The sequence below is a fragment of the Microbacterium halotolerans genome (assembly GCF_003569805.1).
GTDB classification, from domain to species: domain Bacteria; phylum Actinomycetota; class Actinomycetes; order Actinomycetales; family Microbacteriaceae; genus Microbacterium; species Microbacterium halotolerans.
The window spans coordinates 1259963-1317633 of the sequence record NZ_KZ984051.1; the positions used below are offsets into that span (position 1 = coordinate 1259963).

Here is a 57671-nt window from a genome sequence, read left to right on the forward strand (position 1 = left end):
CGAGACCGAGGACGACTGGGCATGCGCGGAGCTGCCGTCGATCGATGTCGAGAAGTCCATCACCGATGGCCCCGTGCCGAACGGTGACGGAACATGGACGGTCTCCTACGAGGTGGTCGCCACCAACGACGGCGCTGCCGCGGGTGACTACGACGTGATCGACCAGATGACCGCCGGAGGTGACCTCGACGTCGTCTCGACGGCGATCGTGGGGGCACCCGACGGCGTCACTGCGAACGCGGGCTGGACGGGCCTGGGCGCCGAGGGCGATGCGGAGAACGTCATCGCCTCCGACGTGACGCTGCCCGGCGGCGGAGTGCACACCTATCAGGTGGAGGTCGTGCTCGGGATGGCCGAGGGAATCGAAGGTGCTCCGGATGTCGGGGCCTGCCCGGCGGAACCCGGTGCAGACGGTGGCGGTCTGGCCAACACTGCTGAGATCGTGCACAACGATCTCACCGACTCCGACGAGGAATGCGCCTCCGTGGCAGCGATCGTGATCGACAAGTCGATCTCGAGCGGTCCGGTGCCGAATGGTGACGGGACGTTCACGATCACCTACGACCTGGTGGCCGAGAACATCGGCGGCGCGGCCGGAGACTACGACCTCGACGACCGGCTGCAGTACGGCGAGGGCATCGAGATCACCGAGGCCGGCATCATCACGGCGCCGGATGGCGTCGAGACCAATGCCGACTGGACCGGGCTCGGCGACGAAGGCGCGGCGGAGAACGTCGTGGCATCCGACGTCACGCTCGAGATGGATGGCGTGCACACCTACCAGGTGGAGGTCACGGTCCAGCTGGACGAGGACACCATCGACCCATCCGCGCTGGCGTGCCCGGAGCCGGGATCGGGCGAGAGCGGCGGGCTCGCCAACTCGACCGAACTCGACCACAACGGGATCGTGGACGAGGACGAGGTCTGCGCCTCGCTGCCGCTGATCGACATCACCAAGACGATCAGCGAGGGGCCGGTGCCCAACGGCGACGGGACGTGGACGATCAGCTACGAGCTGGTGGCCACCAACACCGGCGGCGCCGCAGGAGACTACGATCTCACCGACCGGCTGCTGTACGGCGACGGCATCATCGTCGACTCCGCGGACGTCGTCACGGCGCCTGACGGTGTCGAGACGAACGCCGGCTGGACCGGGCTGGGCGACGAAGGCGCGGCGGAGAACGTCATCTCGTCCGACGTGACGCTGCCAGAGGAGAGCGAGCACACCTACCAGGTGGACGTCACGGTCTCCCTGGACCGCGAGACGGTCACGCCGGGAGCACTGGAATGCCCGGAACCCGGATCGGGTGAGAGCGGTGGGCTGGCGAACTCGACCGAGCTCACCCACAACGGCGAGAACCGGGACGATGACGTATGCGCCCCGTTGCCGCTGATCGACATCATCAAGTCCCTGGAAGGGCCGGTGATGCCGATCGAGGGTGAGGACGGCGTCTACGACGTCACGTACGAGCTGCTGGTGACCAACGAGGGCGAAGGTTCCGGCACCTACGACCTCACCGACACCCTGGCCGCAGGCGAGGGCATCGAGGTGATCGGTGTCCAGGAGGTCACCACAGACGCCCCGGATGCCGAGCTCAATGACGGCTTCGACGGCATGGAGGACACGGTCATCGTGACCGACCAGGCCATCGAGGGCGCCGTCGACGGCCCGGTCGAGCACACCTATCTGGTCACCGTGCGGTATGCGGCCGACCTGTCCGATGTCGAGGTCCCCACTGACGGCATGTGCACCACCGCCGATGGCGGCCCGGCGCCCGGCGCCCTGGACAACCAGGCGACGGTCGACTGGAACGGCATAGAGGAGGAGGACGAGGAGTGCATCATCCCCGGCAAGCCCACACTCGACAAGGAGCTGGTCACGGCCGCCCCGGTCGGTGACGGGCAGTGGGAGGTCGTCTACGACCTCACCGTCGGCAACGTCGGCGGCGAGGCCACCACCTACGATCTCGACGATGAGTTCCTGTTCGCCGACGAGGTCACCGTGGATCAGGTGCAGGTCAGCGGCCCGGACGGCGTCACCCTTGACGATGCGTTCGACGGAGCGGAGAACACGCGAATCGCCACCGACGTGACGATCGCTGGTCTCGACACGGACGGCTACGCGCCGCACGTGTACACCGTGACGGTGCTGGCCGATGTCCCGCTGCGGTTCGACGAGCCCGATGCCGATGGCACCGGATCGCCGGCCTGCACGGAACCTGCCGGGTCGAACACGCTCGAGCAGGGGCTGAACAACGCAGCCACCCTGACCGACGAGAACGGCAACGAGTCGATCGACACCGACTGCAGTGAGCTGCCGTCGATCTCCGTCGAGAAGGCGATCGTGGGTGACCCCGTCGAGGGCGCAGACGGCGAGTGGGTCGTGACCTACGAGATCACTGCGATGAACGACGGGGGTGCAGAAGGCGAGTACACGCTGACGGACCGCCTCCGCTACGGCGCCGGGCTCGATGTCACCTCGGCCGAGATCACCCAGGCACCCGACGGTGTGGATGTCTCTGATTCCTGGACGGGTCAGGGCGCTGCGGGAGCGGAAGCCAACGTCGTCGCACGAGATGTCGCTTTGGGAGCGGGAACGACGCACGTCTACCGTGTCGAGGTCGTCTCCGTGCTCGGCGCGGGAACCGACTCGTCGACGTTCGCCTGCGGCGACGCAGGTTCCGATGGCGCCTCCGGGTTCACGAACGTCGCGGCGATCGAGCACAACGGCCTCGACCAGCAGGCGCAGGCGTGCGACACTCCGGACGAGCCGACCCCGCCGGACCTGGCTGTGACCGGGGCCGAGCTCGGGTGGACGGTGACGCTCACCGCTCTGATGCTGCTGGTTGCGGGTGCAGGCGTCGTGATGGCGGTCCGTCGACGCGACCGCTCGATCTGATCTGATGGTAGATGAAGGCTCCGCCTGGACCGCTCGGTCCAGGCGGAGCCTTCATCTCGTCGTCCGTCGCATCGGTCGGGGTGGGTCACGACCGTCTCTTCACGGACCAGTCGGACACCCTGCGCACCGCTGTTCAGACGGTCCCTCCCGTGACACGTCTGCTGCGCGGGTCAACTCGACGATGTCATCTTCTCGCCCCGGCAGGTTCTGAGTCGCGCTTTCCTCCGACGTCAGGCATGAAGACGGGCCGGGTCATCTTGCTGGTCGGCGTGCTCGGGAACTTCTTTCTGGTTTCTTGCGAACCTCGCGTGATGAACCGCGATCTGCGGAGTCTCATAGGTATGGACCTGTGTCTCTGCCTATCGGGTAAGGGCACGTTTGATGGAGGGAAGAACTTATGCTGCGTAGTGAAGCGCGTCTGGCGTCACTGTCACGGAGGCTCGCCGCTGTTGCGGTGGCGATGGTGCTGATGGTGACAGGCCTGGTGGTCGCTCCGTCCGTCGCACTGGCGGCGCCGGGGGATTCAGGCGTGACGCAGTTCCGAGTCGGAGTCGACTACGACGGACAGGAAGTGCCCAATGCCTGCGACTCTGGTGACACGCCCGAGTTGAACGGTGTCGTCGCGACCAATGACTCCGTCGGCCTGACGTGGGGCGGAGGCTTCCCGGACGTCGGCGAGACGTACACCCTGTCGCAGGAGCTGCCAGAAGGCTGGTCATGGGACCCCGCGGTGATCGGTCAGACCACGAGTGACGGAGGAAACGGCCTCTACGAATCGACAGGAACTGTGAGCGAAGACGGCCGGACGCTGACCGTCGTGCTGACGCCGCTCGTCGAGGGCGCGGACATCGAGTTCAAGACGCTTCGTGCCGTGCCCAGTCCAGCCGCGGCGGACACCGCATACACGCCGAGCGTGGAAGTCGTCAGCAGCATGGGCACCGAGGCCGCTGCAGCGGATGAGATCGCAGTCTGCGCCGAGCCGGTCACCGAGCTCAGCAAGCGCCGCGTCGGCGGAGGCCCCCAGTCGGTCGAACGCGATGGAGTCGTCGGGCAGCAGCAGCAGTTCGAGCTGAGGCTCGAGGTACCGGAGGACGCGATCGGCCAGAAGGTGGGAACCACGATCGAGGCTCCGGCCACGATCGTCGACTCCTGGGACGGCCCGACGAGTTCGATCTTCCTGCCCATCACCACCGATGGAGTCCAAGCGGAGTGGGTGGCCGGAACGAACAGTGTTGTCTTCACGTTGGACGACGACGTCTCGATGGGCGAGATGAAGCGGATCCGCTACGCGGTGTGGTGGCCGGACGAAGACCTCCCGAACCCCGCAGACCCTGCGCTGCCGGTGATGAACACCGCTCATGCGGAGTGGACCACACTGCCCGTCCAGAACGATCGTCAGGTCGTCACCAATCTGAACAGTTCGGGTGAAGGCGGAGCGGGCAATATCGGCAAGCGCCTGTTCTGGGCGGCTGCGGACTCGGGTGCGGAGATTCCCAGCGATCCTCTCACGACGGGTTCTGGCTGGGGTGACGTGGCTCCGAACGCCACAGAGGTGGTTCCCAGCGGCAGCATGGTGATGGCGGTCATCAGCCACAGGGGAGACACCAGCGCGGATGGAACCCCCGTCGAGTACTCCTACCGCGACATCGCTGATACGTGGGATCTCACACAGCAGCGACTGCTCTCCGATGAGATCTGGGTCGGTACCGAAGACGGACAGGCTCTTCCCGCCGGTGACTACGACCTGGAGTTCCGGGGTGCGGGCACCTGGCATCAGACGGTCGCTGACGCTGGCGGCTATGACCAGATCGATGGCGTTCGCGCAGTCGTCACCGTCGATACGTCCGAGCAGCAGTACGTGCGGATGGCGGTGCCGTTCGACGTGATCGCCCCCAACGGCACTCGGCCGGTCGAGGACCGCGCGACGGCGACGGTCCGAACCGCCCCGGATTCGTCGGACATGACGGTGTCGAGGCCTGCGTCGTATGCGGTGGCCGAGGTGACCCCGACGATCGAGAAGACCGCATCGGCGACATCGATCACTTCGGGCAACAGCGTGGACTTCACGCTGGCGACGGATGTCGCGCCCCCCGCGGATGCCGATAGCGCACAGACAGAGGGCATCGTCATCACCGACGTGCTGCCGCTCAACGTGGACAGCTTCGAGGTGATCGATCTGGACGGGTTCTGGACGCGCGACGCCGACACCGTCGACGATGAAGGCAGGACCGTGCTGACCTTCAGGCACGACGGGGTCGTGACCGACACCGACGAGATCCCCGAGATCACCATTCGCACGATGACGAGTGTGCAGGCGCCGGAGAACGGCACGATGGAGAACATCGGCACGTTCACCGCGGGCGGTGAGACGGTGCAGGACACCGCATCGGTCGCCGTGTTCCAGTCGAATGTCATCGCGTTCACGAAGGCAGCTGACCCGTCGACGATCGAGATCGACGATGACCAGGCGAGTTGGACCACCAGCTGGTTCAACTACCAGAGCAGCTCACAGGGGCAGAGCTACGTCGTCGACGTGCTGCCCTACGTGGGCGACGGACGTGGAACGGACTTCTCCGGCGAGTTCGCGCTCGACCGACTCGAGCTCACCGCGGACGCCGCTGTGGGAGCCGTGGTGGAGTACACGACCGATGCTCCGGAGCTGGTCGCATCGACGCCGGCTGAAGACCCCGATGGCGTCATCTCATGGCAGCCGGTGACCGACCTCGCGTCACCGCCGTCCGACGCAACGGCCGTTCGCGTCGTCATCGCCGACTTCGTCTCCGGTGATGCGGGAGTGGGAAGTCTGCGGGTCGTCGGAGCCATCGACGGACAGGAAGCAGGAGACCTGTATGTGAACACGGCGTTCGGATACCTGGGAACCGCCGACCGCCCGATGGCGGAGACAGAGGACGCGATCGTCAGCGTCGTCTCGTCGCACATCGAGGGACGCGTTGTCATCGACCTCGCTCAGACGGGTGAGTATGCCGAATCGATGGACGGACTTCCGGACGTCGTCGTCGGGCTCTTCGCCGCGGACGATCCTTCTGAGCCTCTGCAGACCGAGACGGTAGGCGACGATGGTGCCTACTCGTTCGAGGTGTCGTCCGGCGACTACGTCGTCCGGCTGACCGAGGTTCCCGAGCACTACTCTCCGACGTTCAGCCCTGTCGCCGTCCCCGGCGATCGCACCAGCGATGAGATCGCCGTCGGCCTGGACGAGACGGTCGGCGAGGTGCACTTCGGGGAGTTCCTGCCGACGTCCACGGCCGGGGTCACGAAGACGTTCGACGGACCGTTCGCCGGTGACAGCGAGGAGTTCGCATCGACCTCCTTCGTCGTCTCCTACACGGCCGACGACGGCACATCCGGCGAGCTGCAGCTCTCGGCGGATGGCGACTGGTACGCGGAGCTGAACGAATCGCTTCCTGCCGGAACGACGGTGACGCTCACCGAGGCGGACGTCGACGCTCAGAACCTGCCGACGTACGTCGGCTGGGAGGGCTACTCCTGGATCTCCGGCGACGGCTACACGGTGTCGGAAGACGGCCAGACCGCGACGGTCGAGATCGTCGCGGGGACCGTTCCGAACCTGATCCTGCAGAACAGCTTCAGCGAACTGACCGGAACGTTCACCGTCACCAAGGAGGTCACCGGTGACGGCGCGGGGCAGGTGCCGGGCGACACGCCGTTCGTCGTCGAGCAGAGCCTGGACGGTGGTGAGACCTGGGAGCCCCTGGGAACGGTCACCCCTGATGAGCCGAGCGTCACACTCCCCGATGCTCTGCGGCTGGGAACCGAGGTGCTGCTGCGAGAGCAGGAGCCGCCGGCTGTTTCCGGGATCGAATGGGACGCGGCCGAGTTCTCGGGTGAGCAGGTGACGACGGCTGGCGAACAGAACACGGCAGCGATCGTGATCGCCGAGACCGGCGACACCCGAGTCGTGCTGACGAATCCAGCCGTTGAGCACTCATCCGAGCCGACGCCGACGCCGACACCGGAGCCGGACGACGAAGGCGACGGCGGAACCGGGGACGGTTCATCCGACGGGCTCGCGGTGACAGGCGGATCCGTCTCCTGGATCATCGCCGGAACAGCGGGTCTTGCGCTGGTGCTGGGTGCGCTGCTCCTGGGCCTGCGCCGCCGTCGGGCCTGACCGAGGAACCCTTCAGGGGCATGACACGCAAGGCAAGGTGTCATGCCCCTGAAGCGTGCCAGGGCCGGGGGTAAACCCGAGGGTAAGTTCAGCCGCGGCTATCGACCGACGTGACTGCGCCAGCATAGCGTCGACACCGTATAGCTCTGTGCCGCGGGGCATCTCCTGTAGCGGGTGTCGTGTGGACGCGGAGCAGAGCATTCACCGCGGGGAGGGACCGTCGATGAGTACGAAGTCAGGACGTGGGTGCGTCGCGCAGGCAGCACCGTTCAGGAGGCTGCAGTGAGCAGGCAGGACCATGGCGGTTCGACCGTCGAGAGAGTACCGCGCCGATCATCGGCGTCGTTCGTCGTTGCGGTGCTGATCACGGCGTTGGTCAGCATTGCAGGCGTGCTCGGCACCGCGCCACCGGCGTTCGCTGCGGCTGGGGACTATTCGGTGGATCTGACGGGTCCGGCTTCGGCGGATGTGGGCAGCAGCTTCACGTACACGGTGGCTCTGGAGGCAGAGGTCACGTCGGGAGACCCGGCGGAGGACGTCGTGCTGACGCTGATGCTGGACCCGCATCTCGATGTGGACGCGGTCGCCACCGGGGGCACATCGCCGGTCGAGTCGTACGAGTACGATGAGACGACGGGTGAGCTGACGGTGCTGCTGAACGATCTCACGGATGTGCATTCGTCGTTCGCGGTCTCGGTGACGCAGAAGAACATCAACGACCTGGACCCGACTTCGACCTACACCACGACCGTCACGGGAACCCAGACCCCTTCCGGCGTCGAGCCGACGGACTCGCACACGACGGATGTCACGGGAGAGGTGTCGTTCCGCACGGATAAGCGGATGAGCATTCAGCCCGGCACCGGCAACCGTGTCGTGGTGTACCGGTTCCCGATCATCGGGCACAACAGCGACACCACCGGGTACTTCTCCTCGGCGGCACAGCGGCTGGTCGATGAGCTGGCCCCCGGCGCCGAGGTGCTCGACAGCAGCGCGGGCCCTGGCGAGTGGACTTTCACGGGTGACGCTTCGACGGGCATCACGGCGACTTTCGAGAACACCGGCACCTTCCGCGTGGGGCAGCTCTCGAACGACGTCTGGCTGCGGGTGAGCTATCCCTCGGCGGCTTTCCCCGAGGGCACGCAGCCACCGCTGAACACGGTGTCTCTCTCGGTGCAGGACCAGGCGGGTGTCTGGTACGACGACATCCACCAGGCCACGGTGCAGCCACAGGAGGTGAATGACGGCGCGCCGGTGCCGATGACGGCGGTGGAGAAGGACATGCCGGGAGCCGCGACCAACGGCAGCCGGTTCGATACGACAGTGTCTGGGTACTACGCCGATGGCGGCCAGGATGTGGACGCGGAGTCGATCGTGCTGGAGGACGTCGCCTCCTACGCCGACAACGCGGCATACTTCGACGGCGCGGCTGCGCGGGAGCTGCGCTTCAACTCGAACACGATCCTGCAGGCGGCCGACTTGCCGCTCACGTTGGAGGTGCAGTTCGACGGCGGGGCATGGCAGGTCGCTGACAGCACCCGAACCACGGGGCAGGGGCAGTACCGGGTCGGCTTCGTGGCGGACGGTTCCACCAGCGGGGTCGGCGGCACGCACGCCTCCGTGAACTTCCTATCAGGGGCTGTGCTGACCGGGTGGCGGCTGACGGTGTCGCCGGATGCGGCGACGACCGTGCCCACCGGCAGCCGCGTGAACGCGACCCTTCTGGCGTATGCGAGCTACACCGGTGATCCGGGTGGATCGATCGACGTGTCCAACACCGCGACGATGACGGCTGAGGTCGAGGGCGGCCCCACTCTCAGCAGTGAGGCGGACGCGGATCTGACGATCCACGATGCCGTGGCCGTGCGCACCGTGATCGATGCACCGTCGACGCTGGTGGTGGGCGAGCCTGCTGAATACCAGGTGTGCGCGGCGAACAATGACCAGGTCAGGGACTATCAGGATGTCGTGATGAACGTCGTCCTGCCCGAGGGCATCGTCTATGACTCCGAGGTGGGCGTGTCCGTCGCGGAGGGCGGCGCGAACTCGGTTCCGCCGGTCGAGGTCGGCGACGGTCTTGCGGTGGAGCAGACGGTGATGGCCGATGGGCGACGCCTGGTGACGTTCACGTTCGATGAGGTTCCGCCGCATCAGTCGTGGCGTCAGCCGCAGCACTCGGGCACGGCCGCGTGGTGCTACACGCTGCCTGTGGACGTGTCCCTGGGGGCGTACATCGATGCGGAGAACGAGTCGATCGAAGCCGAGTCCTGGGTGCACATCGACGACCCGCAGTTCGACGGCGTGAGGTACAACGAGCCGGGCGGATCGCCGACCGTCGCGGATGACATCCACGATCTCGATGCAGGTTCGGAGCGGATCGTCTTCCACTCCGATTCCTCCACCGTGATCACGGGTGGCGGAATGTCCGTGGAGAAGACTGCCAGCCCGGACGGCGTGGGCTGGGCGACGGATCAGACTGCGGCAGAAGACGGTTCGGCGTTCTGGCGGATCCAGACGGTGAACACGCTGCCTGCGGAGGTGACGAACGTCACAGTGTTCGACCACCTGCCAGAGGCCGGTGACGCGAACGGTTCTGATCTGGGCACGGTGCTCACCGGACCGGTGCAGGGGCCCGATGGAGTGACGATCGAGTACTCGTCTGACGCGACCTCGGCCACGGACGGCACGTGGGACACAGCGTGGGAGGGGGCCACGTCATGGCGTGCGTCGGAGGACCTCGCGGCGGTCGGTGACACGAGCGAGTTCCTTGTCCCCGTCCAGCTCGATCAGGGGCTCGCGGCCGAACAGGCCGTCAACCAGGCGGTCGTGCTGTACGAATACAACAGCCAGCAGGCAGAAGCCGACACCAACGAGTCGACGTTGAGCCCGCTCCCTGTTCCTGAGATCAAAGCGGCCAAGTCGGTCGATCCGGAATCGGGATCGGCCGTGTTGGCAGGGCAGGACGTGATCTATGAGCTGACGTTCTCCAACTCGGGGAACGTCGAAGGGCCGGTCGACTACACCGATGACCTGTCCGGCGTCCTCGACGACGCCGCTCTCGTCGGTGACCCAGAGGTGCCCGATCCGGCGCTCTCGGTCGTCATCGACAGTGAGATCATCGCCGTGACCGGGTCGCTGGACGTCGAACAGGAGGTCACCGTGACGTACACGGTGACGGTGGGCGAGGACTTCGCGCGCGGCGACGACCTGCTGGAGAACTTGCTCGCGCCGACCAGCGTGGACGACCCGCAGTGCGGGGACGAGGGGGTGGAGTGCACGTCGAATCCCGTGCGGGATCAGCCGACGGAGCCGACACCCGAGGAACCCTCGGACCCGGCTCCGGAAGAGGAGCCGACACCTGAGGAGCCCTCGAACCCGGCACCGGAGGAGCCCGACAACGGCGACGAACTCGCCGTGACCGGAAGCACGATCGCCGGAACGGCTGCTGCGGCCGGCATGCTCGCACTGCTGGTCGGGGCCGGGATCACCCTCGCCGCTCGCCGGCGCACGGAGGTGCAAGAGGCCACCCGCCCCTGACTCCTCCTCGCAGAACCGCTCGGGGCCCGATCGTCGAAGGTCCCCCAGCCCTCGTGATCGGGCCCCGAGCTAAGGAAATGAACGCGACCGACAGTGGGCGCCTGCTCGATGCGAAAGCCTCATCGAGCAGGCGCCCACTGGTATCTCTTCCGAGTGCGGCACTCAGGTCATTCGGATCTACGAGCATCCTTCTCGTCCGCTGCCGCCATGAAGAACAGTCGGCGGAGAAGCCAATGAGTCGGCAGATTCACCGACCTGGCCTCGGCGACGCCGACGTTGGGCCTCTGCCCCGCTGGGCTCCCTGAGCCGTTCACGTATCTCCTCACCTTCTCACCGTGTTCTGCGACGCATCCGAATCGATGCGGTCAACGGCCGAGAAGATCCGCGACGAACACCTGAAGGCCAGTATCTCGTTGGTGCTGAGAGCGGAGAGAGTGGCGATGTGAAACTACTCCTCGGGGCGGACGAGGTGCCTGTGCGCATCTCCTTCTGACGGCAGCGACAGCATTCCGTCTTGGCGCAGGGAAACCAGATGCGGGACGTCAGAATTCCCGTATCCTTGGAGCGGGAGCCCGGACTCCCCGGGTATCTCGGCAAGACGATGTCGTCGCGCACGGGCGGGGAGGTGAAGGACATGACAGCGCAGGGCCAGCGCAGCCAACCTGTCGCGTTGTCAGGTGAGGCACGGCTCGTCGTGATCAGGGCGGAATCCGGACGAGGCAAGACGGCTCTGCTGCGTGAGTGGACGTCCACCCTCACGTCCGACGCCGTGGTGTGGCCGGTAGCCGTGCCTGCGCCTCGCACAGCGACGAGCCTCTGGATGCGCGCGATCACGCAGCTGCACGCGCAGGCGCTGATCTCAGACGAAATGCTGTTCCGAACGACGGCAGAAGCCAGCGCGTCGGCTGCGGCCGTGCGTGATGCGCTGTGCGAGGTGCTGGCATCGCTCCCGTACGATTTCGTGATCGTCATCGACGGTGTCGATACGGTCGCGACTCCCGCCGTCTACGGGCAGGTGCTTGCAGACGTCTCGCACATGCTCCGGCGCGTTCGCACGCTCCGCGTCGTCGTTGCGGAGTCGGTCCAGACGGCCATCGACGACCTTGACGCTGCGCACGTGGAGCGCGCAGACGTCGCACCCGAGGAACTCGCGACCTGGGCGGAGAGCGCAGCAATCGGGTCTGAACGAAGCCCCCCGGCTCGCAGCAGGCAGACGCAGCGCGGTGATAAGGATCTCCGCGACGTGATCACGGACCCCGCGGTGCTGGCCGACGTGTGCATGATGGCGCTGCCGCCCCATGTCGACGGGCAGCTCGCCGCGATGCTCACGGCGTCGTCGCGTGCCGCCGACCTGCTCGATCGCCTTGTCGACGCCGGCCTCGGAACATGGGTGAGTGACGCTCTTGGAAGCAGACGGTTCGAGTTCCGCGGAGGGCCGCGCGCTCAGGCACTGGACATGCTGCGCCGACGATGGCCCACAGCACGCGGCCGTGCGTGCCGCACGCTTGCGCGCTGGTATATGAGACACGGCCAGGACGAGCTGGCGCTCGAGTACGCGATCGACAGCGAGGACGTCGAGCTGATCGAACGCATCGCACTGCGCGTGTTTCCCTTTTCGGCGATGCTGGCGGAGGAGACCCTGGCCCGTGTCGCCGCGCTGGGGCCCGATCGCATTCGCGACAGCCCGTTGCTGTCCGTCTGGATGGGGACGTCCGTCGAACTGTCGCCGCGTTCGGGGCTGGACGGACGAGAGCTCTTCGCCAACGCGATCGAAGCCGCGAAGCGACCGCCTGAGGGTGCGAGCGACACCGAGCGGCTGATCGCGCTGGGGATCGAGGGCTACGCACTTCGAAGAACGGGGGACGGAGCCCGTGCGCGCGTCGCTGCGATCCGCTTCTCCGAGCAGGCCGCGGTTCTCGTGGAGTCAGGGGGCTTCGACGAAGCGCTCGACCAGGCCTTCGCGAACTTCGGATACCAGGTGGGGGTGACGCTGATCTACAGTGAGGAGTGGAGGAGAGCGAGGCAGCACCTCAACCTGATCGAGCGCTTCTGCAGCGCGCGGCGGATCGCCTACCGCCGGAACTCCGCGCTGGCCGCACTGTCGTATCTCGAGGCGTATGCGGGCGACAACCGTGAGTCGACGGCGCTGGCGCAGCGCATCCGTGACGAAGACTGGCCGCGCGTCTGGCGCGGAGGGAACATCAGAACCTACTATCTGCTCTCGCAGATCGTCCGCGAAGCCACCCGCGGACATGTTCGCGGACTGCGGCAGGCCGTCGCCGAGTTCCGGACGACGGCTCCGGTCACGGAGCACTGGGACATCTGCCTGCTCGGCGAGATCCTGCTCGACCTGGCCGAAGGAGATCCCTCCGCTGCACGCGCGCGATTCGAGTCCGTCGTGGGGGAGAGGCTGAGCGGCGACACGCACCCGGGGATCGTGAAGCGCGTCGCGCTCGTGCAGCGGATTCTCCGGCTGGCAGGCGAGCAGACCCACGCTCTGGCGGCGCCCTCGGACGAGAACCCACAGGATCCGCTGCAGCTCGCGTTGGACGCAGCACGGGACCTGGACGGACAGCGCATCGAAGAGGCCGCCGGAAAGCTGGGCCGCGCGGTCAGCCGAGCCAGGGCGCCGCTCGAACAGCACGTGGTCTTCGCCGTCCTCGCGAGGCTCGGCGTGCACCGGTCCGATGCCGAAAGCGTTCGAGACGCAGCGAGCCGACTCCAGCTGCTGCAGCGTTCCCACCAACTGAGGATCGCCTTTGCGCTCATCTCGGAAGACGAACGCGAGCGGATCCTGGCCGTCGCTGACAATCCATCATCGCTGCGGTCGGGATTCGCGTTGTCTCCGCCCTTGCCGGCACAGTGGCGGCCTCGTGCACCGACTGCCCTCACTCCCATGCAGCTGACGGTGCTGAGGACGCTTGCGGAGCTGGGTGACCGCCGTGAGGTGGCGCGCTCGCTGTATCTGTCACCCGGCACCGTGAAGGCGCATCTGCGTGCGATCTACCGGAAGCTCGATGCTCACAGTCAGGACGATGCGATTCTCAAGGCCTCGGCTCGGGGCCTTCTGCTCGTCGGTGACACGACGGGACGGAACCCGAGAGTCTGAAGCGTCTGGGACGTGCGCCTGCGCGCGGCTCGGCGGACGCTACGGGAGCTTCGCATCCCTGCCGGCCTTCTCCGTCCGGCGCCACTCCTGCCATCCGGGGTCATCCGCCATGAACGTCTCGATCTCAGCCTGCGTGGCGGTGAGCTTCGGGTCATGACGCAGGTAGGCCCGGGTCTCCCTGGCGACCAACCCGGAGAGCACCAGCAGCCCGATCAGGTTCGGCAGCGCCATCAGGCCGTTCATCACGTCGGAGAACGCCCACACGACGCCGAGCTCGGTGGTGCAGCCCACGAACACGACGAGCGCGAACAGTACGCGGAACGGCATCACAGAGCGGCGGCCGAGCAGTTTCTCCACCGCGCGCTCGCCGTAGTACGACCAGCCCAGGATCGTGGAGAACGCGAACAGTACGAGGCCGATCGTGACGATCCAGTGGCCCCATTCGCCCGGCAGGCCCTGGGTGAACGCCTCGCCGGTCATCAGCGAGGCGTCGAGCTGCTCGCCGTCGGAGCCGGTGAAGGAGTACGCGCCGGTCGTGACGATCACCAGGCCCGTCATCGTCACGACGATGATCGTGTCGATGAAGGTCTGCGTCATCGACACGAGACCCTGCCGGACGGGGTGGCTGGTGCGGGCGGCGGCGGCCGCGATGGCCGCGGACCCCATGCCCGACTCGTTCGAGAAGATCCCGCGCGCGACGCCGAACTGGATCGCGATGATGATGACCGATCCCGCGAAGCCGCCGGCTGCGGCGCTGCCGGTGAACGCGTCGTGGAAGATCATGCCGAGCGCCGCGGGGATGTCGCCGACGTTGACGAGCAGGATGTAGAGGGCGGCGACGACGTAGAGCACGATCATGATCGGGACGAGACCGGCTGTGACCCGGCCGATCGACTTGATCCCGCCGACGAGCACGATCAGCGCGACCACCGTCAGCACGATTCCGGTCACCCAGGTGGGAACCGAGAAGCTGCGCTCGAGGTTGGCCGACACCGAGTTGCCCTGAGTGAGGTTTCCGATGCCGAAGCAGGCGAAGATCGTGAACAGCGTGAAGGCGACGGCCAGGGTCTTTCCGAACCAGTTCCGGATGCCGCGCTCGAGGTACTGCTGCGGACCGCCGTTGCGCTCACCGGCGGAATCGGTGGTGCGGAAGCGTACGCCGAGGAACGCTTCGGAGTACTTCGACGCCATGCCGAGCAGCCCGGTGATCCACATCCAGAACAGTGCGCCCGGCCCGCCGATGGCGAGTGCTGTGGCGACGCCGACGACGTTGCCGGTGCCGACCGTCGCCGCCAGCGCCGTGGTGAGGGCCTGGAACTGCGAGATGTCGCCCTCTGCGTCAGGGTCCTTCCTGCGGAAGATGCCGAGTCGCAGAGCCGCGCCGAGGCGGACGAACTGCAGCCCGCCGAGCCGGATGGTCAGATACAGACCGGTTCCGAGGAGCAGGGGGATGAGCAGCCACGGCCCCCAGATGACTCCGCTGACGGCTTCGAGTGCGGCTTGGATGGTATCGATCATCGTGCGATTCCCCGTCCTGTCGTGCGCACGGTCGCCCCACCTCCACCGGCCGCGCTCGATCGGTTTGGGGGAGAGTGTAGCGCCAAGCCACCGAGCGGTGTCGATATCGCCGAGACGCGCCGAAACGGACCTGATCCCATCGAGGACGTGTGCCTCTCGCGACCATTCCGGAACCGCGCCGCACATCCGGATGGTCGCTTCATCCGGATGACTTAGCCTCGTATGGTGACGGCGAACCGCGTATACGTGATCCAGGTGGCGATGGACGAGGAGGCGCAGCCCTTCCTCGAAGCCGCGAGCGAGGCGAGCGAACCTGTGAGGATCGGCGGGGCCGTGCACCGCGGGCTCGAACTGGGTGGGCGCACGGTCGTGCTCGTCACGAGCGGCATCGGCATGATCAACGCCGCCGGCGCGACCGTCGGGGCGATCCACCGCTACGGCGACGACGTCGCGGTCATCGTCTCAGGAAGCTGCGGTGGGCTCGCCGCGGGGGTCTCGGTCGGCGACGTCGTGGTCGGCACCGACACGATCAACGTCGAGGCGGATGCCACGGCTTTCGGCTACGTACCTGGCCAGACGCCCGGTATGCCCGCTTCCTATTCTGCTGACGCTGAGATCCGCGCTGCGCTCGCCGCAGCGACGCTCGACGGCGCCGGCGTGCGCGAAGGTGTGATGGGGGCAGGAGACAAGTTCGCGACCGTCGACATCGCGCGCGAGCTGCGCGAGTCCTTCCCCGGGCTGCTCACGATCGATATGGAGACGGTCGCCGTCGCGCAGACCGCCCACAACCACGGTGCGGCATTCGCCGTCGCCCGCGCTGTCAGCGACCTGTGCGCACCGGACGGCACCGAGTTCGAGACCCACATCGACGATGCCGCCGAGCGCTCCGCGCGGGTCGTGATCTCCGCGCTGGGAGCGCTGTGAGTGCGGCGATCGTGAAGGGGAGCGCACCGGATGATGCAGGCGCCGCACCGGACACGGATGCGGCTCGGCCCAGCGCCGTGGATGAGGGGATCCGGCGCATCCGGTTCGACATCGGCTACGACGGCACCGAGTTCAAGGGGTGGGCGCGGCAGCCGGGGATGCGCACGGTGCAGGGCGTCCTCGAGGACGCCCTCGCACGGGTGGCCGGCTCGACGGTGCGGCTCACCGTCGCGGGGCGCACCGATTCGGGCGTGCACGCGACGGGGCAGGTCGCTCACGCCGACCTGACGCCGGATCAGTGGGAGCGCGTCACGCGCCGGCGCCGCATCGACAAGGCCCGCGAGCACGCCGGCGCAGAGGCGGACCGCGACCCCGCGTCCCTGCTGGCGCACAGGACGATGGGCGTGCTCGGACAGTACTCCGACGTCGCTGTGACGCGAACGTCGACCGCGCCCGACGGCTTCGACGCGCGCTTCTCCGCGGCGTGGCGGCGCTACGAGTACCGCATCGCCGACCGGACAGCGGGCTACGACCCTCTTCAGCGGGTGCGCACGACGCGCGTCAGGAGCAGGCTCGACGCCGACGCGATGGACCAGGCGGCCCGCGGGCTCATCGGCCTGCACGATTTCGCCGCGTACTGCAAGCCGCGTCCCGGCGCCACGACCATCCGGACCCTGCTCGAGTTCGAATGGCGGCGCGATGAGCAGGGCATTCTCATCGCGAACGTCAGAGCCGACGCGTTCTGTCACTCGATGGTGCGGGCGCTGGTCGGCGCGTGCGTCGCCGTGGGGGAGGGGCGTCTCGCACCCGGCGATCTCGAGGTGCTGCGCGACGAGCTCGTGCGCACGAGTGCGTTCATGGTGCAGGAGGCGCGAGGCCTTACGCTGACCGATGTCGGCTACCCGGCCGACGAGCTGCTGGCCCTGCGAGCCGAGCAGACCCGCAACCGTCGCGACCGCGACTGACCGTGAGGTGCGCCCAGGGCGGTCCCGGTGCTGAGCGCAACGCAGTCGAACCGACGTCGTGTTCGTCGCCGGGCCCGACGTGCCTGGGCCGCTACGGGCCGCACTCCTCGCATCGACTGCGTCGTGCCGGCCGGCAGCCGGCCGATCGCGGCGTGCGTCGACGACATGTGCGCAGTTCGGCGTCCGGAGGTGCGGTCCGAGGCGTAGCGTTGCGAGCATGAAGGTGCTCTCGTACAACCTCCGCAAGCATGCAGCCGCCGGAGAGCTCGGGCGGCTGGTCGAAGGCTACGAGCCCGACGTGCTCTGCCTGCAGGAGGCCGACGTGTCGGATCTGCCTGACCGCGTGCAGGGACTTCGACAGGCGGCCGCGACGGACAACAACCGGCTCGGCCTCGCCGTCTACTACCGCGAGAACACGTACCGGCTCGTCGACAGCGTCTCGCTGGGGCTGAAGAAGTCGCTGCACGACATCGTGCTGCGCCCCGCGCACGAGCGGCTGCTGGGCGTGCAGCTGCACGACATCGACGCCGGCCGGGAGGTGACCATGGCGTCGTTCCACGCCGCACCGCTGACCGCGCTGAACTCGCTGCGCCGCTCGCAGATCACCTCGGCGCTGCAGGCGCTCGAGCAGCTCGGGCCTGGCACGCCGACGCTGATGGTCGGCGACTACAACTATCCGATCTTCAAGGAACGCCTCGGCGATCGCGTGCGCGAGCACGGCTACGACCTCACGCTCAGCGATTCGCGCACCTATACGCGCTACCGCTACTTCCGCGGGCACTACGACTTCGTCACCTCGCGACTGCTCTCGATCGGCGACGTGCAGACTCTGCCGAAGGGAACGAGCGACCATCTGCCGATTCTCGTCGAGGCCGACTACCGGATGGGCATGACGGGCAGAATCCAGCTCGTGTGACCCCGGATGGCCGGATGCCGTTGGCCGCGAGCCATCAGGCGACGCGCGTTCGGCAACAGAATGCGCGCAGCTCAACAGACTCTGCGCTGGACCATGTTCGGGAACGCGCGTTCTGTTGCGCAGTGTGCGCGGGCATCGGATGCCCGGCCTCGGCCGGTGCCCTACTCCGCTGAGGTGATCGTTCCCGCCGCGACGGTCGAGTTGGTCGACTCGTCGATCAGGATGAACGACCCGGTCTCGCGGTTCGACGCGTAGGGATCCGCCACCAGGGGCGTCGTGACCCTCAGAGCGACGCGGCCGATGCCGTTCAGGCGCAGCTGGTCGGCCGCCTGATTGCGGTGCAGCGTGTTCACGTCGAGCTCGTAGTGGAGCTCCTTGACCACGCAGCGCGCCTCGCGGGTGCCGTGCAGCACCGTGTACTTCCTTCCCGGGACGAGGGGCAGCGCCTCGTCCATCCAGCACACCATGGCATCGATGTTCTGCGACACGTGCGGCTGGTTGTGCGGTCGGGCGACCACGTCTCCGCGGGAGATGTCGATCTCGTCCTCGAGGCGGATCGTGACGCTCATCGGCGGGAACGCCTGCTCGATCTCGCCGTCGGCCGTGTCGATGGCCTTCACACGTGAGGTGAGGCCGCTCGGCAGCACGATGACCTCGTCGCCCTTCCGGATGAGTCCGCTCGCCACCCGGCCGGCGTAGCCGCGGTAGTCGAGCACGTCGGACTGCTGAGGTCGGATGACGTACTGCACGGGGAAGCGCACGTCCTGCAGATTGCGATCGGCTCCGATGTACACGTTCTCGAGGTGGTGCAGCAGTGAGGTGCCCTCGTACCACGGCATGTTCTCGCTGCGTGTGACGACGTTGTCGCCGTTGAGCGCCGAGAGCGGAATCGCCGTGATGTCGGTGATGTTCAGCTTCGCGCTGAAGTCGAGGAAGTCCTGGCGGATCTCGTCGAACACCCGCTCGTCGTAGTCGACGAGGTCCATCTTGTTCACCGCGAGCACGACGTGCGGTACGCGCAGCAGCGACGCGATCGTCGCGTGGCGGCGGGACTGCTCGAGCACGCCCTTGCGCGCGTCGACGAGCACGACCGCGAGGTCGGCGGTCGATGCGCCTGTGACCATGTTGCGCGTGTACTGCTGGTGGCCCGGAGTGTCGGCGATGATGAACTTGCGCTTGGGAGTCGCGAAGTAGCGGTAGGCGACGTCGATCGTGATGCCCTGCTCGCGCTCGGCGCGGAGGCCATCGGTGAGCAGCGACAGGTCGACGTACTCGTTTCCGCGGCTCCTGCTCGTCTCCTCGACGCTGAGCAGCTGGTCCTCGAAGATCGACTTCGAGTCGTACAGCAGTCGGCCGATCAGCGTGCTCTTGCCGTCGTCGACGGAGCCGGCCGTGGCGAATCGCAGCATGTCCATCTCAGAAATACCCCTGCTTCTTCCGGTCCTCCATCGCGGCCTCGCTCACGCGGTCGTCGCCGCGCGTCGCGCCGCGCTCGGTGATGCGCGTCGCCGCAACCTCGTCGATGATCTTGTCGACCGTGTCGGCGTCGCTCTCGACGGCTGCAGTGAGGGTCGCGTCCCCCACGGTGCGGTAGCGCACCGTCCGCTTCGAGACCTCCTCGCCCTCTCGGGGCAGGCAGAAATCGTTGGCCTCGAACACCATGCCGTCGCGCACGAAGGTGTCGCGCTCGCGCGCGAAGTAGATCGGCGGAATCGCGACCTCGTCCTCCTTGATGTACTGCCAGATGTCGAGCTCGGTCCAGTTCGAGATCGGGAACACCCTGATGGACTCACCGGGGTGCACGCGCCCGTTGTACAGATCCCAGATCTCGGGGCGCTGGTTCTTCGGGTCCCACTGGCCGAACTCGTCGCGGAAGCTGAACACACGCTCCTTGGCCCGGGCCCGCTCCTCGTCGCGGCGGGCGCCGCCGAGCATGGCGTCGAAGCCGTTCTTCTCGACCGTGTCGAGCAGCACCGGCGTCTGGATGCGGTTGCGCGACCCGTTCGGCTCTTCCCGGACCAGGCCGCGCTCGATCGCCTCAGGCACAGAGCCGACGATCAGGCGGAGGCCGTTGCGGGCCACGTGCTCGTCGCGGAAGTCGAGCACTTCGGGGAAGTTGTGACCGGTGTCGATGTGCACGACGGGGAACGGCAGCCGCGCCGGGGCGAACGCCTTCAACGCGAGGTGCAGCATCACGAGGGAGTCTTTGCCGCCGGAGAACAGCAGCGCCGGCTTCTCGAGCTGCGCGGCCACTTCCCGGATGATGTGGATCGATTCGGCCTCGAGCTGCCTCAGCTGTGAGATCGAGTAGTTCGTTTCGGTGGGCACGAGGGCTCCTTTCACTCCGGTTGCGCGGCGAGCGCGTCGTCGATCGCACCCAGCACGCGATCCCGGATGTCGGGGCGGCAGACCACGAGATCCGGAAGGTAGGGGTCAGGCCGGTTGTAGACGAGGTCGCTCCCGTCGAGGCGCGAGGTGTGCAGGCCGGCGGCACGCGCGATGGCGACGGGCGCCGCGCTGTCCCACTCGTACTGACCGCCGGCGTGCAGGTACGCGTCGGTCGCGCCGTTCACGACGGAGCAGATCTTCACGCCGGCCGATCCCATCGGGATGAGCTCGGCGCCGAGAGAGGCCGCCACGCGGCGGACGATCCCGGATGCGCGGCTCCTGCTGACGGCGATCCGGATCGGGGCTTCCCCGGCATCTGTGCTGCCGGCGAGGTCGGTCGACACGATCACCTCATCCGGGCCGCCGAGCGCGACCGCCCCGAGGGAGAGCGCACCATCGACGACGAGCGCGACGTGCACGGCCCAGTCGTCGCGCCCCTCGCTGTATTCGCGGGTGCCGTCGAGGGGGTCGATGATCCACACGCGCGATGCGGAGAGCCGGGCGGCGCTGTCCGCCGCCTCCTCGCTCAGCACGGCGTCTGCCGGAGCGAGTTCGGCCAGGCGCGCGGCGAGAACGGCCTGCGCACCCTGGTCGCCCAGATCCTTCAGCGACAGCCGGTCGGCGTCCGGGTTCTCGAGCCGGATGCCGACGAGCCGGGCCGCTGCCTCGGTCGCGAGGGTGCGTGCGATGGCTGCGTCGCTGCTCCCTGCGTATTCGGTGACCACGGTCCTGTGCCTCGCGAACGGTTCGAATTGGGCTGCCGGCGGGGAACGCCCCTCGGCAAGTCGACCTTAACCCGGGAGCAAGCCGACCCCGGTGTCGCATGACGCCCGGTTACTCCTGGCCTCGGGAACTCTGACGGGTTTGGGATACCGTCGCGAGCTATGGACTGGGCGATGTCGTTCGCGGCCCTCGGAGTGGGCGTCGTGGTGGGGCTGACCGGCATGGGCGGCGGCGCGCTGATGACGCCCGTGCTGGTGCTGGGCTTCGGGGTGAACCCGTTCACAGCGGTCTCGAGCGATCTGATCACGGCGGCCGTGATGAAGCCGGCGGGATCCATCGTGCATGCGCGCAGGGGCACCGTGAACTGGGGGCTCGTGCTGTGGCTGATGATCGGCTCCGTGCCCGCCGCCTTCTGCGGGGCGCTGATCATCTCGATCCACGGTGAGGCGGCCGATGCCTCGGCATTCGTCAAGACCGCGCTCGGTGCCGTTCTGGTCCTCGCCGCCGCCCTGATCGGTCTGCGCGCCTTCATCGGAATGCGCAATCGTGCGCGCGAGCGTCGTGACGGCACGCACACGCGTCGCGAGGACGGTGCGCCACTGCGGGTGCGCAGGATCCCGACGCTGATCGTCGGCATCGTCGGCGGCCTGATGGTCGGGCTGACCTCCGTCGGGTCGGGCTCGCTCATCATCATCGCCCTGATGCTGCTGTACCCCCTGCTCCCGATGGGGCGGCTCGTCGGCACCGATCTCGTGCAGGCCGTTCCGCTCGTGGTCGCGGCGGCCATCGGGCATCTGCTGTTCGGCGAGGTCGACTGGTCGATCGTGCTGCCGCTGATCATCGGCAGCGTACCCGGCACGATCATCGGCGCGCGCCTGTCGTCGACGCTGCCCAGCGGCATCGTGCGCCGTGCCCTCGCGCTGGTGCTGCTGGCCTCGGGGCTGCGCATGCTCGACGTGGACATCCCGTGGACGATCGCCGCGGTCTCGCTCGCCTTCGTCGCCGCAACCCTCGGCTGGATGGGGCTGCGGTCCGTGTACGGAATCCCGCCCGCCGCGCGTCGCGAGCGAAAGGCATCGGAGTGAGAACGCCCCGCTGCCGGACTGATCTGCGCACCCGCCGCCGAGATGCGCACTTCTGCGACATCCGGGCGTAAAAGCCGGCGCATCTCGACGAAAGGTGCGCATCTCGGCAGCCAGGCGTGGGGTCAGGGGCGCATGGCTTCCAGGATCTGCGTGACCGCGTCACCGGGTGCGACGACGGAAGCATCGATGGTGAGATCCGCGTCCGAGGGGATCTGGTACGGGTCGCTGATACCGGTGAACTCGGCGATCTCACCGGCGGCGGCCTTGGCGTACAGCCCCTTGCGGTCGCGCTCGGCGCAGACGGACAGCGGGGTGGATACGTGCACGAGCAGGAGACGACCGTGCTGCTCGACGCGCTCGCGCATCTCGCGCCGCATCGCCTCGTACGGCGCGATCGGCGCGCAGACGGCGATGCCGCCGTGCCGCGCGATCAGGGACGCGACCCAGCCGATCCGCTGCACGTTGAGCATCCGGTCCTCGCGTGAGAAGCCGAGGCCCTTCGACAGGATGAGTCTGACCTCGTCGCCGTCGAGCAGTGTGGTCGTGCGCTCATCGGTCTCGGCGAGGCGTTCGACGAGCAGCTTCGAGATGGTGGACTTGCCGGAGCCGGAGAGCCCCGTCAGCAGGATCGCACAGCCGGGGGAGGCGGGGATCGCGGTCTCCCAGACATCGACGCGGTCGGCGACGAGCTGCTCGGCGATGTCGCGCGCGGACGCCGGATCGCTCGGCGATGGCATCACCACGACGCGGCGCCCCGCTGCCTCGACCCGGGCGATGGCTGAGGCCAGGGCGGAGGTGTCGTCGCGGTCCAGCACGATCACGGGGTCGGCGTCATCCCATCCGGCGTCCTCCGGCTCCGGCACGGTCCCGGTGATCAGCATGGCCAGGGGAACGCGGGCGAAACCGGCGGTCACACGCAGGTCCGTGCGGTCGCGGTGCCCGAGCGACCTGCGCGCCGACACCGCGCCGGACACCAGCGTCTCGCCAGGCAGATCCGGCGCCGTTCCCGCGCCGATCTGTGCGACCTCGGCCGGGTGCGGCGCAACGACGGCGACGTCATCGGCGCGGAGCTGCGCGACATCCGTGCCCTCGGCATCGTGCAGCACGATCGTCTCGCCCTGCACCATCTCGACATCGCGAAGGCGCAGCCGAGCGCAGCCACCGTTCGCGCCGGCCAGGGCGAGCTCCACGTCGCGCAGCTGCGCGGACGACAGGGTTGCATGCACATCAGTCACCCGCCCATCCTGCCCTCTCACGCTCCCCGCACAACCTTCGTTCTCGTTCCGCGCGGAATCCAGGAGAATCCGCGTCGCCTCGGATGATTCCTGGGCAGGGAGCTTGGAGTCCGCGCATTCTCCTGGTTTCTGCGGGGTCTGCAGGCGGCGCCGGATGAGCGGTGCGGTCGATCCTGCGCTGAGCAGGCGGCATGAACGCGGTGATGTGTCGGCCCGGGAGTCGTGCTAAGCTATCTCGTTGGTGCGCGACTGCGCGCACTGCGAACGTGAGCCCTCCAACGTCTGCATTCCGGATCTTCGACCCGGAATCGGCACCGGAGCGGGATTCACGAACGTCTCCGTTCGAATAGAAAGCAGCACAACTGTGACTCGCACTTATTCCCCGAAGGCTGGCGACGCCCAGCGCGAGTGGCTCGTCATCGACGCCACCGACGTCGTTCTCGGCCGCCTCGCCTCGCACGCGGCCGCGCTTCTGCGCGGCAAGCACAAGGTGACCTTCGCTCCGCACATGGACATGGGCGACTTCGTCGTCGTCGTGAACGCCGACAAGGTGGCGCTCACGGGCAACAAGCTCCAGAACAAGCGTGCATACCGCCACTCGGGCTACCCCGGCGGCCTGAGCTCGGTCTCCTACGAGGAGCTCCTCGACAAGAACCCCGTGCGCGCCGTCGAGAAGGCGATCCGCGGCATGCTCCCCAAGAACAGCCTTGGCCGTCAGCAGCTCTCGAAGCTGAAGGTGTACACGGGTGCCGAGCACCCCCACGCCGCGCAGCAGCCCAAGACGTACACCCTCGACCAGGTCGCGCAGTAAGCGCGAAGCTAAGGATTCATCGTGGCGAACGACACTACCGACTTCCCGCAGAACTACAGCACCGAGTCCGAGGCCGCTGAGACCGTCGAGGCCGCCCGCCCCGTCGTCAGCGTTCCCGGCGCCGCTGTTGGCCGCCGTAAGCAGGCCATCGCACGCGTGCGTCTGGTGCCGGGCAACGGCACCATCACGGTCAACGGGCGCACGCTCGAGGACTACTTCCCGAACAAGCTGCACCAGCAGCTGATCAACGATCCGTTCACGCTCCTCTCGCTGAACGGCGCGTACGACGTGATCGCCCGCATCACCGGCGGCGGCCCGTCCGGTCAGGCCGGCGCGCTTCGCCTCGGCATCGCGCGTTCGCTCAACGGCATCGACGTCGAGAACAACCGACCGACCCTCAAGAAGGCCGGGTTCCTCTCGCGCGACGCTCGCGTCAAGGAGCGCAAGAAGGCTGGTCTCAAGAAGGCCCGCAAGGCCCCGCAGTACTCGAAGCGCTAAAGCGAGCGCTCTTCCGATGCCGCTGTTTGGCACGGACGGCGTGAGGGGGCTGGCCAACGGCTCCCTCACCGCCGACCTCGCTCTGTCCCTGGCCCAGGCGACTGCCGTCGTCCTGGGCCAGGGCCGTTCCGCCGAGGCGCGTCGTGCGGAAGGTCGCCGCGCCTCCGCGGTGATCGCGCACGACCCGCGCATCTCCGGCGAGTTCCTCTCCGCCGCTGTCGCTGCCGGGCTCGCCTCCTCCGGCGTCGACGTCTACGACGCAGGTGTGATCCCGACGCCGGCGCTCGCCTACCTGATCGCCGACTTCGATGCCGACTTCGGCATCATGATCTCCGCATCGCACAACCCCGCTCCCGACAACGGGATCAAGGTGTTCGCGCGCGGAGGCGTGAAGCTTCCCGACGTCGTCGAACGGCGCATCGAGGAGCACATGCACGGGGAGAGGTGGCTCCCGACCGGATCGCAGGTCGGCCGCATCCGGCGCTTCTCCGACGCCGAGGACCGCTACCTCGTGCACCTGCTGTCGACGATGCCGCACCGGCTCGACGGGCTGCACGTCGTGCTCGACTGCGCGCACGGTGCCGCGGCCGGGGTGTCTCCCGATGCCTTCCGCGACGCTGGAGCGGAACTCACCGTCATCGGCGCGGAACCGGATGGCCTCAACATCAACGACGGCGTGGGCTCCACCCACCTCGATCATCTCGCCGAAGCCGTCGTGCGTCTCGGCGCAGACATGGGCATCGCCCACGACGGCGATGCCGACCGCTGCCTGGCGATCGATGCGCAGGGCAACCAGATCGACGGCGACCGGATCATGGCGATCCTCGCGGCCTCCATGCATGAGCGCGGCGTGCTGGCGAACAACACCCTGGTCGCCACGGTGATGAGCAATCTCGGTCTGCACCGCGCCATGGGGGAACGCGGCATCGAGGTGCTGCAGACCGCCGTGGGCGACCGCTATGTGCTCGAGGGCATGAACGCCGGCGGACACTCGCTGGGTGGTGAGCAGTCCGGTCACGTCATCATGAGCGAGCACGCGACCACCGGTGACGGCGTGCTCACCGGCCTGCACCTCGCCGCCGAGGTGGCGCGCACGGGCAAGCCGCTCGCCGAGCTGGCTGCGATCATGACCGTGTACCCGCAGGTGCTGATCAACGTGACCGGCGTCGACAAGGACCGCACCGATGACGAGCCGCTCGTCGCCGCTGTGAATGCCGTGGCGGCCGAGCTGGGGGAGACCGGCCGTGTGCTGCTGCGTCCGTCCGGCACGGAACAGCTCGTGCGCGTCATGGTCGAAGCCGCCGACAGCGAGACCGCGCGGCGCCATGCCGATCACCTCGCGAAGGTCGTCCAGGAGCGACTCGGGCGCTGACAGCGATTCGACTATCCGTTTCTTCGGCACGCCTCCGCTCGGAATGCCGACGGAGGCGTGCCAGTGGGGCGTGCATATGTGAACAAGAAGAAGTGTACTTGTATATTAGCATTTTGGGATGAGTGCACACAGGTAGGACTCGGTTGACTCCGCCTCGAATACCGGTCAGACTCTGAAGTCGGCAGTGGGAATCCGAATCCCGATCGATCCGGCCAGCACGTCTCGGAGGCGTGCGGGTGGGTTGTGCCGTCCCGGCTATCGGAAGCCGGGGAGGAAACTTCCGACCAGCCTGGAGTCATACAGATGAAGCGCGCCCTCGCGGGCGCGGCCACCGTATCCACCGTCGCCGCGCTCGCGGCGTTCGGCGGAGCAGCCGCGCATGCAGAGACCACGGACGGCACGATCATCGTGCACGTCACAGAAGACAGAAACCTGAACGGTCAACGTGACGCCGTCGATGCGATGATCGACGGCGCGACCGTGACGGTCACCGATTCGGAGGGCGCCTCGGCGACCGCCGTCACGGTCGCGGGCGCGGCCGAAATCGACAGCACCGCGCTGACCGGCGGCACGTACCGCGTCGAGGTCACCAATCCCGACCCGGCGACCTACACCGAATCCACGGTTGATCCCGCGGCGACCGACGAGACTGCCTTCGGCCCGGCGGTGTCGTTCGCCGATGTAGCGGACGGCGCAGATGCAACGGTCGAAGTCGGCTACGTCGATCTCTCGAAGCTCGGTGTCGAGAACGGACAGGTCTTCTCAGCGCTCCAGGACAACATGGCATCCGATGCCCAGGAGACGGAGCTGTACTCGCTGCCGGCGAACCTCCAGGGCTCGCAGGCCGAGCTGACCGGTCGCGGTTCGTACGGCACTGTGTACGGGATCGGCGTCGACTCCGGCTACCGCGAGATCTACGCCGGCGCCTACGCAAAGCGCGCAGCGGAATACGGGCCGGGCGGCGCCGGTGGCATCTACCGCTATGACGCACTCGACGGCGAAGACGACGGCCTGTGGGCAGTGGTTCGGGACGCCGGATCGACGACGCACGACTGGGACGCAGACCAGGACTTCGACTTCCGCGACCGCGTCAGCCGCGAAGGCCTCGGGGACATCGAGGTGACCGAGGACAACGCGTTCCTCACGACGGTCAACCTCGCCAGGGACATGCTCGTCACCTACGACCTGAGCGACCGCGACACAGCGGCGGCCGATCGTGTGCCGGTTCAGGAGCTCGCCGTTCCTGCGAGTCTCGCCGGCGTCGACTCCGATGCCGATTTCTGGACTCCCTTCGCCCTCGAGGAGCACGACGGCGAGCTGTACGTCGGTGCGACCGACGGCGAGACGATGGACGTCTATCTGCTGAACTTCACGCGCGCCGCTGACGGATCGCTCTCGTTCGCCGGTGTGGTCGCCTCCGGCAATGCGGGCGATGTGCTCGAGCGCCAGGGCCAGGAGACCGCAGACCGCTACGTCAACGAGGCGTGCCGCTACGTCGACTGGAACGAGTGGCACGATGACGTCCCCGATGCGTGCATCAACGACCGCGCATCCGGCTGGAACAACGGCAACGGCTACCAGCTCAACTACGCGCAGCCGCTGCTGGCCGACATCGAAGTCATCGCTGACGGCGAGTTCGCGTTCTCGTTCCGCGACCGCTCCAGCGACCAGTACGGCACGGCGATGATCTACGGTTTCAACGCCGACGGCGAGCCAGAGTCAGGCGACTACATCCTCACCGGAGACCTCGTGCAGGTGACGCTCGCCGACGATCAGATCCAGTGGGCACCCGACTTCGACTACGTGGATCGCGCGGGTTCGAATGCGGATCTTGTGCATGCGCAGGGCTCGTTCTCTGGCATCGCATACGTTCCCGAGCTCGACTACGTGCTCACCAACCAGCTCGACGCGAACCAGTACTTCACGCAGGGCCTGCGGGTGCTGCACGCCACCGGAGACTCGGCAGGCCAGGTCGTCCGCAATGACGACGTGCCGACGGGCAACATCGATCTCACCGGCGATTTCGGCAAGAACACCGGTCTCGCCGATGTCGAGGTCCTCGTCGCCGCGGCGACGCAGCAGATCGGCAACTACGTCTGGATCGATTCCGACAAGGACGGCGTGCAGGATCCGGATGAGGCACCCGTCGAGGGCGTGACGGTCACTCTGCGCGACACCGACGGCAATGTCGTCGCCACCACGGTGACCGATGCTGATGGCGCGTACTACTTCGGCGCGGTCGACGGGCTCGAGCCCGATACGGAGTACGACGTCGTCATCGACGCGTCCAACTTCACCGACGGCGCACTCGTCGGCTACCACGCGACAGAGCCGCAGGCAGATGGCGCCACGGACGTCAACGACAGCAATGGCGTGCAGGCCGAGAGCTCGGACGAGACGGTCGCCCGCATCACAACCCCCGCCGCGAACGTCAACGATCACTCGATCGACTTCGGCTTCGTGGAGGACCCGACGGTGTCGGTGGGTGACTATGTGTGGTTCGACTCGAACCGCGACGGTCGTCAGGGCGATGATGAGTCGGGCATCGAGGGCGTCGAGCTGACGCTGACGGGCCCGGATGGCAATCCGGTGACCGATGTGTTCGGCAACCCGGTCGAGCCGACCTCCACCGACGAGGACGGGAAGTACTCGTTCGATGATCTGCCGGTGCTGCCGGAGGGCGAGCACTACACGGTCACGGTCACCCCGCCGAACGGCTTCGAGCCGACTGAGCCCGACGTCGGTGACGGCGAGGGCGACTCCTCGACGGGTTCGGCCGAGTCAGGCGATCTCACCGAGGACGGCGCTCGCGATGACACGCTCGACTTCGGCTTCGTGAAGCCGACGGTCTCGGTGGGTGACTACGTGTGGTTCGACTCGAACCGCGACGGTCGTCAGGACGATGACGAGTCGGGCATCGAGGGCGTCGAGCTGACGCTGACGGGCCCGGATGGCAAGCCGGTGACCGATGTGTTCGGCGACCCGGTCGAGCCGACCTCCACCGACGAGGACGGGAAGTACTCGTTCGACGACCTGCCCGTGCTGCCGGAGGGTGAGCACTACACGGTCACGGTCACCCCGCCGAATGGCTTCGAGTCGACCGAGCCCGGCGTCGGTGACGGCGAGGGCGACTCCTCGACGGGTTCGGCCGAGTCAGGCGATCTCACCGAGGACGGCGCGCGCGATGACACGCTCGACTTCGGCTTCGTCGTCATCGAGGAGCCGACGGACGCGGACGGCACCGACGGCACGGACGGCACGACGTCGCCGAACGGATCCGACGATGATCTCGCTGTCACGGGCGGGACGATCTCGCTCGCTGCAGGGGCCGCGGCACTCCTGCTGCTCCTGATCGGCGGCGGTCTCATCACTGCGCGTCGCCGCAGCGCCATGCAGGACTGATCGAGCCGCTGGAGACGACGCTGCCCGCATTCGCCCTCCGGGGAGGTGCGGGCAGCGTCGTGTCATATGCGAAAGTGGAACCGCCCGGGTGGTTCGGGCGGCGCCAGAGAGGGACATCCAGTGCAACGCAGACTGACACCGCTCGCAGGAGCAGTCGCGATAGGCCTCACCATGCTCGGGCTCGCCGGCTGCGTGTCCGAGCCCGACGCACTCGACATCGTGCACGTGCCGGATGACGCTTCGCTCGCCGATGCGGGTGATCTCGTGGCGGACGGCGGCGTGATCCTGATCGCGCCTGGTACGTACACCGGGACGCTCGAGGTCTCTGCCGATGATGTCACCGTGCGCGGCGAGGACCGCAACGGCGTCGTGATCGACGGAGAACTCACCCGCTCCAGCGGGGTCGTCGGCAGCGGCGAGCGGATCACGGTCGAGAATCTCACCGTGAAGAACTTCCTGCAGAACGGCGTGCTGATCACGGGCGTCACCGACGAGAACGGAGCGGGCCTCGGCCGCGGCCCCGACGGCTATCTGCCGGAGGACGTGCCCGATCCCGTCCCCGGCTACCTCGTTCAGGCGGTCACGGCGGAGAACAACGGTCTCTACGGCATCTACGCGTTCAACCGCACCGGCGGCATCATCCGGAACAACCTCGCCTCCGGCGGCTCCGATGCGGGCATCTACGTCGGCCAGTGCGAGGACTGCAACGCGTGGGTCGACTCCAACGTCACGATCTCCAACGCCGTCGGCATCGAACTCGCGAACGCATCAGGCGTCTCCATCACGGGAAACCGAGTCGTCGACAATCGCATCGGGCTGAGCGTGCTGTCGAACTATCTCGAGGCGCACGGCCCGACCGTGAACCTGACGGTGGCGGGCAACGTCATCTCCGACAACAACAACGCGGACACACCCGAGCAGGCCGGCGGCGCGTTCGGCGTCGGCGTCGGCCTCGCAGGCACGGTCGATGCCGAGATCTTCGCGAACCGCGTCACCGGCAACGGAAGCGTCGGCGTCTGGGTGACCTCATCGGAGGACTTCGCACCGTCCGGCACGAACGTGCACGACAACACCTGGGGCGACGGGCTCGCCGTCGCCTACGCACCCGCTCCGGACGCGGTGGGAGACGGCAACTGCTTCGCACTGGACGGTGCGACCTCGGCCGAACCGGAGGCGCTGCTCGACGACGGATGCGATGCACCCGCTCCCGGCGCGTACTCCCAGCCGCCGGCTCCCGCTGGCATCTCGTTCGCCGACGTGCCCTCGCCGCCGCAGCGGCCAGGGCTGGACACGGTCGACGAGAAGCCGCGCGAACTTCCCGACAGCGTCGACATGCCTGACACCGCCGGAATCGATGTGCCGTCGGCCGACCTGCTCGAGGACGCCTCATGACGCGGCGCCGGGCGAGCGTGCTCGCCGCGTCGCTGGCCATCGCAGCGCTGCTGACCGGATGCGCGTCGGGTCTCAGCGAAGACGGTGAGCCGCTCGATGCGGAGCAGGCCGAAGCGCTGGCGCAGACGCGCTTCCAACTGTCGACGACGGACGAGTTCGGTGCGGAGATCACGGTCGGTGCCGCTGACGATGTCGACCACTATGTCGTCCACGCCACGGTGTCGCACGACGACGGCGTCGCATGGGGCACGCTCGAACGCGGACCGGAGGGGCTAGCAGTGAGCGAGCAGATCGCGTTCGGCTCGCAGACCGTCGCAATCGATGCGGGATCCGGATGGCAGGTCTCGGCACTCGAAGGCCAGTACGCCGAGCTCGCCGTCGTCTTCTCGCTCGTTGCGGATCGGCCGGAGAACTCTGAGCTGCTGCGCCAGTCCGACGCGCGTTTCCTCGGGGTCGAGAGCAGCGACGATGTCGAGTACGAGGTGTACCGGCTGCCCAGCGACGACGGTGCGGGAGCGACCACGCGGATGTGGCTGAACGAGGGAAGACTGGGGCGACTCGATGACGGCGGCGACGAGTTCGTCGTCGCGATCAAAGAGGCCGCGGGCGACGAGCGCCCGGAAGGTCTGCTCGAGATGCTCGGAGCAGGCGCAGATGAGTGACCGCGAAGACGACCCGCGCGCGGTGGCAGGGCACGGCTCCGATGTTCTCGGTCACGGCGACGATGTGAGTGCCGACCCCGAGAGCGGTCAGGTCGCGCCCGCGCGCCGCGGGGTCGGCCGACGCGACCTGTTCACCGCCGCCGGGGCAGCGGTCGTGGGCGGCGCAGCGGGCTGGGGGCTGGCCGGTCTCGTCGACCGCGATGACGAGTCCGAGCCGACTCCCGCGGCGTCCGATTCGCCCTCGCTGCCATCGGCCGATCTCGTCTCGGGCATCACCCATCCGGCCGTCCCGCAGCGGCACATGCTGGTCACGGTGCTCGACGTCGACCTCGAACCGGATGCCCTGCTCGAGGCCGTGCGGAACGCATCGGCGGGCGAGCACTCAGACGACTCGGGCGTCGTGACGGTCACGTTCGGCTTCTCACCCGAGGCCGCCCGCGCGCTGTGGCCCGACAGGGCGACCGCCGACATGACCGTGCCGTCGTTCGCAGGCGACACCGCCCACATCCGGTCCGGCGGCGACCTGAGCGTGCAGGTGTGTGCCGAGACAGCGGCCGCGGTGAGTGACGCCACTGCTGTGATCGTGCAGGCGCTCGGCCAGGCGACCGTGCGCTGGCAGGCCGCTGGCAGCCGTGACGCTCCTACGCCCGAGGGCACGACGCGCACCTCGGCCGGGTTCATCGACGGCATCGCGAACCCCCGCACCGCGGAGGAACTCGCCGAGGGCGTGTGGACCGGTGACTCCCGCGACACGTACGTCGTCTACCGCCGGATGAGCATCGACCGCGCCTTCCTCTCGCTGTCGCACGGAGACCAGGAGGCCGCGATCGGCCGCCGCCGCGACACCGGTGCGCCGCTTTCCGGAGGCGACACGATGGACGACATCGACCTGTTCGCCAAGAGCGACGACGGGCGCCGGCTCGTGCCGAACGAAGCCCACGCCAGGCGCGCGCATCCGGCCAATCTCGGGCTTGCGCTGATGCTGCGCCGCAGCTATTCGTACGCCGCGCCGACGGGCCCAGGAGTGATGTTCACGGCGTTCATGAACGACCCGCAGACTTTCGTCGCCACCCAGCGACGACTGGACGAACAGGATGCGTTCATCGCGCACACCTCGACCGACGCGGGCGGAATGTTCTTCGTGCCGGCGCTGTAGGGCGACAACGCATATCCCTTCATTTCTGGCACAACTCCGGGCTGCGATGCCACCGGAGATGTGCCAGAAATGAAGAGTTGCGGCGTCCTACGCGCCGCGCTCCCAGCCGAGCTGCTCGATGTAGCGGAGCATGACGCCCTCGCGCAGGGCCCACGGGCTGACCTCGAGTTCGTCGACGCCGAGCGCCTTCATCGCCTCGTGCAGGACCACGGCACCGGCCGTGATCTGGAACGTGCGGTCGGCGGTGATGCCCGGCAGCTCCTGGCGCGCCTCGGCGGGGATGCGCGCCAGGACCGGGATCCACGCGCCCAGCGCTGCCCGCGGCAGGCGCCAGCGCTCGTCTCCCGCCCATCCGGGCTGCGCGAAGCCGGCGAGTTTCGCCAGCGACCGGATGGTCTTCGACGAGCCGACCACGAAATCCGGTCTCGGCGATGCCTTGAAGCGTTTGGCGAGAGGCTTCAGAACGCCGCGGGCATGCTCGCGGAGCGCGGCGACCTCATCGTCGCCCGCCGGATCATCCGGAAGGTGCTCGATCGTCATCCGGCCCGCGCCCAGCGGCACCGACTCGGCGATCTGGGGCAGCTCCTCGCTGCCTCCAGCGACTTCGAGCGATCCGCCGCCGATGTCGAACATCAGGATCTGACCGGCCGACCACCCGAACCAGCGCCGGATGGCGAGGAACGTCAGCCGCGCCTCGTCCGTGCCGCCGAGCACCTGCAGCGGCTGGCCGAGCGCATCCTCGACCCTGGCGATGATGTCGCCGCCGTTGGTCGCTTCCCGCATCGCCGACGTCGCGGTGGCGAGCAGTTCCACGACGCCCTCCTCATCGGCCACGGCCTTCGCCCGGTGCACGGCGGCGACGATCGCCTCCGCGCCCTCGCGTGAGATCGACCCGTCCGGCGTGAGGTACCGCATCAGGCGCAGCACGCTCTTGTCACTCGTGGTGGCCAACGGCCGACCACCCGGATGCGCGTCGGCGACGAGCAGGTGCACCGTGTTCGAACCGATATCGAGAACGCCGAGTCGCATGGGGACACGATAGCGCCGTCCGTTGCGTGTGCAGGTACGACGGAGCGATCGAGCTCGCACAGCCCAGGAGATCAGGTGCTGCGGCGCGTGCGCTCCCGCAGGAATCCGCATGCACCGACCGCGTATCCGGGCGAATCGACTGCGTTGTGTGCGCCGGTAGAATGTCGCGGGTGACTTCCGATCCGCAGCTCTCGCTGTACCGCCAGATCGCGCGGTCCGACTGGTCTCGGCTCGCAGCGGACATGGACCAGCCGCTGACCGAGGCCGAGGTGGTGCAGATCCGCGGCATCGGCGATCGGCTCGACGTCGACGAGATCCGCGAGGTCTACCTGCCGCTGAGTCGGTTGCTGTCGATCTGGGCGAACGCGTACCAGCGCATCGGAACGGACGTCTCCGACTTCCTCGGGCGCAGCCAGGACATCCGCACGCCCTTCGTCGTCGCCGTGGCCGGATCGGTGTCGGTCGGCAAGTCGACCATCGCGCGGCTGCTCCGCGAGCTGATGAGTCGGTGGTCGACGACGCCGCGCGTCGACCTCGTCACGACCGACGGGTTCCTGCTTCCGAACGCCGAGCTCGAGCGCCGCGGACTGATGACCCGCAAGGGGTTCCCCGAGTCGTATGACCGGCGGGCGCTGGTCGACTTCCTCACGAAGGTGAAGAGCGGCGAGGAAGTCGTGCACGCGCCGTTCTACTCGCACGTGCGCTACGACATCGTTCCGGATGCCCAGGTCACGGTGCGCAGGCCGGATGTCGTGATCGTCGAAGGGCTGAACGTGCTGCAGCCGCCTCCCGCGCCGCACGATGTCGCGGTCAGCGATCTGTTCGACTTCTCGATCTACGTCGACGCCGACACCGATCACATCGAACGGTGGTTCGTCGACCGGTTCCTCAAACTGCGCGCCGGTGCCTTCGCGAACCCCGCGTCGTACTTCAACGTGTTCGCCGGACTGAGCGACGCCGAAGCCGAACAGACCGCCCTGGGCTTCTGGCGCGACATCAACATGCCGAATCTCGTCGAGAACGTGCTCCCGACGAAGCACCGCGCGACGCTGGTGCTGCAGAAGGGGGCGTCGCACGCCGTCGAGTCCGTCCTCCTCCGCAAGGCATAGCCGCCGGCGGGTGCTGCCGGGCCGTTCCGGTTCCCCATATTGCGGCTGCCGCCGCATGGTTGTGCGGCTCGGGAAACCGGAACGGTGGGCGCCTGGCCGGCCCGCGCCGTCTGCACCGGGAGAGCCCGCACGCCTGCGCGGTTCCCCAGGAACGCCGTCCTAGACTCATACCTATGTGTGGAATCGTCGGATACGTCGGCCAGCGCGAGAGCCAGGACATCCTGCTGGCGGGCCTTGCGCGCCTGGAGTACAGGGGGTACGACTCGGCGGGGATCGCCGTCATCGACAGCGCGGGCGATCTGCACGCCGAGAAGAAGGCGGGCAAGCTGGCGAAGCTGCGTGAGCGGTTGGAGGCTGCGCCGATCGCTGCAGGCACGACCGGAATCGGGCACACTCGCTGGGCGACCCACGGCGGCCCGACCGACCTGAACGCGCACCCGCACCTCGCCGACGACGATCGCCTCGCGGTGATCCACAACGGCATCATCGAGAACTTCGCCGCACTCCGCGCCGAGCTGACCGACCAGGGCTTCGAGCTGCGCAGCCAGACCGACACCGAGGTCGCCGCGGTGCTGCTCGGCCGCGAGTACCGGGCCAACGACGGCGATCTCGTCGCCGCGTTCCGCGCTGTCGCCGCGCGACTCGAGGGTGCGTTCACGATCCTCGCCATGCACGAGGACCACCCTGGCCTCGTCGTCGGCGCTCGACGCAACTCGCCCCTCGTGATCGGGCTGGGCGAGGGCGAGAACTTCCTCGGCAGCGATGTCGCGGCGTTCGTCGAGCACACCCGCAGCGCGCTCGCGATCGGCCAGGACCAGATCGTGGCCATCACCCCCGACGAGGTGCGCGTCACCGACTTCGACGGCAATGAGGTCGAGACCAGCCCCTTCGAAGTGATGTGGGACGCCGCGGCCGCAGAGAAGGGCGGATGGTCGAGCTTCATGGCCAAGGAGGTCTCGGAGGAGCCGGAGGCCGTGGCGAACACGGTGCGCGGCCGCGTCAGGAACGGCGCCGTCGCGATCTCCGAACTCGACGGTCTCGACGAACTCTTCGCCGACGTCAGCCGCATCATCGTCATCGCGTGCGGAACGGCCAGCTATGCAGGCCAGGTCGGCAAGTACGCGCTCGAGAAGTGGGCGCGCGTGCCCGTCGACGTCGAGCTGGCGCACGAGTTCCGCTATCGCGACCCGATCGTCGGCCCTGACACGCTCGTCGTCTCGATCAGCCAGTCGGGCGAGACGATGGACACTCTGATGGCGGTCAAGGAGGCCGCGCGCCTCGGTGCCAGGACGCTGTCGATCTGCAACACCCAGGGCGCGACGATACCGCGCGAGTCCGACGCGATCGTCTACACGCATGCAGGACCCGAGGTGGCCGTCGCGTCCACGAAGGCCTTCGTCGCGCAGATCACTGCCCTCTACCTGCTGGCGCTGCACATCGGTCGCGTGCGCGGCACGATCAGCACCGAGGCCATCGCTGATGCCGTGGCGGAGCTCGAGACGCTGCCCGAGAAGATCCAGTGGATCCTCGACAACGAGCAGGAGCGCATCGAGCAGCTCGCGCACTGGATGGCCGACACCCGTTCCGTCCTGTTCCTCGGTCGCCACGTGGGCTTCCCGATCGCGCTCGAGGGTGCGCTGAAGCTCAAGGAGATCTCGTACATCCACGCGGAGGGCTTCGCGGCAGGCGAGCTCAAGCACGGACCGATCGCGCTGATCGAGCCGGGCCAGCCCGTGTTCGTGATGGTGCCGTCGCCGCGCGGAGCGGCGACCCTGCACGCGAAGGTCGTCTCGAACATCGAGGAGATCCGTGCACGCGGCGCCCGCGTCATCGCCGTGGCGGAGCAGGGCGACACCGCCGTGCTGCCGCATGCCGACGAGATGCTGCGGGTGCCGCTGGCCGGCCCGCTGTTCGAAGCGATCCTCGCGGTCGTGCCGCTGCACATCTTCGCGATGGGCCTGGCCACGGCGAAGGGACTCGACGTCGACCAGCCGCGCAACCTCGCGAAGTCCGTCACGGTCGAGTGATGCCAGCTGCAGCTCTTCACGTCTCCTGCAAGTCCGCTGCGGACAGCTGCGGACTTGCAGGAGACGTGAAGACGTGTCTCGGCGCGGTGGCGGCGTGATCATCGGGATCGGGGTCGACATGGTCGACGTCGAGCGATTTCAGCAGCAGATCGACGGGTCGCCGCGGCTCGCCGAGCGACTGTTCAGCACCCACGAGCGAGAGCTGCCGCTTCGGTCGCTCGCCGCGCGCTACGCCGCGAAAGAAGCGCTGATCAAGGCGCTCGGCGGCAGCGAGGGTGTGAACTGGCGCGACATCGAGGTGCCGCGGCTCGGCGAGCGCCAGGCCCCGAGCTACGTGATCGACGGTGAGACGGCCGCGACGGTCACCGCCCGTGGTGTGACGCGTCTGCACCTGTCGCTCTCGCACGACGCCGGCCTCGCGATCGCGTACACCGTGCTCGAGGGTGATGCCCCGGACGGGCGGGGTGAGCCGGATGAGTGAGGCCCGGATGATCGGAGAGCCGGCTGGTGTCGTGCGCTCGCCGGATGCGATTCCGAGGGGCGCCCCTGTGGGGTGTGGGACGAGGGCGAGCCTCGGCCGTGCGCGGACCCGAACTGAGGCCATTGCGGCAGGGCGGTCCAGCCGGCGCCCCACTCGGGCTTGGAGCAGCACCCGCCGCAGTGTCGTACTCGAGCGAGCAGGAGACCGGAATGCGTGAGAACGACGCGACTGCGCCCCCGCGCGAGGCGCTCGTCGACGCCTCGGCGATCGAGCACAACGTCCGTGTGCTGCGCGAGATCACAGGCACGCCGGAATGCATCGCGGTGGTCAAGGCGAACGGCTACGGCCACGGCGCGCTGACGGCGGCGCGTGCGGCGCTAGCCGGGGGAGCGACTCGCCTCGGCGTCGCCGACGTCAGAGAGGCGCTCGCCCTGCGCGAGGCGGGCATCACCGCCCCGGTCATCGCGTGGCTGCACGCGCCCGACGTCGACTTCACCGAGGCGGTGCGCTCGGGCGTCGAGATCGGGCTGTCGAGTCTCGAGCAGGTGCGGGCTGCGGCGGATGCGGGTGCGCGCACCAGCCGTCGCGCCGACGTGCACCTGAAGCTCGAGACGGGTCTCGGTCGGAACGGCGCCCACCGCAGCGAGTGGCACGACCTGTTCGCGGCCGCCGCGGCAGAGGAGGCCGAGGGGCACCTCCGCGTCATCGGCATCTTCAGCCACCTCAGCGGCACGAGCCGTGCGGATGATCTCGCGCAGGCGGAGGCGTTCCACGACGGGATCGCGCTCGCCGAACGGCACGGTCTCGACGGGCGGCTGCGTCACATCGCTGCCACGGCGGCGGCCATCGACATTCCCGAGGCCAGGCTCGACGCCGTGCGGGTCGGCATCGGCATCTATGGCGTCTCGCCCCTCGCCGACCGCACACCGTCCGACCTCGGGCTGCGCCCCGCGATGACGGTGCGCTCCAGGGTCGCTGCGGTGCGCAGAGTCGCCGCCGGTCACGGTGCCTCTTACGGATACCGCTACCGAGCACCACGGGAGACGACCTATGCGTTGGTGCCGCTCGGCTACGCCGACGGCATGCCGCGGCAGGCATCGAACGCAGGCCCCGTCGCCATCCGGGGCGAGCGCTTCCGCGTCGCCGGCACGATCGCGATGGACCAGTTCGTCGTCGACGTCGGTGATCTCCCCGTCGAGGTCGGCGACGAGGTGCTGGTGTTCGGCGACCCGTCGCATGGCGCGCCGCTCGCGGAGGAGTGGGCGGAGGCAGCAGGCACGATCGGCTATGAGATCGTCACTCGCATCGGCCCGCGCGTCGAGCGGACCGTGGTCGGCGACCAGAGGGACGGGCCGGCCAGGGAGCGCAGAGCATGAACGCCGCGGTCGAAGGCGCACGCCCGGCCGCATCGCGTGCGGTCGGGTGCGGGCATCGTCCGGTGCGGCGTGCATCCGGAGTCCCGCTCGGAGGAACGGCATGATTCCGGATGACCTGCTCGGCACGCACGAGGTCCCATCCGCCGCGGCGATGGAAGAGCTCGGCCACCGGATCGGCGAAGGGCTCGTCGCAGGGGACCTGCTGGTGCTGACCGGTCCGCTCGGCGCGGGCAAGACGACCTTCACCCGCGGCCTCGCTGAGGGGCTGGGAGTGCGGGGCCCGATCCAGAGCCCCACGTTCGTGATCGCACGCACCCATCCGTCGCTCACCGGCGGGGCGCCGCTCGTGCACGCCGACGCCTACCGCGTCGGCGACGCGATGGAGCTCGACGACCTCGATATCGATGCCGATGCCTCGGTCGTCGTCATGGAATGGGGCAGAGGCAAGGTGGAGGGCCTGCGCGAGACGTGGTGGGACGTTGAGATCGCCCGCCCCATCGGCGGACGCGGTGCCGACACGATGTGCGGCGACCTCTCCCGCTCCGCTGAAGAACTCGACGCCGACGCCCCGCGCATCGTCACCATCACCCGGTCGCACTGATCGCACGCACGTCCGCTCGTCCATCTGCGCCGTCCGCAGTCTCTGACGGCTCACGACCGGTGGAAGGCGCAGACCGACCTCACGGCGAACGCCGCGGTACCGGGCGGATAACGGTCCCGGTGCAATCAAGCGTCCTCCAGGTACGCGTCGATACGCTGGGAGCGTGATCCTCGCCGTCGATACGTCGATCGGGTCGACCGCAGCCGTGGTCGACCCGGATGGCGTCGTGCTCGGCCACTCCGAGAGCGCCAGCCCGAGGGGGCATGCCGAGGTGATCGGCGATCTGCTCGTCGCGGCGCTCGAGGACGCTGGCGTCTCGGCCGATGAGATCACACATGTGGCAACCGGCATGGGGCCAGGGCCGTTCACCGGTCTGCGCATCGGCATCGCGGCAGGGCGCGCGTTCGCCGTGGGGCGGGGAATCGGCGTCATGCCCGTGGTGAGCCATGACGCCGCGGCGCTCGCCCACATCGAACGCACGGATGACGGCGGCGCGTTCGCGATCGTGACCGACGCGCGACGCAGGGAGAACGCCGTCTCGGTGTACCGCGGTCTCGACGCACACGGTCTGCCGTTCAGGCTCTCCGGACCGGAGCTGCACCCGCAGACAGCCGACCTCGCAGCGATCCTGCCCAGCGCGACCGTGATCGTGCCCACCGGCACCGCTCGCCCGGCCGCGGCAACAGGCACGGCGAGCGGCGCTCTGGACGCAGCCGCGTCGTCACCCGGTGCCACCGCTGAGGATTCGAACGCAGCGGAGGCGCCCACCTCGATCATCCGGGCTGCCGACCTCGGCCGGATCGCGGCCCGCACGCTCGCCGCCGGTGTCGCACCGGCGGCGGATGAGCCCCTCTACCTGCGCTCGCCCGACGTGACGGTCGGCCATGTCCGCAAGCGGGTGAGCACGTGACGGGCCTGGCCGACGCGCGAGACGCCGCCGGCGCGGACACGGCCGCGATCGACGCAGACGAGCCGACGCTCGCGGCTGTCGCGGACGATCGCGCGGAGGCGACCGGAGCGAGCCATCTCGCCGCCGCAGCCGACATCCGCATCGCAACTCCCGACGACCTCACCGCGATCATGACGATCGAGCGGGACTCGTTCGCGACCGACGCATGGAACGAGTCGTCGATGGCGGCGGAGCTGGCCAGCCCGCACGGTCGCTACCTCGTCGTAGAACGCGCGGGAGACGTGATCGGGTACGGCGGACTGCGAGCGCTCCCCGGCGCCAGGGACGGCGACATCCAGACGATTGCGCTCGCCGCAGTCGCGCGCGGCTCCGGACAGGGCAGAGCCCTGCTGCGCGCACTGATCGACGCCGCAGCGCAGCGCCGCGTGCGCGAGGTGTTCCTCGAGGTGCGCGCCGACAACCCGACGGCGCACGGGCTGTACGTCTCCGAAGGCTTCGAGGAGATCGGCAGGCGGCCGAGGTACTACCAGCCGGATGACGTCGATGCGATCGTGATGAAGCTCGACGTGCGCAGATGGCAGGAGCGAAAGATTCCGGATGAGGGGGTGCGCCGATGACGGAACCGACCGTCGCCGACGCGACCGCGTCATCCGGGCCCCTCGTGCTGGGCATCGAGACCAGCTGCGACGAGACCGGCATCGGCATCGTGCGGGGACGCTCGCTGCTGAGCAACACGATCGCCAGCAGCATGGATGAGCACGCGCGCTTCGGCGGCGTGGTGCCCGAGGTCGCCGCACGTGCGCACCTGGAGGCGCTGCAGCCGGCGATCGAGCACGCGGTCGCTGAGGCGGGCATCCGGCTGCGAGACCTCGACGCGGTCGCGGTGACGAGCGGGCCGGGGCTGGCCGGAGCGCTGATGATCGGCGTCGGCGCGGCGAAGGCGCTCGCCGTCTCCCTCGGGAAGCCGCTGTACGCCGTGAACCACCTGGTCGGGCACATCGCCGCGGACATCCTGACGGAGGGCACCGAGCCGCTCGAGTACCCGACGATCGCGCTGCTCGTCTCCGGCGGGCACACGTCGCTGCTGCACGTGCGCGATCTCACGACCGACGTCGAGATGCTCGGTGAGACGATCGACGACGCCGCAGGGGAGGCGTTCGACAAGGTCGCGCGCATCCTCGGCCTGCCGTATCCGGGCGGTCCGCAGATCGACAAGGCGGCTCTGGATGGCGACCCCGACGCCATCCGGTTCCCCCGCGGGCTGTCGCGGGCGAGTGACCGGGATAAGCACAGGTGGGATTTCTCGTTCTCCGGCCTGAAGACCTCGGTGGCCAGGTGGATCGAACAGCGCGAAGCGGTGGATGAGCCGATTCCGGTCGCGGACGTAGCGGCGAGCTTTCGCGAGGCTGTCGTCGACGTGCTCGTCACCAAAGCTCTCGACGCGTGCGAGGAACGGGGCGTTCCGCGCCTGCTGCTCGGCGGGGGCGTCATCGCGAACAAGCGGCTGCGCGACGTGGCGACCCGGCGCGCGACTGAGCGCGGCGTGACCGTGCGGATCCCCCCGCTGAGCCTGTGCACCGACAACGGCGCCATGATCGCCGGGCTCGCGGCCGAGCTGATCGCGTCGGGTCGAAGGCCGTCGACCCTGGCGTTCGGCGCCGACTCGACACTGCCCGTCACCGAGATCCACGTGGCCGAGGCGCCATGAGCACGCCCTCGCGTGCCGACGACCCGGCGAAGCTGATCGAAGAGCTCACCGGCGATCAGCCGAGCGCTGCTGATCCGCGCGTCGATCCACGGGGGGCCGCCGGATCGCGCGCGGAGCAGCGCGCGGCACGCGAGCGCGAGGGGAAGCGTCGCCACGATCCCCGCGAACCGAAGCGCTGGAAGCCGCCGCAGCCGCTGGCCGGTTGGGCGCTGATGTGCGCGATGTTCGGTCTGTCGATGTCGTGGTTCATGCCGTGGGCGATGCCCGCGTCGGTTCTGGGCGTGATCCTCGGCTCTGTCGCGCTGTCCCGCCGCTGGGAGGACCGCGCTTCAGCAGGCTGGGCCCTCGGTCTCGGCATCGTCGGCACCGCGTCCGCCGCCTTCTGGATCGTCTGGATCTACAACGCACTCCAGACCGTCCCCGCCGCCTGACGCCGCGTCTCCCGCCCCGCGCAGCGCGGCCTCGGGCCCAGCTCGTGAGATGCGCACTTCTCGTCGAGATGCGCACCTCTGGACGTGATTTCGTCGTAAAAGTGCGCATCTCGGCAGCCTGAGACCCGCACCTAGACTGGGACGCATGACGGAAGAGCTGCCATCGATCGCATTTCTCGGAGCCGGTTCGATGGGAGGGGCGATCCTGCGCGGCCTCGTCGCCAGCGCTGTTCCCGTCTCGGGCGGCATCCGGGTCACGAACCGAACCGTCGAGAAGGCCGCAGCTCTGGCCGAGCTCGACGGCGTCGAATCGATTGCGCTGTCGGAGCGTCCTGACGGCAATCTCGTCGCCGCCGCCGCATCGCGGGTGGTCGTCGTCGGAGTGAAGCCGCAGATGGTCGGTGATCTGCTGCCGCAGCTCGCGCCGCACCTGCGCGACGACGCGATCGTGGTCAGCATCGCCGCAGGCGTGACGCTCGAGACGTTCGAGCAGCACCTGCCGGGCACTGCTGTGGTGCGCTCCATGCCGAACACGCCGTCGACGGTCGGCAAGGGCGTCACCGGCGTCGCCGGCGGCGCTCATGCGACCGATGAGGACATCCGGATCGTACGCCGTCTGTTCGAAACCGTCGGCGACGTCTTCGAGGTGGTCGGCGATGACGGCATCGACGCCATCTCGACGATCACCGGTTCCGGCCCCGCATACGTTTTCCTGCTCATCGAGGAGTTCACGAAGGCGGCGAAGCACCAGGGCTTCGGCGACGAGGACGCCGCGCGGCTGGCCGCTGCGACGTTCGCCGGTGCGACCGCGCTGCTCGACGCGTCAGGCGACGACCCCGCTGAACTGCGCCGCCGCGTCACGAGCCCCAAGGGCACGACGGAACGCGCGATCGAGGTGCTGCAGGCGGCTGGTCTCGGCGACACGTTCTCGGCTGCGACCGACGCCGCCTACGCCCGCGCGAAGGAGCTCGCCGCCGGGGCATAGCGACCGCGGCACGTGACTCGCGGCTCGTTCGCCGGCCCGACGATGCGGCGACTCTGCAGGGTGCGACGGCGCCGAGTTGCGCGGCGGCGGAATGGGCGTACGCTCGACCTTCGTGACGCGAAAAGCGCAGAGGCGCGAGCGAACGTTCCGGCATCGGGCACGATTCACTCTGGCGCTCGCTCCCGCGCAGATGATCGTCATCGGCTTCGGCCTCACGGCACTGATCGGCGCGAGCCTGCTGTGGCTGCCGATCTCGAGCGTCGGCGGCTCCGCGAGCGTCGTCGAGGCGCTGTTCACCGCGGTCTCCGCGCTGTGCGTGACGGGTCTGGTCGTCGTAGACACGGCGGTGCACTGGAGTCCGTTCGGCCTCGGCGTGATCCTCACCCTCATTCAGCTCGGCGGTCTCGGCATCATGGTGTTCGCCGCGATGGTCGGCATCGTGCTGGCCAGGCGGGTGTCGGTCAGAACCCGGATGAACACGGCGCTCGAGACGAAGTCCGCCGGCCTGCCCGATGTGGGGCGGCTGGTGCGGAACATCGTGAGGACGTCGCTGACGATCGAGGCCGTGCTGGCGGCGCTGCTGGCCGCGCGGTTCGCCTTCGGCTACGGATACGATGCGCCGAAGGCCGTGTGGCACGGTGTGTTCCACTCGGTCTCGGCGTTCAACAACGCCGGCTTCGCACTGTACAGCGACAGCATGGAGCGCTTCGTCACCGACCCTTGGGTCGCGCTGCCGATGTGCGCCGCGATCGTGCTCGGCGGGCTCGGGTTCCCCGTGCTGCGCGAGCTCGCTCGCGAGTGGCGCAAGCCGCTGCACTGGTCGATGAACACACGGATCGTGCTGCCCGTCACCGCGGCGCTGCTGCTGATCGGATGGCTCGCGATCGCGGTGATCGAATGGAACAACTCGCGCACGCTCGGCGCCGAGAGCCCGTGGACTCGCGTGCTTGCGGCGCTGTTCCACTCCGTGCAGACGAGAACGGCGGGCTTCAACTCGATCGACGTCGGTTCGATGCATGACGAGACCTGGCTGATCATGGACGTGCTGATGTTCATCGGCGGCGGCCCCGGCGGAACGGCAGGCGGCATAAAGGTCACCACGTTCGCGGTGCTGTTCTTCATCCTCGTCACCGAGCTGCGCGGCGGAACGGCCGTGAACATCTTCGGCAAGCGGCTGGCCCGCTCGGTGCACCGCGAGGCGATCGCCGTCGTGCTGCTGTCGCTGGCAGCGGTGATGGGCGCAACGGTGGCGATCCTCGCCATGACCGACTTCGATCTCGACCGGGTGCTGTTCGAGACGATCTCCGCGTTTGCGACGGTTGGGCTGTCCACCGGCATCACGGGTGATCTTCCGGCCGCGGGTCAGCTGTGCCTCGTCGTGCTGATGTTCCTCGGCCGGATCGGCCCGCTCACTCTCGGTTCGGCGCTCGCGCTGCGCGAACGCCGAATCTCCTACGAACTTCCGAAGGAGCGACCGGTCATCGGCTGACCGGCGCAGAAAGGACGGCATTCATGGGCTCATTCCTCTCGTTCGGGGAGAAGTCCCGCCATATCGCCGAGGCCGATTCGGTCGCCGTGATCGGGCTCGGACGGTTCGGGCGCTCCGTTGCGCTCGAGCTGATGGCGTCGGGGACGGAGGTGCTGGGCATCGACTCCGATCCGGATACGGTGCAGGCGCTGAACGGGCAGCTCACACAGGTCGTGCGAGCCGACGCCTCGAAGGAGGACGTGCTGCGGCAGCTGGCCGTGCACGACTTCGATCGAGTGGTGGTGGCGATCACCGGCGACCTGAAGGCGTCGATCCTCGTCACGTCGATGCTGCTCAAACTCGGCGGACCGGTCGTCTGGGCCAAGGCCACGGATGAGCAGCACGGCACGATCCTGGAGCAGCTCGGCGTGCACCACACCGTGTATCCGGAGGCGGACATGGGGCGTCGCGTGGCTCATCTCGTACGCGGCGCGGCCAAGGACTACCTCGAGATCGACCACGGCTACGCGCTCGTCAAGGTCGCCGCCCCGAGCGAGATCCAGGGCACGCCGCTGGGTCAGACGGAGCTGCGCAAGCGCCGCGGCGTCACCATCGCCGCATGGCGCTCTGGCGACGGCGAATGGCAGTACGCCGACAGCGCTACGGTGCTGGGCCCGGATGACACGGTGCTCGCCGTCGGCCCCTCCAAGCGCGTGGAGGGGTTCGCGCAGCTGCAGTAGGGCCGTTCGCCTGCGTCGTGCGCCGGGTCCCCGACGCACACGCCGACACAGGCACAAGCGAAGCGCACAACTGCAGCGGGGGCGTGCCCTCAGTGCGTCAGGAACTGAGCGGTGTCGAGGGTGTGCGTGGCAAGGCGGAGGAGGAATGCGTGCTTCGCACGCTGACGACGACAACGCCGCCAGGCGCTCGCTCGGCGACGCTCAGCGGTCCAAGCTTGCGAAGCGTTCGACGTCGTCGGACGTCCCAGACACGATGATCAGATCGTGGTTGGTCACCACGGTGCTGGCCTCGGCGTAGCGGAACGGTTTGCCTGGGCTCTTCACACCGACGATCGTGACACGGTACTTCGTCCGCACGCCCGACTCGTTCAGACCACGGCCCCGGATGAACTTGGGCGGGTACATCTTCGTGAGAACGAAATCATCGTCGAACCGGATGAAGTCGAGCATCCGGCCGCCGACGAGGTGAGCGACGCGCTCTCCCGCCTCGCGCTCGGGGTAGACGATGTGGTTGGCGCCGACGCGGGCGAGGATCTTGCCGTGCGAATGGGAGACGGCCTTCGCCCAGATCTGCGGGATGCCGAGGTCGACGAGGTTCGCGGTGATCAGCACAGACGCCTCGATGGACGAGCCGATCGCGACGACCGCCACCTGGAAGTCGCCCGCACCGATCTGCTTCAGCGCGTCGAGATTGCGTGCGTCGGCCTGCACGGTGTGGGTGACGCGCTCGGACCACTTCTGCACGAGGTCGAGATCCGCATCGATTGCGAGCACGTCGCGGTCGAGCCGGTCGAGCTCGCCCGAGCACGCGGCGCCGAACCGACCGAGACCGATCACGAGGACGGGTGCGTCACCCCGAATCTGCTCAACCATGCTGACCAGCCTACGTCGAACGTGCCGCGACCGTCAGCCGACGATCGGGCGTTCGACCGGGAAAGCAAAGTGCTGCTGGCGAGACGTCGCGGCGACAGCGGCAGCCAGCGTCACGGTGCCGACGCGCCCCATGAAGATGACCACGGCCATGACGATCAGCGCCGGTGTCGGCAGGTTCTCGGTCAGGCCGGTCGACAGGCCGACGGTGCCGAAGCCGCTGATGACGTCGAACAGCACCTCGGCGATCGGTTCGTGTGTGATCTGCGCGATGACGATCGTGCCGAGTGCGACGATCGTGGCACCCCATGCGAGCACCGCGACGGCTACGCGCTGCACGTCCGACGGGACCCGGCGCCCGTACGCCTGCACTGAGACGCGCCCTCGCGCCTCCGACCACACGGCCAGTGCGAGCACCGCGAGGGTGGTGACCTTGATGCCGCCGGCGGTCGATGCCGACCCGCCGCCGATGAACATGAGCATCGAGCCGACGATCATTCCCGAGCCGTACAGCTCTCCCTGGTCGACGACGGAGAAGCCGCCCGACCGAGTCATGGTCGACATGAACAGGGACTGGAAGACGGTTTCCCCCGCGGGCATCGCGCCGAATGTGCCTGGGTTGCCGTACTCCAGGAGGAGAAACGCCCCTGCGCCGCCGAACAGCAGAATCACGCTCGTGACGATCGTCAGCTTCACGTGCAGCGACCACGTGCTCGGCCTGACCAGGTGCGCCTTGCGCGGGCTCTTCAGGTTGCGCGACAGCGCAAGCAGCACGGGGAAGCCGAGGCTCCCGATGAACACGCTGATCATCACCACCGTGAGGAAGTAGAAGTCGCTCGCGAACACCTCGAGGCCGCCGGAATTCAGAGTGAAGCCCGTGTTGGTGAACGACATCGCGGCGTATGTCATGGCGTTCCACGTTCCCTCGACCCAGTGCACGTTCTGCGCGAGGGTCGAGGGCAGGATGAGCAGCGCGACGACCAGCTCGACGATGAGCGTCGACAGCGCCACGGTGCGCAGCAGCATGCCGACGTCGCCGAGACGCACCGCCTGCGACTCCGAGACGGCACCGCCGTGCGCGCGCAGCGGGTTCGTGTCGCCTGCAGCGATCAGCTTCGCGCGCAGACCCATGCGCTTGGAGATGATCAGCCCGAGCATCGACGCGAGTGTGAGCGCCCCCATCCCGCCGATGTTCACGCCGACGAAGATGACGATCTCGCCGAAGAGCGACCAATGCGCGGTCATATCGACGCTGACCAGGCCGGTGACGCAGATCGTCGACACCGCGGTGAAGAGAGCATCGGGCAGCGAGGTGGCCGTGCCGTCCGCCGCTGCGATCGGCAGCGCCAGCAGGGTAGTGAACACCAGAATCAGCGCAGCGAACACCAGAATCGCGAAGCGTGCGGGCGATCTGGTGGTGATGACGCGGAACCAGTGCCACATCGCTCGCATGATCGGTCGCATGCGCCCCGCGGCATCGGACGGCGCGGAAGAAGCGCCAGTCGGCATGCGAACCCCCTCAGACGAGAACGTCCTCTCCCTCAGACGAGGACTTCCTCATGGTACTCGGGTCGCGAGGCGGCTAACCTAACCACATGGCGGACATCTTCGACGTGATTGCGGACGGCACCCGACGCGACATCCTGCGGTTCCTGCTGAGCCGCTCGTCGGAGTCCGACGACGGCACCAGCGTGTCGCAGATCGTGGGCGAACTCGGCGTGAGCCAGCCGACCGTCTCGAAGCATCTGAAGGTGCTCCGCGAGAACGATCTCGTGCATGTCAGAGAGGACGGCCAGCGACGGTTCTACAGCCTTGCGCCGCAGCCGCTCGAGGAGATCGACGACTGGCTCGTGCCGTTCTTCGTCGACGAGTCGGAGATCGCGGATGAGGCGGCCACGATGGCCGCGCCGACCCTGTCGGAGCCCGCGGTGCGTGCCGCCGACTCGCTCGGTCGCGCTGCCGCAGGTGCGAGGAACGTGGTGCAGTCCGCCCTCAGACGCCTCGGCGCCTCCTGACTGCTCGCAGGACCCTGAGCACGCACATCGCGGCGTTCTCCTCAGTCGACGTGCATTCGCACGCGATTGAGCGAGGAACGAGAACGCTTGCGTTCGTGTGACGAGCGGTTGAGCGTCGGAGGAGCGAAGCTCCGAGCACGCCTCCTTCGTCGGCCTTGCGCTGCACACGCTCAGCATCCTGCGCTGGGTCTGAGCACGCACTTCGTGGGCGCGTGACATCTGTCATTCCGGATGGGTGACGTGAGGGGATCGTGGCGGCGGGGGCGGCCCCGCGATGCTTGGGGTATGGAGAATCCAGTCAGGGCCGAGGCGGCCGCTACGAGAACCGCGGCATCAGCGCCGCTCGCCGTGTCGCTGCGCGGCGTCGTGAAGGAGTTCCGGACGGGCGGAGGCACGTTTCGCGCCGTCGACCGTCTCGACCTCGACATCCGGCAGGGAGAGATCGTCGCGCTGCTCGGGCCGAACGGTGCGGGGAAGACGACGACGCTCGACATAGTGCTCGGCCTCACGACCCCGACCGACGGCGACATCTCGGTTTTCGGCGAAGCGCCCCGACGCGCAGTGGCCGCGGGGCGCGTGTCCGCTGTGCTGCAGTCGGGCGGTCTGCTGCGCGATCTGACGGTGCGCGAGACCGTGACGCTCATCGCCTCGACCTTCCCCAACGCGCTGTCCGTCGACGAGGTCATGGAGCGCGCCGGCGTGACGGCGATCGAGGCACGCCGGGTGTCGAAGTGTTCGGGCGGCGAGCAGCAACGGCTGCGGTTCGCGCTCTCCCTGCTGCCCGACCCCGACCTGCTGATCCTGGATGAGCCCACGGCCGGCATGGATGTGTCGGCTCGCCGGTCGTTCTGGGACACGATGCGCGAGGATGCGCGCAGCGGGCGCACGGTGATCTTCGCGACGCACTACCTCGAGGAAGCCGACGTGTTCGCTCAGCGCATCGTGATGATGGCAGACGGTCGCGTCGCCGCGGACGGTACGACTGCCGAGATCAGGGCGACCGCCACGGGGCGCCGCGTGCAGGCCTACGTCGCCCCTGAGCGCCAGGCGGAAGCCGTCGCGGCGGTCGAGGCCATGATCGGCGTCTCCGAGGTCATCGCGGATGCCGGGCGCCTCGACATCCGCGCGGCGGATTCCGATGCCGTCGCCAGGGCGCTGCTGACGGAGATCGGCGCCCATGACCTCGAGATCGCCGCGGGAAGCATGGACGACGCGTTCCGCATGATCACGGAACGGAACGCATCATGAACGTCACCTACTTCGGCATCGAGCTCAAGCGCGTCATGCGCGACTTCGTCACCATGTTCTTCGTGGCGATCCTGCCCGCGTTCATGTACGTGATCTTCGGCGCGGCGCAGGACTACGGATCCACCGACATCGGCAACGGCAACGTCGCCGCGTACATCATGATCGGCATGGCAGCGTACGGCGCGGTGACGGCAACGGTGGGCGTCGGCGGCGCTGCAGCCGTGGAGCAGATGCAGGGCTGGGGGCGCCAGCTCGGGCTGACTCCGATGAGCGACGCACAGCGCGTCGTCACGAAGGCCGCCGTCGGGTTCGTCATCGCGATCATCCCGGTGGCGCTGATCTACATCATCGGGGCGGCCACCGGCGCGGAAGCCACGGCAGAGGTATGGATCGTCAGCGGCCTCATCGTGCTCCTGGGCGCTGCGATGTTCTCGTTCTTCGGGCTGCTGGCCGGGCTGATGTTCCGCAGCGAAGGCGCTGTCAGTGCGGCGAGCGGTTCGCTCGTAATCCTGGCGTTCCTCGGAAACCTGTTCTTCCCGCTCAGCGGCGTGCTGCTCGACATCGCACGATTCACCCCGCTGTACGGCCTCGTGGCACTGGCGAGGTATCCGCTCACCGACGGCTACCTCGCCTCGACGACGCCCACAACCGAGCCGCCGCACGATGAGATGTGGGTGCTGCTGGTGAACATCGGGGCATGGGCGGCGGTATTCGTGGCCGCGACGATCCTCATCTCGCGCCGCGGTCGCGCCAGGCAGTAGGGCGAACACAACGCAGTCGATCCGCGCCGCCGCGCGTGCCGGGCCGTGGAACAGCGGGGGCGGCCCATAGAGGACATCCGAATCGACTGCGTTGTGTCGTTCGGCGCCTGGTGGGACGGCGGCCCAGCTCGTCCGTCGTGAGGCGTGCCAGGCAGCGGTCGGCGAACACAACGCAGTTAATCGGGGCGGCTGGGGCGGCCGTTCCCTGACGACGGCGGATCCCAGAGGTCGGGGGAGGAACGGATTGACTGCGTTGTGTCTGGGTTGGACTGACACTATGGAGGAGTGGACCTGGTGAGGGCCGATGGCTGACGTGAGCGAGGCGACAGCCGCCGTGGGCGGCGGGGCTCACGCGCGCCGCGGGGATGCCGTGGACCGTCACGACCAGCGCGACCCTTGGGCGCGGTTCGCGTGGGTGCTCGGCGTCGTGTGGGTCGTCTTCATGCTGTTCCCGATCAGCGCGGCATCGGAAGCGGCGGTCTCCGAGCCGCGGCGTGCGATCGGTACGGCGCTCCTCATCGCGTACGCACTCGCCTACATCGTCGTGTACATGTGGATGATCCGGTCGGAGACCTGGTCCATCGCAAGCCGGCGCGGGTGCGTCGGGCTCGCGGTGATGGTGGCGCTGATGGCGGCGGCCTCGGTGCTCGTCGGGCCGGGAGCGCTCGGGGCCGGGGCGTTCCTGATCTCGATCGCCATGTTCTCCGGCACCGTCAGACGAGCGATTCCGCTGGCTGTTGCACTGCTGTTGGCGCAGTACCTCCTGCTCACCGTCGTGCTCGCGCTCACACCGGACGGCTTCATCGAGTACGCGGTGCTGTACATGCCCCCGGCGATCGTGTTCGTCTCCACCGGCATCATCCGGCTGATCAACGCGGCTCAGGAGCAGCACGACGTCGTGGAGCGGCAGACGGCGCTCGTCGCGGAGCGCGAGCGCGTGGCCCGCGACGTGCACGACGTGCTCGGCCACAGCCTGACCATCGTGACGGTGAAGTCCGAGCTGGCGGAACGGCTGGTCGACATCGATCCGGATCGTGCGAAGGCTGAGCTCGCACAGATCCGGAGTCTGTCGCGCGAAGCGCTCGCCGAGGTGCGCGCGACGGTCTCCGGGCTGCGGGTCGCGCGCCTGGGCGACGAGCTGGTGGCGGCGGACGAGGCGCTGCGTGCCGCAGGCATCGAATCGGCTGTCCCGAAGGAGGCCGACGCGGTCGACCCCAGGTACCGCATCGTGGTGGCGTGGGTGCTGCGCGAGGCGATCACGAACGTCGTCAGGCACTCGTACGCACGTCGCTGCTCCGTGCGACTGTATGCCGACGGCATCGTGATCGAAGACGACGGGAAGGGCGTACCCTCGGGGGTCGCGGCAGGCGGTCTGCGCGGCGCCAGGGAGCGCGTCGAGGCCGCGGGAGCCAGGCTCGAGGTGGGTGCTGCGAATGATGACGGTGCAGAGTGCGGCCCAGGCACGCGGGTGGAGGTGCGCTGGTGATCCGGATCCTTCTGGCAGACGACCAGGCCCTCGTGCGCGGCGCGCTCGCCGCACTGCTGGGCCTCGAGCCCGACATCGAGGTCGCCGCTCAGGTCAGTCGGGGCGACGAGGTGATCGATGCGGCGCGAGACGCGGACGTCGGCGTGTGCCTGCTCGATGTGGAGATGCCGGGATCCGACGGGATCGAGGCGACGGCCGCTCTGCGAGCCGCGCTTCCGCACATCCGGAGCATCATCGTCACCACGTTCGGGCGGCCCGGCTACGTGCGCAGGGCACTGGACGCGGGCGCGAGCGGCTTCGTCGTGAAGGACACCCCGGCGGGCGAGCTCGCCGAGGCGGTGAGGCGGGTGCACGCGGGCGAGCGGGTGATCGATCCCGTGCTGGCGACCGAGTCGCTGCTCGACGGGGCGAATCCGCTGACCGATCGCGAACGGGATGTGCTTCGCGCGTCGGTCGATGGGGCGCCCGTCGCTCAGGTGGCCGCTGCCGTGCACCTGTCGTCGGGCACGGTGCGCAACTACGCCAGCGCGGCGATCGCGAAGACAGGGGCGGCCACCCGCGTGGGGGCCGCCCGCATCGCCCGCGACCGCGGTTGGTTGTAAGCGCGGTCGCGGGCGGGTGCGCTATGCCCTATGCGACATTCGCCGCGCGCGGAGCGCCGATGCCGGGGTCGATCTGCGTCGGGCCGCTCGCCGACGGGCTCACGTCGAAGTCGAAGATCGCCGTCGGAATGTACACCGTCGAGCACGAGTTCGGGATGTCGACGACGCCGGACAGGCGCCCCTCGATCGGTGCGGCACCGAGCAGCAGATAGGCCTGCTCCGGGGTGTAGCCGAACTTGGTGAGGTAGTCGATGGCGTGCAGGCAGGCGCGCTGGTACGACAGGTGCGAGTCGAGGTACCGCTGCTCACCGTCGAGCGTGACGGAGGTTCCGGAGAACGCGATCCACTCGCTGAAGCGCGGATCGACGCGGCCCGGCATGAAGATGGCGTTCTCCGTGACGCCGTAGAGCTCCATCCCGTTCGGGATGACGTCGACGTGCAGGTCGATGAACCCGCCCATCTCGATCGCGCCGCAGAACGTGATCTCGCCGTCGCCCTGCGAGAAGTGCAGGTCGCCGAGCGACAGGTTCGCCCCGTCGACGAAGACGGGGTAGAACACGCGGGTGCCCTTCGACAGGTTCTTGATGTCCTGGTTGCCGCCGTTCTCACGCGGGGGAGCGGTGCGGGCGGCCTCGCCGGCGACGCGGTCGTGCTCCCCCTCCGGCACCGAGCCGAGAAGCGCGCTGATCGGCTGCGGGGGCAGCGCCAGCGGCGGAACACGGCCGGGGTCGGTGGCGATCAGATCGCCCTCCCGCTTGTTCCATTTCGCCAGCAGCTCCGCCGAGGGCGCCGTGCCCATCAGGCCGGGGTGGATGAGGCCTTCGAACGAGACGCCTGGCACGTGGCGCGACGAGGCGACCTGGCCGTGGAAGTCCCAGATCGCCTTGTACGCGTCGGGGAACTGCTCCGTCAGGAAGCCGCCGCCGTTGTTGCGGGAGAAGACGCCGGTATAGCCCCAGCCCTGGCCAGCGAGCGGGCCGGAATCCTCGCCGGGAATCGGACCGACGTCGAGGATGTCGACGATGAGCAGGTCGCCCGGCTTCGCCCCTTCGATGCGGAAGGGACCAGACAGCTTGTGCACATCGTTGAGCGGGGCGTTCAGGATGTCGTCGGCGCTGTCGTCGTTCACGATCGCACCGTCGAACCACTCGCGACAGTCGACCCGGAACGTGTCTCCCGGCTTCACCGTCGCGACGGGCGGGATGTCCGGGTGCCAGCGGTTGTGCCCCACAAGCTCGTTCTCCTCGAACTTCTTGGAGGAGTCGAGGGGGAAGATCGTCTTGGGCATGGTCGTTCTCCTTGTTCTGCGCGTCGTCCGGATGCGCGGATCCTGCGGATGGGGAGTGTTCAGTTGTGAGGGAATCGTCCGCTCACGGACGGGGCAGCTTGGCGTGCAGCGGGTTCGTCGTGACGGGCGTGCCGGGCGATCGGCGCGCCCCGGGCACGGAGCCGCTGACGATCTGAGGCTCGTGCGCTGAGCGCGCGGCTCGGTCCATCAGGCCGTAGGTGGCGCTCGACGTGCGGCCGAGGTGCGGTGACGAGACGCCGCGACGGGCCGCGTTGCCGCAGTCGGGGCACGCTGCCGTGTCCGGCACGGACGCGAGCGGGTAACCGGCGACGAAGGCCGTTCCGCAGCCGCATCGGAAGTCGTAGCGGGGCATGATGCTCTCCTCAGCTCTCGGCAGGCGCGGGGTCGGTCGCGGGCACAGGGCTGCCGCGCAGAACGACTGCGACGACGAAGGATGCCACCCCGACGACGGCCAGCACGGCGGCCCACATCGGATCATCCGGAAGCGTTCCCGTCAGCGCGAGCAGCGCCGGGATCGTCGCGGTGATGAACGAGACGAAGATGGTGAACCAGCCGGTCATGCGTCCTATTCGGTCGACCTTCAGCCCGAGCAGCACGAAGAACAGCGACCACAGCACGGCCCACAGCAGCCAGATCACGCCGAAGAGCGGGTCGGCGTAGATCGCGAACTGCGCGAGGGCGATCACGACGGCGCTGATCGCGACGAAGAGCGAGAACCAGCCGAGCCCCTCGCCGCCGTGGCCGGTCCACTGGATGAGGCCGACGTACAGGTAAGTGAACCCGAACAGATAGATGCCGGCAGCTGCGAAGACCGCATCCGGATCGCCCTGGGCCTGCATCAGCGCGATGGTCGGGAAGACCACCTGCATGCCGCCGACGAAGAAGTTCAGGATCCCTGCGGCCTTGCCCGATACGACGCCCAGGAGCATCAGGCCGTTCAGGAAGAGCACTGCTCCGACGTACAGGAGTCCGACGTTCGCCATGGTGTTCTCCAGTCGTCCGGCGCGATCACCCAGGGCGGCGTGTGCGCCCAGGGCTCTCGCGCTGTCATCGATCGGTTCCCGGCGTCGCTGCCGGGAGCGGCCCACAGGGGCGGACCGCCGTGCTATGACGCTATCCTCGCGCCGATGCGCCCACAAGAGGGAGTGCTGTATCGGTGCTCTGCACCTCTCACCGACGCGCGGACTTGCGGGCGAAGAGCCATCCGCCCCACGCCACGGCGACGATCAGGATGCCGAGGCACCACGCCACAGCCCATATCGGCTGCATCGCGGCATCTGTATCCATCAGCGCGCCCCGTATCGTGTCGCTCACGGGTGTGGCCGGCTGGAACTCGGCCACGGGGCGCAGCCAGTCCGGAAGCGTGTTCAGCTGCACGAACCCGCTGGACAGGTAGGGCAGGAACAGCAGGATGAATCCGTATCCGGTGGCCGCTTCCGGTGAGCCGGCCGCCAGGCCGATCGCGGCGAACAGGTAGGTGATCGCGAGGATCCACAGCGCGATGATGCCGAATGCGGCAAGCCAGCCTCCCAGGTCGGCCTCGGGCCGGAAGCCGATCGCCAGTGCGACGACGATCACCACGCCAGTGGCGAGCAGATTGCGCACCAGGCTCGCGACCACGTGTCCCGTGAGCACCGCGCTGGCTCTGACCGGCATCGTCCGGAACCTGTCGATGATGCCTCGGCGCATGTCGTTCGCCACGAAGGTCGCCGTCGTTGCGGCACCGAAGCCGGCGCACGTGAGGATCGTGCCCGGCACGACGAAGTTCACGTACTCGCCCGTCGGGTCGATGGCGCCGCCGAAGACATAGGTGAACAGCAGCATCAGCATCACGGGAAGCAGGATCGACATCAGCACAGACTCGGTGTCGCGGAACGAATGCCTCATGGCGCGGCCGACGAACACGAGCTCGGCGGTGAGGCCGGGCGGCCTGTGCCGAACGGAGGTCGCCGGCGCGGCTTCGGGAACGACAGCTGCGGTGAGAGAGGTCATGCGGTCGGCTCCTTCGTGAGGTCAGTGCGGGAATCGGTGATGCTGTGCCCGGCGGAACGGGCATCCGGATCAGTCAGAGCGAGGAACACGTCGTCGAGCGTGGGGCGACGCAGGGAGACGGCGGCATCGGCCAGGCGCGTGTCGGCGGTCGCGGTGTCGAGCGCTTCGAGGGCGCGTCGCACGCCAGAGGTCGTGCCGTCGGTCGATGCCTCGCGCAGGAGAGCGCCGTCGTCGCCGTGGAGCTCGATGGTGGCGCCACCTACGCGCTGCTTCAGTTCGCGAGCCGTACCCAGCGCGACGATCGCTCCGTTTGAGAGCACGGCGATCCGGTCGGCGAGCTCGTCTGCCTCCTCGAGATACTGGGTGGTGAGGAAGACGGTTGTGCCGTTCGCCGCGAACGAGGAGATCATGCCCCACAGCTCGCGTCGGCTGCGCGTGTCGAGCCCGGTCGTCGGCTCGTCGAGGAACAGCACCTCTGGCTGAACGACGAGGCTCAGTGCGAGGTCGAGGCGGCGGCGCATGCCGCCGGAGAATGTGGCGACGCGACGCCGAGCGGCATCGGTGAGGCCGAAATCAGCGAGGAGGTCGTCGGCGCGGGCGCGCGCCGCGCTGCGGCCGAGGCCGGACAGGCGGCTGAACATGACGAGGTTCTCGTGCGCGCCGAGCGCCTCGTCAACCGCGGCCGACTGCCCGGTGAGTGCGATGCGGGCACGAACGGCATCCGGCGAGCGGAGCACGTCGTGGCCGGCGACGGAGACTGTCCCCGAGTCGGGCCGTGCCAGCGTCGTCAGCACATTGATCATGGTGGTCTTGCCTGCGCCGTTCGGGCCGAGCAGGGCGAAGATCTCTCCGGGGGCGACGTGCAGGTCGATCCCGTCGAGCACGGTGTGCGGCCCGAAGCTCTTGCGCAGGGCGTGCACATCGATGACGGCGGTCATGAGGATCCTTTCGTTCTGTGTACGCATGAAACTGTTTATGACGGTAACACACTGTTTATGCCGTACACAACGTAAGATTCTGAGCATGGATGATTCCGAACCCGTCGAGCTCCCGCGCGGCATCGCGCTCGCATGGGGCGTGGCAGCGAATCCGCAGCGAGGACCGAAGCGCGAGATGAGCGTGGAGCGCATCGTCGAGACGGCGGTGGAGCTCGCAGACGCGGAGGGGCTCGGCGCGGTGTCGATGGCCGCGGTGGCCAAGCGGCTCGGGTTCACTCCGATGTCGCTGTACCGCTATGTCAGCGCCAAGGACGATCTCCTGCTGCTGATGCAGGAAGAGGCGACAGGCCCGCCGTCCGGCGACTTTCGGGAGGTCGACGGCTGGCGAGAGAAGCTCCTCGTGCTGTTCCGCGAACAGGTCGGGGTGTTCATCCGGCATCCGTGGCTGCTGTCGCTGCCGATCAGCGGGTCGCCGGTCACGCCGAACGGCTCGCTATGGGTCGAGGCGGGGCTGACTGCGCTCGAGGGGCTTCCGTTCGAGAGCGACGAGCGCATTGCGATCGTCCTCGCAGTCACCGGGAGCGCGCGCTGGAACGGCATGGTGGTCGCGGGGTACTCGGATCAGGAGCGGCGCACGGGGCTGTCGGCGCAGGAGCTCGCCGTGCAGGAGAGCGCCATGTTCGACGCGGTCATCTCGGCCGACGAGTACCCGCGTCTGCGTGCCGCGATCGATGCGGGAGTCTTCGTGTCCGAGCACGATCCGTTTCGCTTCGGTGTGGACAGGCTGCTCGACGGGATCTCCGCGTACCTCGCCGCCCGCGAAAGCGGCGCGTCGGCCGC

General features: G+C 68.3%; 46 protein-coding genes (2 of these 46 running past the window's edge). 33 read left to right on the forward strand and 13 right to left on the reverse strand.

Annotated features, from left to right (window positions below; all coding sequences use genetic code 11):
• The 4 genes from DZG09_RS05675 to DZG09_RS05690 all read left to right on the forward strand — a co-directional run.
• On the forward strand, window positions 1–2899 hold the 3' portion of the coding sequence (locus DZG09_RS05675) for a DUF7507 domain-containing protein (protein ID WP_162893173.1). 3494 nt of this gene lie to the left of the window's left edge; only the last 2899 of its 6393 coding nucleotides appear in the window; its start codon lies beyond the left edge, outside the window; its stop codon occupies window positions 2897–2899.
• Window positions 2900–3296: 397 nt separating this feature from the next.
• On the forward strand, window positions 3297–7052 hold the full coding sequence (locus tag DZG09_RS05680) for a DUF5979 domain-containing protein (RefSeq protein ID WP_162893174.1): 3756 nt from the start codon (window positions 3297–3299) through the stop codon (window positions 7050–7052).
• A 282-nt stretch (window positions 7053–7334) separates the two neighbouring features.
• Window positions 7335–10589, forward strand: a complete 3255-nt coding sequence (locus DZG09_RS05685) for a DUF7927 domain-containing protein (RefSeq protein ID WP_162893175.1) — start codon at window positions 7335–7337, stop codon at window positions 10587–10589.
• Between the two features lie 634 nt (window positions 10590–11223).
• The gene (locus DZG09_RS05690; protein ID WP_162893176.1) at window positions 11224–13698 is read left to right on the forward strand and encodes a helix-turn-helix transcriptional regulator; all 2475 of its coding nucleotides are present in this window, start codon (window positions 11224–11226) and stop codon (window positions 13696–13698) included.
• 39 nt (window positions 13699–13737) lie between these two features.
• On the opposite strand, the gene DZG09_RS05695 is transcribed toward DZG09_RS05690, so the two are convergent.
• Entirely contained in the window at window positions 13738–15216 is a 1479-nt protein-coding gene (locus DZG09_RS05695) for an alanine/glycine:cation symporter family protein (RefSeq protein WP_119696671.1), read from the reverse strand.
• Between the two features lie 225 nt (window positions 15217–15441).
• Here DZG09_RS05695 and mtnN point away from each other — a divergent pair, with 225 nt between their 5' ends.
• The 3 genes from mtnN to DZG09_RS05710 all read left to right on the forward strand — a co-directional run bounded on the left by mtnN (window position 15442) and on the right by DZG09_RS05710 (window position 18021).
• Window positions 15442–16140 (forward strand): 5'-methylthioadenosine/S-adenosylhomocysteine nucleosidase, encoded by a 699-nt coding sequence (gene mtnN / locus DZG09_RS05700; RefSeq protein WP_162893177.1) that lies wholly within the window; start codon window positions 15442–15444, stop codon window positions 16138–16140.
• A gap of 77 nt (window positions 16141–16217) precedes the next feature.
• On the forward strand, window positions 16218–17105 hold the full coding sequence (truA, locus tag DZG09_RS05705) for a tRNA pseudouridine(38-40) synthase TruA (protein ID WP_205529128.1): 888 nt from the start codon (window positions 16218–16220) through the stop codon (window positions 17103–17105).
• Window positions 17106–17322: 217 nt separating this feature from the next.
• Window positions 17323–18021 carry an endonuclease/exonuclease/phosphatase family protein gene (locus DZG09_RS05710; protein WP_119696673.1) on the forward strand — a complete coding sequence of 233 codons (699 nt, stop codon included), beginning with the start codon at window positions 17323–17325 and terminating at the stop codon, window positions 18019–18021.
• A 161-nt stretch (window positions 18022–18182) separates the two neighbouring features.
• Here the strand turns inward: DZG09_RS05710 and cysN are convergent, their stop codons facing one another.
• From cysN to DZG09_RS05725, 3 genes are read right to left on the reverse strand one after another with little or no spacing between them, the layout of a single operon-like run.
• A complete protein-coding gene (cysN, locus tag DZG09_RS05715) occupies window positions 18183–19436 on the reverse strand; it encodes a sulfate adenylyltransferase subunit CysN (protein ID WP_119696674.1) in 1254 nt (417 codons plus the stop codon).
• Window position 19437: 1 nt separating this feature from the next.
• A complete protein-coding gene (gene cysD / locus DZG09_RS05720) occupies window positions 19438–20349 on the reverse strand; it encodes a sulfate adenylyltransferase subunit CysD (protein WP_119696675.1) in 912 nt (303 codons plus the stop codon).
• An 11-nt stretch (window positions 20350–20360) separates the two neighbouring features.
• Entirely contained in the window at window positions 20361–21134 is a 774-nt protein-coding gene (locus DZG09_RS05725) for a 3'(2'),5'-bisphosphate nucleotidase CysQ (RefSeq protein WP_119696676.1), read from the reverse strand.
• A 159-nt stretch (window positions 21135–21293) separates the two neighbouring features.
• Between DZG09_RS05725 and DZG09_RS05730 the strand changes: the two genes are divergently transcribed.
• Window positions 21294–22217, forward strand: coding sequence for a sulfite exporter TauE/SafE family protein (locus DZG09_RS05730; protein ID WP_205529072.1), 924 nt, complete (start codon window positions 21294–21296; stop codon window positions 22215–22217).
• Between the two features lie 122 nt (window positions 22218–22339).
• Here DZG09_RS05730 and cysC read toward each other — a convergent pair whose 3' ends face one another.
• On the reverse strand, window positions 22340–23452 hold the full coding sequence (gene cysC, locus DZG09_RS05735) for an adenylyl-sulfate kinase (protein WP_240423727.1): 1113 nt from the start codon (window positions 23450–23452) through the stop codon (window positions 22340–22342).
• 364 nt (window positions 23453–23816) lie between these two features.
• Between cysC and rplM the strand changes: the two genes are divergently transcribed.
• The 7 genes from rplM to DZG09_RS05770 all read left to right on the forward strand — a co-directional run bounded on the left by rplM (window position 23817) and on the right by DZG09_RS05770 (window position 32745).
• Window positions 23817–24263 (forward strand): 50S ribosomal protein L13, encoded by a 447-nt coding sequence (rplM, locus tag DZG09_RS05740; protein WP_087054912.1) that lies wholly within the window; start codon window positions 23817–23819, stop codon window positions 24261–24263.
• A gap of 21 nt (window positions 24264–24284) precedes the next feature.
• Window positions 24285–24761 (forward strand): 30S ribosomal protein S9, encoded by a 477-nt coding sequence (gene rpsI / locus DZG09_RS05745; RefSeq protein WP_087054913.1) that lies wholly within the window; start codon window positions 24285–24287, stop codon window positions 24759–24761.
• A gap of 16 nt (window positions 24762–24777) precedes the next feature.
• A complete protein-coding gene (gene glmM, locus DZG09_RS05750; RefSeq protein WP_119696677.1) occupies window positions 24778–26133 on the forward strand; it encodes a phosphoglucosamine mutase in 1356 nt (451 codons plus the stop codon).
• 303 nt (window positions 26134–26436) lie between these two features.
• Complete coding sequence (locus tag DZG09_RS05755) at window positions 26437–29535, forward strand: SdrD B-like domain-containing protein (protein ID WP_119696678.1); 3099 nt, start codon at window positions 26437–26439, stop codon at window positions 29533–29535.
• Window positions 29536–29655: 120 nt separating this feature from the next.
• Window positions 29656–30927, forward strand: a complete 1272-nt coding sequence (locus DZG09_RS05760; RefSeq protein ID WP_162893178.1) for a right-handed parallel beta-helix repeat-containing protein — start codon at window positions 29656–29658, stop codon at window positions 30925–30927.
• Entirely contained in the window at window positions 30924–31589 is a 666-nt protein-coding gene (locus DZG09_RS05765; RefSeq protein ID WP_119696680.1) for a hypothetical protein, read from the forward strand. Before DZG09_RS05760 ends, DZG09_RS05765 begins: the two co-directional genes overlap by 4 nt.
• Window positions 31582–32745 carry a Dyp-type peroxidase gene (locus DZG09_RS05770; protein WP_119696681.1) on the forward strand — a complete coding sequence of 388 codons (1164 nt, stop codon included), beginning with the start codon at window positions 31582–31584 and terminating at the stop codon, window positions 32743–32745. Before DZG09_RS05765 ends, DZG09_RS05770 begins: the two co-directional genes overlap by 8 nt.
• A gap of 87 nt (window positions 32746–32832) precedes the next feature.
• Here DZG09_RS05770 and DZG09_RS05775 read toward each other — a convergent pair whose 3' ends face one another.
• Complete coding sequence (locus DZG09_RS05775; RefSeq protein ID WP_119696682.1) at window positions 32833–33774, reverse strand: Ppx/GppA phosphatase family protein; 942 nt, start codon at window positions 33772–33774, stop codon at window positions 32833–32835.
• 161 nt (window positions 33775–33935) lie between these two features.
• On the opposite strand from DZG09_RS05775, the gene coaA reads away from it, so the two are divergent.
• The 12 genes from coaA (at window position 33936) to DZG09_RS05835 (ending at window position 45610) form a co-directional block, all read left to right on the forward strand.
• Window positions 33936–34883 carry a type I pantothenate kinase gene (gene coaA / locus DZG09_RS05780; protein WP_119696683.1) on the forward strand — a complete coding sequence of 316 codons (948 nt, stop codon included), beginning with the start codon at window positions 33936–33938 and terminating at the stop codon, window positions 34881–34883.
• A gap of 173 nt (window positions 34884–35056) precedes the next feature.
• Window positions 35057–36910, forward strand: coding sequence for a glutamine--fructose-6-phosphate transaminase (isomerizing) (glmS, locus tag DZG09_RS05785; protein ID WP_119696684.1), 1854 nt, complete (start codon window positions 35057–35059; stop codon window positions 36908–36910).
• A gap of 94 nt (window positions 36911–37004) precedes the next feature.
• Entirely contained in the window at window positions 37005–37391 is a 387-nt protein-coding gene (locus DZG09_RS05790; protein WP_119696685.1) for a holo-ACP synthase, read from the forward strand.
• 209 nt (window positions 37392–37600) lie between these two features.
• Window positions 37601–38767 (forward strand): alanine racemase, encoded by a 1167-nt coding sequence (gene alr / locus DZG09_RS05795; protein ID WP_119697415.1) that lies wholly within the window; start codon window positions 37601–37603, stop codon window positions 38765–38767.
• Between the two features lie 100 nt (window positions 38768–38867).
• Window positions 38868–39368, forward strand: a complete 501-nt coding sequence (tsaE, locus tag DZG09_RS05800) for a tRNA (adenosine(37)-N6)-threonylcarbamoyltransferase complex ATPase subunit type 1 TsaE (protein WP_119696686.1) — start codon at window positions 38868–38870, stop codon at window positions 39366–39368.
• Between the two features lie 163 nt (window positions 39369–39531).
• Window positions 39532–40278, forward strand: coding sequence for a tRNA (adenosine(37)-N6)-threonylcarbamoyltransferase complex dimerization subunit type 1 TsaB (tsaB, locus tag DZG09_RS05805; RefSeq protein WP_119696687.1), 747 nt, complete (start codon window positions 39532–39534; stop codon window positions 40276–40278).
• On the forward strand, window positions 40275–40895 hold the full coding sequence (gene rimI, locus DZG09_RS05810) for a ribosomal protein S18-alanine N-acetyltransferase (RefSeq protein ID WP_338039979.1): 621 nt from the start codon (window positions 40275–40277) through the stop codon (window positions 40893–40895). Before tsaB ends, rimI begins: the two co-directional genes overlap by 4 nt.
• Window positions 40892–41986 carry a tRNA (adenosine(37)-N6)-threonylcarbamoyltransferase complex transferase subunit TsaD gene (tsaD, locus tag DZG09_RS05815; protein ID WP_119696688.1) on the forward strand — a complete coding sequence of 365 codons (1095 nt, stop codon included), beginning with the start codon at window positions 40892–40894 and terminating at the stop codon, window positions 41984–41986. The genes rimI and tsaD overlap by 4 nt, the downstream gene beginning before the upstream one ends.
• Complete coding sequence (locus DZG09_RS05820; RefSeq protein WP_119696689.1) at window positions 41983–42417, forward strand: DUF4190 domain-containing protein; 435 nt, start codon at window positions 41983–41985, stop codon at window positions 42415–42417. The genes tsaD and DZG09_RS05820 overlap by 4 nt, the downstream gene beginning before the upstream one ends.
• Before the next feature lie 145 nt (window positions 42418–42562).
• Window positions 42563–43402 carry a pyrroline-5-carboxylate reductase gene (gene proC, locus DZG09_RS05825; RefSeq protein ID WP_119696690.1) on the forward strand — a complete coding sequence of 280 codons (840 nt, stop codon included), beginning with the start codon at window positions 42563–42565 and terminating at the stop codon, window positions 43400–43402.
• Between the two features lie 112 nt (window positions 43403–43514).
• Window positions 43515–44891 (forward strand): TrkH family potassium uptake protein, encoded by a 1377-nt coding sequence (locus DZG09_RS05830; protein ID WP_240423729.1) that lies wholly within the window; start codon window positions 43515–43517, stop codon window positions 44889–44891.
• A gap of 23 nt (window positions 44892–44914) precedes the next feature.
• A complete protein-coding gene (locus DZG09_RS05835; protein ID WP_205529073.1) occupies window positions 44915–45610 on the forward strand; it encodes a potassium channel family protein in 696 nt (231 codons plus the stop codon).
• A gap of 201 nt (window positions 45611–45811) precedes the next feature.
• On the opposite strand, the gene DZG09_RS05840 is transcribed toward DZG09_RS05835, so the two are convergent.
• Together DZG09_RS05840 and DZG09_RS05845 are read right to left on the reverse strand one after the other, a co-directional pair.
• The gene (locus tag DZG09_RS05840) at window positions 45812–46483 is read right to left on the reverse strand and encodes a potassium channel family protein (protein ID WP_087054925.1); all 672 of its coding nucleotides are present in this window, start codon (window positions 46481–46483) and stop codon (window positions 45812–45814) included.
• Between the two features lie 33 nt (window positions 46484–46516).
• Window positions 46517–47923, reverse strand: coding sequence for a TrkH family potassium uptake protein (locus tag DZG09_RS05845; protein WP_240423731.1), 1407 nt, complete (start codon window positions 47921–47923; stop codon window positions 46517–46519).
• A 152-nt stretch (window positions 47924–48075) separates the two neighbouring features.
• On the opposite strand from DZG09_RS05845, the gene DZG09_RS05850 reads away from it, so the two are divergent.
• The 5 genes from DZG09_RS05850 to DZG09_RS05870 all read left to right on the forward strand — a co-directional run bounded on the left by DZG09_RS05850 (window position 48076) and on the right by DZG09_RS05870 (window position 52592).
• Window positions 48076–48495: an ArsR/SmtB family transcription factor gene (locus DZG09_RS05850; RefSeq protein WP_119696693.1), complete on the forward strand. Its 420-nt coding sequence runs from the start codon at window positions 48076–48078 to the stop codon at window positions 48493–48495.
• Between the two features lie 285 nt (window positions 48496–48780).
• Window positions 48781–49743 carry an ABC transporter ATP-binding protein gene (locus DZG09_RS05855; protein WP_119696694.1) on the forward strand — a complete coding sequence of 321 codons (963 nt, stop codon included), beginning with the start codon at window positions 48781–48783 and terminating at the stop codon, window positions 49741–49743.
• On the forward strand, window positions 49740–50504 hold the full coding sequence (locus DZG09_RS05860; RefSeq protein ID WP_119696695.1) for an ABC transporter permease: 765 nt from the start codon (window positions 49740–49742) through the stop codon (window positions 50502–50504). The genes DZG09_RS05855 and DZG09_RS05860 overlap by 4 nt, the downstream gene beginning before the upstream one ends.
• A 304-nt stretch (window positions 50505–50808) precedes the next feature.
• The gene (locus tag DZG09_RS05865; protein WP_119696696.1) at window positions 50809–51990 is read left to right on the forward strand and encodes a sensor histidine kinase; all 1182 of its coding nucleotides are present in this window, start codon (window positions 50809–50811) and stop codon (window positions 51988–51990) included.
• Window positions 51987–52592 (forward strand): response regulator transcription factor, encoded by a 606-nt coding sequence (locus DZG09_RS05870; protein WP_205529074.1) that lies wholly within the window; start codon window positions 51987–51989, stop codon window positions 52590–52592. Before DZG09_RS05865 ends, DZG09_RS05870 begins: the two co-directional genes overlap by 4 nt.
• Before the next feature lie 28 nt (window positions 52593–52620).
• On the opposite strand, the gene fmdA is transcribed toward DZG09_RS05870, so the two are convergent.
• The 5 genes from fmdA to DZG09_RS05895 all read right to left on the reverse strand — a co-directional run bounded on the left by fmdA (window position 52621) and on the right by DZG09_RS05895 (window position 56831).
• Window positions 52621–53880, reverse strand: a complete 1260-nt coding sequence (fmdA, locus tag DZG09_RS05875; RefSeq protein ID WP_119696697.1) for a formamidase — start codon at window positions 53878–53880, stop codon at window positions 52621–52623.
• An 82-nt stretch (window positions 53881–53962) separates the two neighbouring features.
• Window positions 53963–54253, reverse strand: coding sequence for an FmdB family zinc ribbon protein (locus tag DZG09_RS05880; RefSeq protein ID WP_119696698.1), 291 nt, complete (start codon window positions 54251–54253; stop codon window positions 53963–53965).
• 10 nt (window positions 54254–54263) lie between these two features.
• A complete protein-coding gene (locus DZG09_RS05885; protein WP_119697419.1) occupies window positions 54264–54884 on the reverse strand; it encodes an AmiS/UreI family transporter in 621 nt (206 codons plus the stop codon).
• A 187-nt stretch (window positions 54885–55071) separates the two neighbouring features.
• Window positions 55072–55893: an ABC transporter permease gene (locus tag DZG09_RS05890; protein WP_119696699.1), complete on the reverse strand. Its 822-nt coding sequence runs from the start codon at window positions 55891–55893 to the stop codon at window positions 55072–55074.
• Window positions 55890–56831, reverse strand: a complete 942-nt coding sequence (locus tag DZG09_RS05895) for an ATP-binding cassette domain-containing protein (RefSeq protein WP_119696700.1) — start codon at window positions 56829–56831, stop codon at window positions 55890–55892. The genes DZG09_RS05890 and DZG09_RS05895 overlap by 4 nt, the downstream gene beginning before the upstream one ends.
• An 85-nt stretch (window positions 56832–56916) precedes the next feature.
• Between DZG09_RS05895 and DZG09_RS05900 the strand changes: the two genes are divergently transcribed.
• Window positions 56917–57671, forward strand: the 5' portion of a protein-coding gene (locus DZG09_RS05900) for a TetR/AcrR family transcriptional regulator (protein WP_119696701.1). It continues 184 nt past the right edge of the window; only the first 755 of its 939 coding nucleotides appear in the window; its start codon is at window positions 56917–56919; its stop codon lies off the right edge, out of view.

Coding starts and splice junctions, on each gene's coding strand:
- DZG09_RS05770 (WP_119696681.1), top strand. CDS start 31,582: ATGAGTGACCGCGAAGACGACCCGCGCGCGGTGGCAGGGCACGGCTCC.
- DZG09_RS05820 (WP_119696689.1), top strand. CDS start 41,983: ATGAGCACGCCCTCGCGTGCCGACGACCCGGCGAAGCTGATCGAAGAG.
- alr (WP_119697415.1), top strand. CDS start 37,601: ATGCGTGAGAACGACGCGACTGCGCCCCCGCGCGAGGCGCTCGTCGAC.
- cysN (WP_119696674.1), bottom strand. CDS start 19,436: ATGGACATGCTGCGATTCGCCACGGCCGGCTCCGTCGACGACGGCAAG.
- DZG09_RS05695 (WP_119696671.1), bottom strand. CDS start 15,216: ATGATCGATACCATCCAAGCCGCACTCGAAGCCGTCAGCGGAGTCATC.
- DZG09_RS05765 (WP_119696680.1), top strand. CDS start 30,924: ATGACGCGGCGCCGGGCGAGCGTGCTCGCCGCGTCGCTGGCCATCGCA.
- glmM (WP_119696677.1), top strand. CDS start 24,778: ATGCCGCTGTTTGGCACGGACGGCGTGAGGGGGCTGGCCAACGGCTCC.
- proC (WP_119696690.1), top strand. CDS start 42,563: ATGACGGAAGAGCTGCCATCGATCGCATTTCTCGGAGCCGGTTCGATG.
- DZG09_RS05865 (WP_119696696.1), top strand. CDS start 50,809: ATGGCTGACGTGAGCGAGGCGACAGCCGCCGTGGGCGGCGGGGCTCAC.
- DZG09_RS05730 (WP_205529072.1), top strand. CDS start 21,294: ATGGACTGGGCGATGTCGTTCGCGGCCCTCGGAGTGGGCGTCGTGGTG.
- fmdA (WP_119696697.1), bottom strand. CDS start 53,880: ATGCCCAAGACGATCTTCCCCCTCGACTCCTCCAAGAAGTTCGAGGAG.
- DZG09_RS05710 (WP_119696673.1), top strand. CDS start 17,323: ATGAAGGTGCTCTCGTACAACCTCCGCAAGCATGCAGCCGCCGGAGAG.
- tsaD (WP_119696688.1), top strand. CDS start 40,892: ATGACGGAACCGACCGTCGCCGACGCGACCGCGTCATCCGGGCCCCTC.
- DZG09_RS05850 (WP_119696693.1), top strand. CDS start 48,076: ATGGCGGACATCTTCGACGTGATTGCGGACGGCACCCGACGCGACATC.
- DZG09_RS05755 (WP_119696678.1), top strand. CDS start 26,437: ATGAAGCGCGCCCTCGCGGGCGCGGCCACCGTATCCACCGTCGCCGCG.
- DZG09_RS05860 (WP_119696695.1), top strand. CDS start 49,740: ATGAACGTCACCTACTTCGGCATCGAGCTCAAGCGCGTCATGCGCGAC.
- DZG09_RS05845 (WP_240423731.1), bottom strand. CDS start 47,923: ATGTGGCACTGGTTCCGCGTCATCACCACCAGATCGCCCGCACGCTTC.
- DZG09_RS05775 (WP_119696682.1), bottom strand. CDS start 33,774: ATGCGACTCGGCGTTCTCGATATCGGTTCGAACACGGTGCACCTGCTC.
- DZG09_RS05690 (WP_162893176.1), top strand. CDS start 11,224: ATGACAGCGCAGGGCCAGCGCAGCCAACCTGTCGCGTTGTCAGGTGAG.
- DZG09_RS05840 (WP_087054925.1), bottom strand. CDS start 46,483: ATGGTTGAGCAGATTCGGGGTGACGCACCCGTCCTCGTGATCGGTCTC.
- DZG09_RS05885 (WP_119697419.1), bottom strand. CDS start 54,884: ATGGCGAACGTCGGACTCCTGTACGTCGGAGCAGTGCTCTTCCTGAAC.
- DZG09_RS05855 (WP_119696694.1), top strand. CDS start 48,781: ATGGAGAATCCAGTCAGGGCCGAGGCGGCCGCTACGAGAACCGCGGCA.
- tsaE (WP_119696686.1), top strand. CDS start 38,868: ATGATTCCGGATGACCTGCTCGGCACGCACGAGGTCCCATCCGCCGCG.
- DZG09_RS05895 (WP_119696700.1), bottom strand. CDS start 56,831: ATGACCGCCGTCATCGATGTGCACGCCCTGCGCAAGAGCTTCGGGCCG.
- DZG09_RS05680 (WP_162893174.1), top strand. CDS start 3,297: ATGCTGCGTAGTGAAGCGCGTCTGGCGTCACTGTCACGGAGGCTCGCC.
- DZG09_RS05880 (WP_119696698.1), bottom strand. CDS start 54,253: ATGCCCCGCTACGACTTCCGATGCGGCTGCGGAACGGCCTTCGTCGCC.
- coaA (WP_119696683.1), top strand. CDS start 33,936: ATGTCGCGGGTGACTTCCGATCCGCAGCTCTCGCTGTACCGCCAGATC.
- DZG09_RS05835 (WP_205529073.1), top strand. CDS start 44,915: ATGGGCTCATTCCTCTCGTTCGGGGAGAAGTCCCGCCATATCGCCGAG.
- glmS (WP_119696684.1), top strand. CDS start 35,057: ATGTGTGGAATCGTCGGATACGTCGGCCAGCGCGAGAGCCAGGACATC.
- DZG09_RS05890 (WP_119696699.1), bottom strand. CDS start 55,893: ATGACCTCTCTCACCGCAGCTGTCGTTCCCGAAGCCGCGCCGGCGACC.